51 protein-coding genes, 1 tRNA gene and 1 pseudogene (1 of these 53 running past the window's edge) are annotated in these 56621 nt (G+C 73.8%); 24 read left to right on the forward strand and 29 right to left on the reverse strand.

Annotated elements, in window-relative coordinates; genetic code table 11:
• The 4 genes and pseudogenes from ACFYP3_RS17990 to ACFYP3_RS18005 form a co-directional block, all read right to left on the reverse strand.
• A pseudogene (locus tag ACFYP3_RS17990) lies at positions 1-229 on the reverse strand (IS630 family transposase); the annotation flags it as partial.
• Between the two features lie 290 nt (positions 230-519).
• Positions 520-1446: an oxidoreductase gene (locus ACFYP3_RS17995; RefSeq protein WP_388833048.1), complete on the reverse strand. Its 927-nt coding sequence runs from the start codon at positions 1444-1446 to the stop codon at positions 520-522.
• A gap of 184 nt (positions 1447-1630) precedes the next feature.
• On the reverse strand, positions 1631-2347 hold the full coding sequence (locus ACFYP3_RS18000) for an exonuclease domain-containing protein (RefSeq protein ID WP_388833051.1): 717 nt from the start codon (positions 2345-2347) through the stop codon (positions 1631-1633).
• Between the two features lie 156 nt (positions 2348-2503).
• Entirely contained in the window at positions 2504-3793 is a 1290-nt protein-coding gene (locus tag ACFYP3_RS18005; RefSeq protein ID WP_388833054.1) for an SAV2148 family HEPN domain-containing protein, read from the reverse strand.
• Between the two features lie 284 nt (positions 3794-4077).
• Between ACFYP3_RS18005 and glgX the strand changes: the two genes are divergently transcribed.
• A complete protein-coding gene (glgX, locus tag ACFYP3_RS18010) occupies positions 4078-6192 on the forward strand; it encodes a glycogen debranching protein GlgX (RefSeq protein WP_388833056.1) in 2115 nt (704 codons plus the stop codon).
• On the opposite strand, the gene ACFYP3_RS18015 is transcribed toward glgX, so the two are convergent.
• On the reverse strand, positions 6177-7460 hold the full coding sequence (locus ACFYP3_RS18015) for an MFS transporter (protein ID WP_388833059.1): 1284 nt from the start codon (positions 7458-7460) through the stop codon (positions 6177-6179). The two genes, glgX and ACFYP3_RS18015, sit on opposite strands and share 16 nt — an antisense overlap.
• Before the next feature lie 82 nt (positions 7461-7542).
• Between ACFYP3_RS18015 and treY the strand changes: the two genes are divergently transcribed.
• Positions 7543-9813, forward strand: a complete 2271-nt coding sequence (gene treY / locus ACFYP3_RS18020) for a malto-oligosyltrehalose synthase (protein ID WP_388833062.1) — start codon at positions 7543-7545, stop codon at positions 9811-9813.
• A 270-nt stretch (positions 9814-10083) separates the two neighbouring features.
• On the forward strand, positions 10084-11370 hold the full coding sequence (locus ACFYP3_RS18025; protein WP_388833390.1) for a M14 family zinc carboxypeptidase: 1287 nt from the start codon (positions 10084-10086) through the stop codon (positions 11368-11370).
• Here ACFYP3_RS18025 and ACFYP3_RS18030 read toward each other — a convergent pair.
• Together ACFYP3_RS18030 and ACFYP3_RS18035 are read right to left on the reverse strand one after the other, a co-directional pair.
• Complete coding sequence (locus ACFYP3_RS18030; protein ID WP_388833065.1) at positions 11367-11846, reverse strand: GNAT family N-acetyltransferase; 480 nt, start codon at positions 11844-11846, stop codon at positions 11367-11369. The two genes, ACFYP3_RS18025 and ACFYP3_RS18030, sit on opposite strands and share 4 nt — an antisense overlap.
• A 144-nt stretch (positions 11847-11990) precedes the next feature.
• Positions 11991-12554, reverse strand: coding sequence for an FHA domain-containing protein (locus ACFYP3_RS18035; RefSeq protein ID WP_388833068.1), 564 nt, complete (start codon positions 12552-12554; stop codon positions 11991-11993).
• A 111-nt stretch (positions 12555-12665) separates the two neighbouring features.
• Here ACFYP3_RS18035 and treZ point away from each other — a divergent pair, with 111 nt between their 5' ends.
• The gene (treZ, locus tag ACFYP3_RS18040; RefSeq protein WP_388833071.1) at positions 12666-14423 is read left to right on the forward strand and encodes a malto-oligosyltrehalose trehalohydrolase; all 1758 of its coding nucleotides are present in this window, start codon (positions 12666-12668) and stop codon (positions 14421-14423) included.
• Between the two features lie 40 nt (positions 14424-14463).
• On the opposite strand, the gene ACFYP3_RS18045 is transcribed toward treZ, so the two are convergent.
• Together ACFYP3_RS18045 and ACFYP3_RS18050 are read right to left on the reverse strand one after the other, a co-directional pair.
• Positions 14464-15603, reverse strand: coding sequence for a M24 family metallopeptidase (locus ACFYP3_RS18045; RefSeq protein ID WP_388833074.1), 1140 nt, complete (start codon positions 15601-15603; stop codon positions 14464-14466).
• On the reverse strand, positions 15600-16445 hold the full coding sequence (locus ACFYP3_RS18050; protein ID WP_388833393.1) for a LysR family transcriptional regulator: 846 nt from the start codon (positions 16443-16445) through the stop codon (positions 15600-15602). Before ACFYP3_RS18050 ends, ACFYP3_RS18045 begins: the two co-directional genes overlap by 4 nt.
• A gap of 77 nt (positions 16446-16522) precedes the next feature.
• On the opposite strand from ACFYP3_RS18050, the gene ACFYP3_RS18055 reads away from it, so the two are divergent.
• Both ACFYP3_RS18055 and ACFYP3_RS18060 read left to right on the forward strand, forming a co-directional pair.
• Positions 16523-17350 carry a hypothetical protein gene (locus ACFYP3_RS18055; RefSeq protein ID WP_388833077.1) on the forward strand — a complete coding sequence of 276 codons (828 nt, stop codon included), beginning with the start codon at positions 16523-16525 and terminating at the stop codon, positions 17348-17350.
• Positions 17351-17424: 74 nt separating this feature from the next.
• A tRNA-His gene (locus tag ACFYP3_RS18060) sits at positions 17425-17497 on the forward strand.
• Positions 17498-17617: 120 nt separating this feature from the next.
• Here ACFYP3_RS18060 and ACFYP3_RS18065 read toward each other — a convergent pair.
• Positions 17618-18373, reverse strand: coding sequence for an alpha/beta fold hydrolase (locus tag ACFYP3_RS18065; protein ID WP_388833080.1), 756 nt, complete (start codon positions 18371-18373; stop codon positions 17618-17620).
• A gap of 70 nt (positions 18374-18443) precedes the next feature.
• On the opposite strand from ACFYP3_RS18065, the gene ACFYP3_RS18070 reads away from it, so the two are divergent.
• On the forward strand, positions 18444-19184 hold the full coding sequence (locus ACFYP3_RS18070) for a hypothetical protein (RefSeq protein ID WP_388833083.1): 741 nt from the start codon (positions 18444-18446) through the stop codon (positions 19182-19184).
• On the opposite strand, the gene ACFYP3_RS18075 is transcribed toward ACFYP3_RS18070, so the two are convergent.
• The 9 genes from ACFYP3_RS18075 to ACFYP3_RS18115 form a co-directional block, all read right to left on the reverse strand.
• A complete protein-coding gene (locus ACFYP3_RS18075; protein ID WP_388833086.1) occupies positions 19171-21231 on the reverse strand; it encodes a phosphocholine-specific phospholipase C in 2061 nt (686 codons plus the stop codon). The two genes, ACFYP3_RS18070 and ACFYP3_RS18075, sit on opposite strands and share 14 nt — an antisense overlap.
• Before the next feature lie 199 nt (positions 21232-21430).
• Positions 21431-22015: an ATP/GTP-binding protein gene (locus ACFYP3_RS18080; protein WP_388833089.1), complete on the reverse strand. Its 585-nt coding sequence runs from the start codon at positions 22013-22015 to the stop codon at positions 21431-21433.
• A gap of 1 nt (position 22016) precedes the next feature.
• Positions 22017-22385 (reverse strand): DUF742 domain-containing protein, encoded by a 369-nt coding sequence (locus ACFYP3_RS18085; protein WP_388833092.1) that lies wholly within the window; start codon positions 22383-22385, stop codon positions 22017-22019.
• On the reverse strand, positions 22385-22804 hold the full coding sequence (locus ACFYP3_RS18090) for a roadblock/LC7 domain-containing protein (protein WP_388833095.1): 420 nt from the start codon (positions 22802-22804) through the stop codon (positions 22385-22387). Before ACFYP3_RS18090 ends, ACFYP3_RS18085 begins: the two co-directional genes overlap by 1 nt.
• Positions 22801-25146 (reverse strand): nitrate- and nitrite sensing domain-containing protein, encoded by a 2346-nt coding sequence (locus tag ACFYP3_RS18095; protein WP_388833098.1) that lies wholly within the window; start codon positions 25144-25146, stop codon positions 22801-22803. Before ACFYP3_RS18095 ends, ACFYP3_RS18090 begins: the two co-directional genes overlap by 4 nt.
• A 367-nt stretch (positions 25147-25513) precedes the next feature.
• The gene (gene msrB, locus ACFYP3_RS18100; RefSeq protein WP_388833101.1) at positions 25514-25927 is read right to left on the reverse strand and encodes a peptide-methionine (R)-S-oxide reductase MsrB; all 414 of its coding nucleotides are present in this window, start codon (positions 25925-25927) and stop codon (positions 25514-25516) included.
• A 23-nt stretch (positions 25928-25950) separates the two neighbouring features.
• Positions 25951-27345 carry a UDP-N-acetylmuramate--L-alanine ligase gene (murC, locus tag ACFYP3_RS18105; protein WP_388833104.1) on the reverse strand — a complete coding sequence of 465 codons (1395 nt, stop codon included), beginning with the start codon at positions 27343-27345 and terminating at the stop codon, positions 25951-25953.
• A 53-nt stretch (positions 27346-27398) separates the two neighbouring features.
• On the reverse strand, positions 27399-27866 hold the full coding sequence (locus tag ACFYP3_RS18110) for an indole-3-glycerol phosphate synthase (protein WP_388833107.1): 468 nt from the start codon (positions 27864-27866) through the stop codon (positions 27399-27401).
• Between the two features lie 148 nt (positions 27867-28014).
• Entirely contained in the window at positions 28015-28797 is a 783-nt protein-coding gene (locus ACFYP3_RS18115) for a pyrimidine reductase family protein (RefSeq protein ID WP_388833110.1), read from the reverse strand.
• Between the two features lie 84 nt (positions 28798-28881).
• Here ACFYP3_RS18115 and zapE point away from each other — a divergent pair, with 84 nt between their 5' ends.
• Positions 28882-29943, forward strand: coding sequence for a cell division protein ZapE (gene zapE, locus ACFYP3_RS18120; protein WP_388833395.1), 1062 nt, complete (start codon positions 28882-28884; stop codon positions 29941-29943).
• Positions 29944-30005: 62 nt separating this feature from the next.
• Positions 30006-30431, forward strand: coding sequence for an OsmC family protein (locus ACFYP3_RS18125; RefSeq protein WP_388833113.1), 426 nt, complete (start codon positions 30006-30008; stop codon positions 30429-30431).
• 50 nt (positions 30432-30481) lie between these two features.
• Here the strand turns inward: ACFYP3_RS18125 and ACFYP3_RS18130 are convergent, their stop codons facing one another.
• The gene (locus tag ACFYP3_RS18130; protein ID WP_388833116.1) at positions 30482-31564 is read right to left on the reverse strand and encodes an amidohydrolase family protein; all 1083 of its coding nucleotides are present in this window, start codon (positions 31562-31564) and stop codon (positions 30482-30484) included.
• 39 nt (positions 31565-31603) lie between these two features.
• On the reverse strand, positions 31604-32917 hold the full coding sequence (locus ACFYP3_RS18135; protein ID WP_388833119.1) for a cytochrome P450: 1314 nt from the start codon (positions 32915-32917) through the stop codon (positions 31604-31606).
• A gap of 256 nt (positions 32918-33173) precedes the next feature.
• Here ACFYP3_RS18135 and ACFYP3_RS18140 point away from each other — a divergent pair, with 256 nt between their 5' ends.
• The 3 genes from ACFYP3_RS18140 (at position 33174) to ACFYP3_RS18150 (ending at position 36265) form a co-directional block, all read left to right on the forward strand.
• The gene (locus ACFYP3_RS18140; protein WP_388833122.1) at positions 33174-33755 is read left to right on the forward strand and encodes a hypothetical protein; all 582 of its coding nucleotides are present in this window, start codon (positions 33174-33176) and stop codon (positions 33753-33755) included.
• A 126-nt stretch (positions 33756-33881) separates the two neighbouring features.
• Positions 33882-35234: an alkaline phosphatase PhoX gene (locus tag ACFYP3_RS18145; protein WP_388833125.1), complete on the forward strand. Its 1353-nt coding sequence runs from the start codon at positions 33882-33884 to the stop codon at positions 35232-35234.
• A gap of 113 nt (positions 35235-35347) precedes the next feature.
• Complete coding sequence (locus ACFYP3_RS18150; RefSeq protein ID WP_388833127.1) at positions 35348-36265, forward strand: polysaccharide deacetylase family protein; 918 nt, start codon at positions 35348-35350, stop codon at positions 36263-36265.
• Positions 36266-36286: 21 nt separating this feature from the next.
• On the opposite strand, the gene ACFYP3_RS18155 is transcribed toward ACFYP3_RS18150, so the two are convergent.
• Positions 36287-36478, reverse strand: a complete 192-nt coding sequence (locus ACFYP3_RS18155) for a hypothetical protein (protein WP_388833129.1) — start codon at positions 36476-36478, stop codon at positions 36287-36289.
• Positions 36479-36909: 431 nt separating this feature from the next.
• Here ACFYP3_RS18155 and ACFYP3_RS18160 point away from each other — a divergent pair, with 431 nt between their 5' ends.
• From ACFYP3_RS18160 to ACFYP3_RS18170, 3 genes are read left to right on the forward strand one after another with little or no spacing between them, the layout of a single operon-like run.
• The gene (locus tag ACFYP3_RS18160) at positions 36910-38259 is read left to right on the forward strand and encodes a discoidin domain-containing protein (protein WP_388833131.1); all 1350 of its coding nucleotides are present in this window, start codon (positions 36910-36912) and stop codon (positions 38257-38259) included.
• Positions 38259-39503 (forward strand): MFS transporter, encoded by a 1245-nt coding sequence (locus ACFYP3_RS18165; protein ID WP_388833133.1) that lies wholly within the window; start codon positions 38259-38261, stop codon positions 39501-39503. Before ACFYP3_RS18160 ends, ACFYP3_RS18165 begins: the two co-directional genes overlap by 1 nt.
• Complete coding sequence (locus tag ACFYP3_RS18170; RefSeq protein ID WP_388833398.1) at positions 39497-40486, forward strand: TolB family protein; 990 nt, start codon at positions 39497-39499, stop codon at positions 40484-40486. Before ACFYP3_RS18165 ends, ACFYP3_RS18170 begins: the two co-directional genes overlap by 7 nt.
• Before the next feature lie 47 nt (positions 40487-40533).
• Here the strand turns inward: ACFYP3_RS18170 and ACFYP3_RS18175 are convergent, their stop codons facing one another.
• The 4 genes from ACFYP3_RS18175 to ACFYP3_RS18190 all read right to left on the reverse strand — a co-directional run bounded on the left by ACFYP3_RS18175 (position 40534) and on the right by ACFYP3_RS18190 (position 43306).
• The gene (locus tag ACFYP3_RS18175) at positions 40534-41034 is read right to left on the reverse strand and encodes a hypothetical protein (protein ID WP_388833135.1); all 501 of its coding nucleotides are present in this window, start codon (positions 41032-41034) and stop codon (positions 40534-40536) included.
• Between the two features lie 123 nt (positions 41035-41157).
• A complete protein-coding gene (locus ACFYP3_RS18180; RefSeq protein WP_388833137.1) occupies positions 41158-41811 on the reverse strand; it encodes an ABC transporter in 654 nt (217 codons plus the stop codon).
• Entirely contained in the window at positions 41808-42635 is an 828-nt protein-coding gene (locus ACFYP3_RS18185; RefSeq protein WP_388833401.1) for an ATP-binding cassette domain-containing protein, read from the reverse strand. Before ACFYP3_RS18185 ends, ACFYP3_RS18180 begins: the two co-directional genes overlap by 4 nt.
• Positions 42632-43306 carry an AIM24 family protein gene (locus ACFYP3_RS18190; protein ID WP_030713549.1) on the reverse strand — a complete coding sequence of 225 codons (675 nt, stop codon included), beginning with the start codon at positions 43304-43306 and terminating at the stop codon, positions 42632-42634. The genes ACFYP3_RS18185 and ACFYP3_RS18190 overlap by 4 nt, the downstream gene beginning before the upstream one ends.
• A 71-nt stretch (positions 43307-43377) precedes the next feature.
• On the opposite strand from ACFYP3_RS18190, the gene ACFYP3_RS18195 reads away from it, so the two are divergent.
• The 4 genes from ACFYP3_RS18195 (at position 43378) to ACFYP3_RS18210 (ending at position 48407) form a co-directional block, all read left to right on the forward strand.
• Positions 43378-44130 (forward strand): peptidyl-tRNA hydrolase, encoded by a 753-nt coding sequence (locus tag ACFYP3_RS18195; protein WP_388833140.1) that lies wholly within the window; start codon positions 43378-43380, stop codon positions 44128-44130.
• 132 nt (positions 44131-44262) lie between these two features.
• Complete coding sequence (locus tag ACFYP3_RS18200) at positions 44263-45594, forward strand: DUF692 domain-containing protein (protein WP_388833143.1); 1332 nt, start codon at positions 44263-44265, stop codon at positions 45592-45594.
• Positions 45591-46655, forward strand: a complete 1065-nt coding sequence (locus ACFYP3_RS18205) for a TIGR04222 domain-containing membrane protein (protein ID WP_388833146.1) — start codon at positions 45591-45593, stop codon at positions 46653-46655. Before ACFYP3_RS18200 ends, ACFYP3_RS18205 begins: the two co-directional genes overlap by 4 nt.
• Positions 46656-46757: 102 nt before the next feature.
• The gene (locus tag ACFYP3_RS18210; RefSeq protein ID WP_388833148.1) at positions 46758-48407 is read left to right on the forward strand and encodes an alpha/beta hydrolase; all 1650 of its coding nucleotides are present in this window, start codon (positions 46758-46760) and stop codon (positions 48405-48407) included.
• Positions 48408-48520: 113 nt separating this feature from the next.
• On the opposite strand, the gene hemQ is transcribed toward ACFYP3_RS18210, so the two are convergent.
• Positions 48521-49234, reverse strand: coding sequence for a hydrogen peroxide-dependent heme synthase (hemQ, locus tag ACFYP3_RS18215; protein ID WP_319732494.1), 714 nt, complete (start codon positions 49232-49234; stop codon positions 48521-48523).
• A gap of 4 nt (positions 49235-49238) precedes the next feature.
• On the reverse strand, positions 49239-50753 hold the full coding sequence (gene hemG / locus ACFYP3_RS18220) for a protoporphyrinogen oxidase (protein WP_388833151.1): 1515 nt from the start codon (positions 50751-50753) through the stop codon (positions 49239-49241).
• 138 nt (positions 50754-50891) lie between these two features.
• Between hemG and ACFYP3_RS18225 the strand changes: the two genes are divergently transcribed.
• Positions 50892-51953, forward strand: a complete 1062-nt coding sequence (locus ACFYP3_RS18225) for a DUF4349 domain-containing protein (protein WP_388833154.1) — start codon at positions 50892-50894, stop codon at positions 51951-51953.
• A gap of 61 nt (positions 51954-52014) precedes the next feature.
• Entirely contained in the window at positions 52015-53397 is a 1383-nt protein-coding gene (locus tag ACFYP3_RS18230; RefSeq protein ID WP_388833157.1) for an FAD-dependent oxidoreductase, read from the forward strand.
• A 94-nt stretch (positions 53398-53491) separates the two neighbouring features.
• Here the strand turns inward: ACFYP3_RS18230 and hemE are convergent, their stop codons facing one another.
• On the reverse strand, positions 53492-54556 hold the full coding sequence (hemE, locus tag ACFYP3_RS18235) for a uroporphyrinogen decarboxylase (RefSeq protein ID WP_388833160.1): 1065 nt from the start codon (positions 54554-54556) through the stop codon (positions 53492-53494).
• 91 nt (positions 54557-54647) lie between these two features.
• Here hemE and ACFYP3_RS18240 point away from each other — a divergent pair, with 91 nt between their 5' ends.
• From ACFYP3_RS18240 to ACFYP3_RS18250, 3 genes are all read left to right on the forward strand, one after another.
• Positions 54648-55304, forward strand: a complete 657-nt coding sequence (locus ACFYP3_RS18240; RefSeq protein WP_388833163.1) for a DUF3000 domain-containing protein — start codon at positions 54648-54650, stop codon at positions 55302-55304.
• Between the two features lie 267 nt (positions 55305-55571).
• Entirely contained in the window at positions 55572-56234 is a 663-nt protein-coding gene (locus ACFYP3_RS18245) for a response regulator transcription factor (protein ID WP_007267191.1), read from the forward strand.
• 150 nt (positions 56235-56384) lie between these two features.
• A protein-coding gene (locus ACFYP3_RS18250; protein WP_388833167.1) for an HRDC domain-containing protein crosses the window boundary here: on the forward strand, positions 56385-56621 show its 5' portion. The gene runs 1047 nt beyond the window's last position; the window shows 237 of its 1284 coding nt (coding positions 1-237); the start codon lies at positions 56385-56387; its stop codon lies off the right edge, out of view.

Genomic DNA, 56621 nt, shown 5'->3' on the forward strand with positions numbered 1-56621 from the left:
ATCGGCGGCGCCACTTTCCCACCGTTTCACGCGTCGTCCCCATCCGATCTGCGACCGCGGCGGTGGAAACGGGGAATCCGTCCTCACTCAACGCTTCACACGCAAGGACCAGGCGGGCCCGAAAGGCCATGTCCTGGGCCCCCTTCCGCCGCCGCACCCACCGCTCCAACTCGCCGCGTTCAGCATCAGTCAGGTTCAGCGGCGCAAGCTTCGGACCAGGACGAGTCATACAGGAACTGTAAGCCAACCACTGACTCAGCACACTAGGCCGTGTCTTTCGGATCAGGGTGCCCGCCATGATCCGAAAGACACGGCCTAGGGCGTGGGCGGCGCGGCGAGCCCAGACGGGCGCGGGGGCGGGGGCGGGGAGGGGCGCGGTGGCTGTCGTCATGACGGACATGCTGGCTCCGGACCCGGCGGCCGCACATCCTCCGCCACGGCGGGCCGCCTCCCCCGGCGGAGGGAGGGTGCGCCCCCTCGGGGAGGACCCGGCGCCGGGCAGGATCCCGAAGAGGCGGCCTAGGACGGCGCCTTCACGGTGTCCGGGGTTTCCAGGGATTCCAGGGCTTCCAGGTCGTCCCGGGACAGCCGCAGCGCACCCGCGGCGATGTTCTGCGCGAGGTGAGCCGGGTTGGACGTGCCAGGGATCGCCAGGACGTTCGGCGCGCGGTGGAGGGTCCAGGCCAGAAGGACCTGCGCGGGTGTCGCACCGTGCGCGCGGGCGACCCTGCGGAGCGCGTCGTGGTGGGAGCCGGCCGCCGGCGCCTCGCGCCGGCGGCCCGAGATCGCGAAGAACGGCACGAAGGCGATGCCCTGCCGCAGGCAGTCGTCGATCAGTCCGGTGTCGTCCGCGCGCCGCTCTTCCAGACCGTACGGGTTCTGCACGCAGACCACGGGCGCGATCGTCAGGGCCTCGGCGAGCTGTTCGGGGGTGACGCAGGACAGCCCCAGGTGCCGGATCAGCCCGGCCTTCCGCAGCTCGGCCAGCGCACCGAAGTGGTCCGCGACCGACACGATCCCGTTCACCCGCAGGTTGACGACGTCGAGGTGGTCCCGGCCGAGCTGACGCAGGTTCTCCTCGACCTGCCCGCGCAGCTGCTCGGGCCCGGCCATCCCCAGCCATTCGCCCGACGGGTCCCGCCACGGCCCGACCTTGGTGGCGATGACCGGACCGTCGGAGTACGGCGCCAACGCGCTGTTGATCAGCTCGTTCGCGGAACGCAGCGGCGAGAAGTAGAACGAGGCGGTGTCGATGTGGTTCACCCCGGACTCGACCGCGTTCCGCAGGATCCGCACGGCGACCTCCCGGTCGATCGCGGCGCCGTCGGAGTTGCCGCCCATCCCGTTTCCGGTCAGCCGCAGCGCCCCGAACCCGAGGCGGTTCACTTCCAGATCGCCGAGCCGCCACGTGCCCGCCGCCGCCGCTGAGACCGTCACCGATTCCACCCTGACCCGCTCCCCTGTTCGTCCTGCCTCCGGCGCCCGGCGGCCGTCGGCCCCCGGTTGCGCTTGAGGAGTATGGGGCGGTGATCACCAGGGCGAGAAGGCGTACGAGGTGGGCGAAAAGTCACACCTCGGACGGGAACCCGGCGCCTGCGCACGGCGGTTGGATCCGGTGTACGGACACGGCCTAGCTCTCCCTGCGCGGGACCACCGGCCACGCCCGCTCGACTGTCGCCTCGGGGTCCGAGGTGCGCCGGAGATAGCTCTGGAGCGACTCGGCCTGCTGGGCGGCCGCGCGGATCTGGAGGTCGTGGAGGTCCGCCAGCCCGATCGTGCCTATGGAGGCGTGCCTCGCGCCCACCCGGCGGGCCGCGCGCGCCGCCGCGAGGGCGTCGGCGGCCGCGTTGTGCGCGTCGTCGAGGGTCACTCCGTAGTGCTCGCAGAGGGCCTGCAGCGTCCGCCTGCCCTTCCGGTAGCGGTCCGCGTGCTTGTCGAGGACCAAGGGGTCGATGACGGGCGCGGGCCTGCCCCGCAGCCGGTCGGCCAGCGAAGCGATCCCGTGCCGGCGGCACTCCCGGTCGAGCAGCGACAGGTCGTAGCGTGCGTTCATCACCACCAGCGGGGTGCCGGAGCTCAGCCCGTCGGCGAGCGTCTGGGTGATCTCCGCGATCGCCGGGGCGGCCGGCACGCCCTCGGTGCGGGCGTGCTCGGTGGAGATGCCGTGGATCGCCGCCGCCTGCTCCGGGATGGCGACACCGGGATCGAGCAGCCAGGTGCTGGTCCGCGCGACCCGGCCGTCGGGCTCCATGGCCACGACGGCGGCGGTGACGATGCGGTCGGACTCGATGTCGGTCCCGGTCGTCTCCAGGTCGAAGGCCACCATCGGCCCGCTGATCCAGCTCATCGCAGGGACCCCCGCGATTCCCCCGGCTCCCCCGGTCCCGCGCAGGTCCGTTCCGGATCCCCCATGCCGTGCCCCTCCCCCGTACACCTTCGGTCAACGGCTTTCAGCCTGCCACGGGGCACTGACAAGCCCGACGACACCCCCCTCGGGCGGGGGTCACGACACGGGGCGGGAGTCCTCCCACATCGACTCGAACTCCTCCCGGTACGTCGTGAACAGCCCGTGGTCCGCGTCCTTCGGGACGCCGCGGCCGCCGCCCCGCAGGACCAGGACGGGCGATTCCATCCCGCGGGCCCGCCGCAGGTACGACTGGACGACGGCGATGCCCGAGGAGTTCCCCTCCACCAGGTAGGCGGTGAAGCGGGGGGTCTCGTCGAAGACGTGGATCTCGAAGCGCGAGGGGTCCCGCAGGCCCGCCCGGACCCGGCGGACGTGCAGGATGTTCATCTCCACCGAGCGGCTCAGCTCGCCCTTGCGCAGCCCCAGCTCCCGCTCGCGCCGCTTGACCGCGCTGCTCGCCGGGTTCAGGAACAGCAGCCGTACCCGGCAGCCGGCCTCCGTGAGCCGGACGAGTCTTCGGCCCGAGAAGTTCTGGACCAGCAGGTTGAGCCCTATGCCGATGGCGTCGAGCCGTCGCGCGCCGCCGAAGAGGTCCTCCGCGGGGAGCTGCCGCTGCAGGCGCACCCGGTCCGGGTGGACCGAGATGACGTCCGCGTAGCGGTCGCCCACCAGGTCCTCGACGGCGTCGATGGGCAGCCGGTCCGCGGAGGGGCTGCCGGCGCTGGCCCCGAGGACCTCCAGCAGGCGCGCCGAGGCCCGTTCCGCCTGCTCCAGTACGGGCCGTGACAGCGCCCGGTTGCGGGAGACGACGTTGCGGGTGACCTCCAGCTCGTCCAAGGCCAGCTCGATCTCGCGCCGGTCGTCGAAGTACGGCTCGAAGCACGGCCAGTGCTGGACCATCAGCTCCCGCAGCTGGGGCAGCGTCAGGAAGCTCAGCACGTTGTCGTCGGCCGAGTCGAGCAGGTAGCCCTTGCGCCGGCTGACCTCGCGGACGGCCACGGCCCGCTGCACCCACTCCTGCCCGGCGGGGCCGGCCGCCGCGACCACCCAGTCGTCCCCGCCGTGCACCGGCTCGTAGATCGGCCGGAGCACCGCCCCGACCACCGAGCGCAGCCGCTGTTCGATGAGATTCAGCCAGATGTACGCGCGGCCGGCGCGCTGCGCCCGGGTGCGGACCTCGCCCCAGGCCTCCGCGCTCCAGTCGAGCTCGGCGCCGGCGGATCCAGGACCCCCGGCGCTCCCGGCCTCCGCCGGTCCGCCCGCCAGGGAGACCGCTCCGGCCGCGATCCCCGTCGGTGCCCCACCGGGGCCACCTCCTGGGGCGTCCGCCGGGCCACCCTCGTGACTGCTGTCACCAGGGGGCAGCTCCAGACCTCCCGAGCTCACCCGTGCACCGCCTTCTGCGTCTGGACGCCCGTCTCCAGTGATCACGGAAGGGTACTCCGCGCGCGCGGCCCGGTGCAGCCCGATGGTCCCCCCACCGGTCGCCCGTTGACGCATTATCGGATGCGCAGACAGTCCGCTGAGCCGCCTATCAGCTCTGCGGGTCACCCGGTAGGACCCCTCCCAAGTCCGCGCGTGGACGCCGTCTTTCGGGGAAGATCGGAACAGTGACGTGGTCCACGCCGGATCAGCCGGGACATCCGACAACGCGGGAAGAGTCGTTATCTATGCAGGTCTGGCCGGGACAGGCGTATCCGCTCGGCGCCACTTACGACGGCGCCGGCACCAATTTCGCGGTCTACTCCGAGGCCGCCCGACGCATCGAGCTGTGCCTTCTCCACGACGACGGTTCGGAGTCCGCCGTGGAACTGCGCGAGACGGACGCCTTCGTCCGCCACGCGTACCTGCCCGGGGTCATGCCCGGTCAGCGCTACGGTTTCCGCGTCCACGGCCCGTACGAGCCCGAGCGCGGGCGGCGCTGCAACGCGGCGAAGCTGCTGCTGGACCCGTACGCGCGGGCCATCAGCGGCCAGGTGACGTGGGGCGAGGCGGTGTACGGCTACCACTTCGGCCGGCCCGACTCGCGCAACGACCTGGACTCCGCCCCGCACACCATGAGCTCGGTCGTGGTGAACCCGTACTTCGACTGGGCCAACGACCGGCCGCCGCGCCACGAGTACCACCACACCGTGCTGTACGAGGCGCACGTCAAGGGCCTGACGATGCGCCATCCGGACCTGCCCGAGGAGCTGCGCGGCACGTACGGGGCGCTCGCGCACCCGGCGGTCATCGGGCACCTCGCCAAGCTGGGCGTGACGGCGCTGGAGCTGATGCCGGTGCACCAGTTCGTCAACGACCACCGGCTGGTCAACGACGGGCTGAGCAACTACTGGGGCTACAACACGATCGGTTTCTTCGCCCCGCACAACGGCTACGCCTCGGGTGACCGCGGCCAGCAGGTGCTGGAGTTCAAGTCGGCGGTCCGGGCCCTGCACGAGGCGGGGATCGAGGTGATCCTCGACGTGGTCTACAACCACACGGCCGAGGGCAACCACCTGGGTCCGACGCTGTCCTTCCGGGGGCTCGACAACGCCTCGTACTACCGGCTGGCGGACGATCCGCGGCACTACACGGACACCACCGGCACGGGCAACTCGCTGCTGATGCGGTCCCCGCACGTGCTCCAGCTGATCATGGACTCGCTGCGCTACTGGGTCACCGAGATGCACGTGGACGGCTTCCGCTTCGACCTGGCGGCGACACTGGCCCGCCAGTTCCACGAGGTGGACCGGCTGTCCTCGTTCTTCGACCTGGTCCAGCAGGACCCGGTGGTCAGTCAGGTGAAGCTGATCGCGGAGCCCTGGGACCTGGGCGAGGGCGGCTACCAGGTGGGCAACTTCCCACCGCTGTGGACCGAGTGGAACGGCAAGTACCGGGACACCGTACGGGACCTCTGGCGCGGGCAGCCCCGCACGCTCGCGGAGTTCGCCGGGCGGCTGACCGGCTCCTCGGACCTGTACCAGGACGACGGGCGGCGTCCGCTGGCGTCGATCAACTTCACCACCTGCCACGACGGTTTCACCCTGAACGACCTGGTCTCGTACAACGAGAAGCACAACGAGGCCAACCGGGAGGGCAATCGGGACGGCGAGACCCACAACCGGTCGTGGAACTGCGGGGTCGAGGGGCCGACGGAGGATCCGGAGGTGCTGGAGCTGCGCGAGCGCCAGATGCGCAACTTCACGGCGACCCTGATGCTGTCCCAGGGGGTGCCCATGCTCAGCCACGGCGACGAGTTCGGCCGCAGCCAGGGCGGCAACAACAACGCGTACTGCCAGGACAACGAGCTGTCGTGGGTGCGCTGGCCGGAGCCGGGCAAACCGCCGCCGTCGCTGCTGGAGTTCACCCGGCGGATGGTGTGGCTGCGCCGGGACCACCCGGTCTTCCGGCGCCGCCGCTTCTTCCACGGTCGGCCGGTGGAGGGGACGCACGACGAGCTCTCCGACATCGCCTGGTTCACCCCGCACGGCGAGGTGATGCGGGCGCGCGACTGGCAGTCCCAGCACGCGCGGGCGCTGACCGTCTTCCTCAACGGGGAGGCGATCTCCGAGCCGGGTACCCGCGGGGAGCGGATCACCGACGACTCGTTCCTGCTGATGTTCAACTCCGGCCCGGAGCCGCAGGACTTCACGATTCCGGCGGGGCACGGCGCGCAGTGGCACCTGGTGGTGGACACGGCGCGGGCGGACGTGCTGCCACCCGGTGCCGGGCCGCAGTACGCGGCCGGCGACCGGGTGGCGCTGACGGGGCGGTCCCTGGTGGTGCTTCAGCGCCCGGCGTAGGCGGCGCCGTTCTCGCCGGCCACCGGCGAGGCGGTGCGCGGTCCGGGGACGAAGGCGGCGGTGTGCGTACGGGCGGCGGGCACCCGGGTGACGAGGGCGAGGGCCAGGCAGAGCGCGGCGGACCCGACGGCGACGGCGAAGGCCCCGGCGGGGCCGTACCGCTCGGCGAGGCGCCCGCAGACGACGAGCGCGGTGGCCTGCCCGGCCACCAGGCAGCTGGCGGCGAAGGCCATGGACGTGGAGAGGCGGGCCGGTTCCACGGCCCGCTCGGTGAGGGCGAAGGCGGTGATCAGGTGGGGCGCGTAGGCCGCCCCGAGGACGGTGACGACGGCGTACAGGGGCAACAGGCTGTCGGTGACCAGCAGCGGCGCCGAGAGCACCAGGGCCGCTCCGGTCGCCACCCGCCAGCGCAGCCGCAGTCCGAAGCGGGCGGGCAGCGCGCCGAGCGAGAGGCCGACGGCGGCGCTGACGACGCCCATCGCGGAGTAGACGACGGCGGCCTGGTCGGGGACGCCCAGCCGGATGGTCAGTGCGGTGATGCCGGCCTGGCAGGCGCCGAACATCGCGCCCTGGAGGGCGAGGGAGCCGCGTACGGCGTAGACCACGCCGGGCGGCCGGACCCGGTGTCCGGTACCGCGTCCGCGTGCGGGAGCCCCGGCCGTGACGGCGGCCGTCGGGTGCAGGGCGTAGACGGTGCCGAAGACGGCGACGAGGCCCGCCGCGCCGCCGAGGGCGACCGCCGGGTGCGCGAGGAGCGCGGCCATGCCGACCAGGGCGGGTCCGAAGACGAAGGAGACCTCGTCCAGGGTGCCTTCGAGCGCGTGGACGGCGCCCACGACGCTCTCGTCGGCGCCGGCCCGGTGGGCCAGGGCCACGGAGCGGGTCCGGGCGAGCGGGCCGATCAGTGGTACGGAGGCGCCGGTGAGTGCGCCGATCGCGGCGAGCGGCACGGTGGCCAGGTGGGTGAGGGCGCCCGCGACCAGGGCGGCGGTGGCCACCGCGTTGACGGCGGCGGCGGTCAGGACGACGGGCCGCTGCCCGTGCCGGTCGGCGAGCCAGCCGAGGACGGGTCCGCAGAGGACCTGGCCGAGGGAGAGGGCGCCTCCGACCACCCCGGCGGTGGCGAGGGAGCCGCTGGTCTGGGCGACCAGCAGGAAGCTGCCGAACTGGGACATCGCGACGGGCAGTCGGGCGAGGAAAGAGACGAGCGGGAGTAGGGGCCCGGTCAGGGCGATGACTTTTCGATAGGTGTTGACGGTTCCAACCACTTGATCGACATTAACCCGGCGCAGTCACTCGGATGCATTGGGTCATGGCACGGAATCCGGCAGGTTGGGTACGTACGTTCTCATGAGCCTGCCGAAACCGGTCACTGAATCGGAATCCGATGTTCCGACCCCTGTCACTCCGGCGTCGACCTACCGTCTCCAGCTGCGTCCGGAGTTCCCCTTCGCGGCGGCCGAGGCAGCCGTACCGTACCTCGCCTCGCTCGGCGTGTCGCACCTGCACCTCTCCCCCGTACTGGAGGCGGTGCCCGGCTCTACGCACGGGTACGACGTCACCGACCACTCCCGTGTACGGGCCGAGCTCGGCGGCGAGCCGGGCCTGCGCTCCCTGGCCCGGGCGGCCCGGGCGCACGGGCTCGGCCTGGTCCTCGACATCGTGCCCAACCACATGGCGGTGCCGACGCCGCTGCGACTGAACCAGCCCCTGTGGGAGGTGCTGCGGGACGGGCCGGACTCGCCGTACGCCCGCTGGTTCGACATCGACTGGGAGGCCGGGGGCGGGCAGGTGCTGCTGCCGGTGCTGGCCGAGCCGGCGGAGTCCTGCGAGCTGACGGCCGACGGCGGCGTACTGCGCTACGGCGAGCAGGAGTTCCCCCTGCGGGCCGGCACCGAGAAGCTGGCGCTGCCCGAGCTGCTCGCCGCGCAGTGGTACCGGCCCGCCTGGTGGCGGGAGGCCCGGACCTCCCTCAACTACCGCCGTTTCTTCACCATTTCGGATCTGATCGGGGTCCGCGTGGAGGACCCGGAGGTGTTCACCGCCACCCACGCGAAGGTGTTGGAGCTACTCCGGGACGGGGTCGCGCAGGGGCTGCGGATCGACCACGTGGACGGCCTGGCGGACCCGGAGGAGTACCTGCGGCGGCTGCGCGCGGCGGCCGGGGACGGCTGCTGGGTGGTCGTCGAGAAGATCCTCGCCCGCGACGAGCGGCTGTCACCCGCATGGCCGGTGGCGGGCACCACGGGGTACGACGCGCTGCACCGGGTGGACGGGGTGTTCACCGACCCGGCGGGGGCCGCGGAGCTGGCGGACCGGTACGTGCGCTCCACCGGGCTGCCGCCGTGGCCGGAGGCGGCGCGGGCGTGCGCACGGGAGGTGCTGACGGGGGACCTGGCCGCCGAACTGGGGGCGCTGGAGCGCCGCTCCGGTCCGGAACTGGCCGCCGCGGTGCGTGAGTTGCTGATCGCCTTTCCCGTCTACCGGCCCTATCCCGGCGATGCGGAGCTGCCGTCGCAGGCGCTGGAGCAGGCGGCCGCGGTGGCCGGTCCGGGCGCGGTGGCCGGCGTACGGGAACTGCTGCTGCGGGATGCGGCCTTCGCGGCCCGCTTCGCGCAGACCTCGGCGGCGCTGCGCGCCAAGTCCCTGGAGGACCGGGCCTTCTACCGGTACGCGGCCCTGCTGTCGGCGACCGAGGTCGGCGGGGAGCCGGGCGAACCGCCGGTTTCGGCCTCGGAGTTCCACGCCTACTGCGCCGTCCAGGCCCGGGAGTGGCCCGCGGCCGGGACGGTGCTGTCCACGCACGACACCAAGCGCAGCGCGGACGTCCGGGCCCGGATCGCCGCCCTGTCGCAGGCACCGGAACTGATGGGCCGGCCCGACGGCGCCGACCCCCACCTGGCCTGGACGGCCCGGCAGACCGCCCTCGGGCTCGGCCCGGTCCCCGACGCCGTGCCCCGGCTGTCCGAGGCGCTGCTCAAGGCGGTCCGCGAGGCCGCCCTGCGCACCAGCTGGACGGAGCCGGACGAGGACTACGAGGCGGAGGTGCCGGAATACGTACGGGCCCCCCTCGACCTCCCCGTGGAGCTGGCGGAGGCGGCCCGCGCCAACGTCCTCGGCATGACGCTGCTGCACCTGGCGATGCCGGGGGTCCCGGAGGTCTACCAGGGCGCCGAGACCGAGTACCGGGCCCTCGTCGACCCCGACAACCGGCGCCCGGCCCGCTTCCCCCACCGGGAGCTGGCGCGGCTGGACGCGGGGGCCGCCGCACAGGGCCCGGCGGAGGAGAAGCTGGCCCTGACGGCCACCCTGCTGCGGCTGCGCCGGGACCGCCCGGAGCTCTTCCGGGGCTACGCCCCCGTGCCGGCGCAGGGCCCGGCGGCCGACCATCTGGTGGCGTTCACCCGGTCCCCCGACCTGCTGGTGGCGGCCACCCGGCTGTCCCACCGGCTGGCCGCGTCCGGCGGCTGGCGCGGCACCCGGCTGCCCCTGCCGCCCGGCGCGTGGACCCCCGTCCTCCCACCGCACCCCGACCCGGACTCCGCCGTCCCGCACAGTGGTTCGGTCGACCTGACCGATCTCCTGGCCGGCCGCCCGGTGGGGGTCTGGCTCCGCCGGTGATCCGCCGCGGCCGCCGGCCGGGGAGCCTCCGGGCGCCCCGCCACCCGACGCTCTCGGAGGCGTCGGCGAGGCCTTCCTGTCCCCGGCGGGCCGCGGCCTGCACCAGCAGTAGGCCCGGGTAGAGATTTCGGCCCCGCCGGCGTTTGAGGCGATCTTTCGGCCTCGCCGGCGGGTGCGGCCCGGTGGGGTGGCGGCCGAGGCCTCCGGCAGCGGCGCCGCGGCCGGGCCCCGCGCGGGTACGGGCCCAGCCCGGCGGGCATGGCATCACTTGTGACTCTCCTCCGTGACATGCGCTACCCCACTCCGCACGAACTCGGGCTGGCCGCCCGTGCCCTGGCGGACGAACACCCCGGCGAGGTCCGGCTCCGCCAGGCCGGTACCTCCCGGGCCGGGCAGCCGCTCTGGGTCCTGTCCGTGGCGGCCGTCGGCCCGAGCACCCGCACCCGCAACGTCCTCGTGGTCGCCGGGGCGCACGCCAACGAACCCGTGGGCGGTGCCACCGCCCTCTCGCTCGCCCGGCGGGTCCTGCACGAGCCCGCGCCGCGGGCCGGCTGCGACTGGCACTTCCTGCTCTGCGCCGACCCGGACGGCGCGGACCTGCACCGCACCCCGCGCCCGTACTCGCTCCTGGACTACCACCGGAGCTTCTTCCGGCCGCCCGGCCCCGAACAGCCCGAGTGGGCCCCGTCTTTACTGCCCCCGGACCGGCTGCCGCCCGAGACCCTGGCCCTGACCGCGCTCATCGACGAACTGCGGCCCGTGCTCCAGGTCTCGCTGCACGCCACCGATCTCGGTGGCTCCTGGGTCCAGCTCACCCGGGACATACCCGGCCTCGCCGAGCCGTTCGCCAAATCGGCGGCCGAGCTGCACATCCCGGTGGAGAACGGGGCCTCGGACGCCGCCGGCTGGCCCTCGCCCGGACCCGGGATCTTCGTGATCCCGCAGCCGGGGAGCGAGGCCGCCGGGGCCTTCCACCCGGAGGACACACGGCTCAGCACCTGGTACCACGCCCACCGGTACGCCGGCACCACCGCGATCGTCGAAGTCCCCATGTGGGCCTCCGACCTGGTGGACGATCCGGCCCCGCACCCCGACCCGCGCGGCGCCCTGCGGATGCTCGCCGGGCGGCTCACGGCAGACGCCGCGCTCGTCGCCGGGGTACGGGCCCGGATCCGCCCGGGCCCGCCGCTGTACGGCGACGGGGCCACGGCCGCGCTGCTGCGCGCCGTGGACTGGACGCTCGCGCTGATCCCCCGGATCTCCGACGAGTGGACGGGCGACGGGGCTCCCACGGAGGCCACCGCGGCGTACATCGCCAGCATCGACGCCTTCGGGCGCAGGCTGTCGCTGCGCGCCGCCGCGATGCTGCTGCGGGTGCTGCGCGCGCAGGGGCATCCGGCGGCGCCGGGCCTGGACCGGCTGGTCACCGGGTGGTGCGAGGACTTCGCGGCCCGCTTCGGGGCCCGCTGGGTCCCGGTGGCCACCCAGGTGGAACACCAGTCCCGGACCGTCCTGGCCACGTACGAGCGCCTCCTGGCGGCGGGCCGGGACCGTTAGGCGGCGGGCTCCACGGGCTGCACGGACAGGGCGTACCGGCGCTTCGGGGAGCCGACGGCGCCGAGCCTGTCGTAGAAGCGGATCGCGCCCTCGTTCCAGTCGGGGGTCTGCCACTGGACCTGGTCGAGGCCGAGCTCGCGGGCCAGGTCCCGCACCCCGTCCACCAGGGCGGCGCCGAGGCCGTGGCCGCGGGCCTCCTGCGCGAGGTAGAGGCAGTCCATGTGCAGGTAGTGCCGGGCGTCCCAGAAGGCGAACTCGGCCGAACAGGCGGCGTATCCGGCGACCGCGCCGTCCGGGGTCTCGGCGAGCAGCACCCACAGCCGGGCGTCTTCGGCGAACAGCTGCGGGCCGAGCCGCTCGGCGAGGCCCGGCGGCCGCGGCGCGGACTTCTCGTACGCGATGTGCTCGTGCACGAGCTCGGTCAGACGGGGGAGGTCCCCGACGCGTGCACGGCGGATGACAGACGTGTGTTCCATGCCCGTCATCCTGCGCGGTGGCCGCCACTGGCGGACGGCCGGGTCCCGGTGGACGGCCGGGTCCCGGTGGACGGCCGGGTCCCGGTGGACGGGCCCTCACTGCACCCGCCGGGGTGGACGCGGGCCCCGAAACCGGGCCCGATCTCAGCCCGCCCAGAGCCGGAAGGTCATCTTCCCGAAGCTGACCTGGTCCCCGGCGCGGACCACCGCGGAGCCGGTCACCCGGTGCCCGTTGACCGAGGTCCCGTTGGTGGACCCGAGGTCCTTGAGCACCCACAGCCCGTCGCGCAGGCTCAGTTCCGCGTGCGCCCGCGACACGGTCTCGTGGCTGAGCCGCAGTCCGTTGCCCGGGTCGCGGCCGATCCGCAGGACCGCCGCGCTCGGATGCGGCAGCAGCAGCTTGGGCAGCTTCTCGGCGGCCCAGGCCTGCCGGACGCCGACGGACACCGCGGAGACCCGGCCGACCCAGCCGAACAGCCGACGCGTCCACGGGCTTTCGGCGGCCTCCCTTGCCTGGAGGTCGGCCGTGAGGACGGCGAGGTCCTCGGAGCGGCGGGCGACCAGGGCGAGTTCCATCCGGCGCAGGAAGGTGTCGTGGGACAGCTTGCCGAGGGCGGCGCCCTCTCTGAGCTGGCCCAGCGCCCGGTCGCGCTCGGCGTCGGACAGCCGCGGCGCGGGGAAGGCGGGGAACTCGAAACTCGACGTCACAGGGTGATTGTCGGCCCGTCGGGGCCGGAGTGTCCAGAACTCCCCCGCCACGCCCGGAATGATGGGCAGGATACGCATGCCGGCCACCACCGCTGACGAGGGGACCGTCCGTTGCACTTCGAGGTGTGGGCACCGCTGACAGGTCATGTCGCCATGCGACTCGACGAGGCCACGTACGCGATGGAGCGCGATCCCGAACGGTCCGGCTGGTGGACCGTGCAGGCACCGGCCGACGAGGGCAGCCGGTACGGGTTCCTGCTGGACGACGACCCGGTCCCGCGGCCCGATCCGCGCGGCCGGCGGCTGCCGGACGGCCCCGACGGCCTGTCCGCGGTGGTCGACTTCGAGGCACTGGCCCGGGCCGGGGACCCGCCGGTCCCGCCGCCGCACACCCGGCTCCAGGACGCGGTCCTGTACGAGCTGCACATCGGCACCTTCACGCCCGAGGGCACCTTCGACGCGGCCGCCGCCCGCCTCGGGCACCTCACCGCCCTCGGCGTCACGCACGTGGAGCTGATGCCGGTGTGCCCCTTCCCCGGCCGGCACGGCTGGGGCTACGACGGGGTCGCGCCCTGGGCGGTGCACGAGCCGTACGGCGGCCCGGCCGGCCTGACCCGTTTCGTGGCGGCGGCCCACGCCGCCGGGCTGGGCGTGGTGCTGGACGTGGTCCACAACCACCTCGGCCCCTCCGGCAACCACCTGCCCGCCTTCGGCCCGTACTTCACCGACACCCACCACACGCCCTGGGGGGCGGCGGTGAACCTGGACGCGCCCGGCTCCGACGAGGTGCGCGCGTACCTCGTGGGCAGCGCGCTGGCCTGGCTGCGGGACTACGGGATCGACGGGCTGCGGCTGGACGCCGTGCACGCGCTGGCCGACGGGCGGGCACTTACCTTCCTGGAGGAGCTCTCCGCGGCCGTCGACGGGCTGGCCGCGGAGACGGGCCGGCCGCTGTTCCTGATCGCCGAATCCGACCAGTGCGACCCGCGCACCACCACCCCGCGCACGGCCGGCGGACTGGGCCTGCACGCCCAGTGGAACGACGACTTCCATCACGCCCTGCACTGTGCGCTGACCGGTGAATCCCACGCGTACTACGGGGACTTCGCCGAGGCGCCGCTCGCCGCCCTCGCCAAGACCCTGACCCGGGCCTTCTTCCACGACGGGACCTGGTCCTCCTTCCGCGGCCGCACCCACGGCCGCCCGGTGGACCGCCGCCGGACGCCCGCGCACCGCTTCCTCGGCTACACCCAGACCCACGACCAGATCGGCAACCGGGCGCTGGGCGACCGGCTCTCCGCGTCCCTCTCCCCCGGGCTGCTGGCGTGCGCCGCGGCGGTGGCGCTGACCGGCCCGTTCGTGCCGATGCTGTTCATGGGCGAGGAGTGGGGGGCGCGCACTCCCTGGCAGTACTTCACGGACCACCCCGATCCGGAGCTGGCCGAGGCCGTACGGACCGGCAGGCGACGGGAGTTCGCGGCGCACGGCTGGAAGGCGACGGAGATCCCCGACCCGCAGGACCCGGCGACCCGCGACCGCTCCTGCCTGGACTGGTCGGAGCCCGAACAGGCCGTCCACGCGCGCCTGCTGGAGTGGTACCGCACCCTGGTCGCGCTCCGTCGCGGCCACCCGGACCTGCGCGACCCGGACCTGGCGGCGGTACGGGTCGCCCACGACGAGGAGCGGCGCTGGCTCACCTTCCGGCGGGGTGACGTACGGGTGGCCGTGAACCTCTCACCGGAGCCGGTGACGATCGCGCTGGGCCGCAACGGGGTGCGGGTGCTGGCGGCCTGGGAGCCCCTCGAACACCCGGGCCCCGACGGCCGGATCCACGTCCCGGGCGAATCGGCGGTCGTGCTGGGTCCGTGAGGCCGCGGTCGCCGCGACCCGCCGCGACCCGCCGTGCGGGCTATTCGACGACGGCCAGCTCCCGCGGAGCGTTGTTGAGCCGTCGCCCGCCGTCCTCGGTGACGGTCACGATGTCCTCGATGCGGACGCCGAACCGGCCGGGCAGGTAGACGCCGGGCTCCACGGAGAAGCACATCCCGGGGACCAGGGGCTGTTCCTCGCCCTCGACCATGTACGGCGGTTCGTGGGTGGTGACGCCGATGCCGTGGCCGGTGCGGTGGATGAAGCGGTCCCCGTACCCGAACTCGGTGATCACCGCGCGGGCCGCCCGGTCCACCTCCTGGCAGGAGACCCCGGGGCGGACCGCCGCCACGCCCGCCTGCTGGGCCTCGCGCACGATGTCGTGGACGCGCTGCTCCTCGGCGGTGGGCTCGCCCACGTGCACGGTGCGGGAGATGTCGGAGCCGTAGCCGAACCGCAGGCCGCCGAAGTCGAGGACCACCATGTCGCCGCGGCGGATGACGCGGTCGCCGGCCTCGTGGTGCGGGTTGGCCCCGTTGGGTCCGGAGCCGACGACGGTGAAGTCGACCTGGGAGTGGCCGTGGGCGCGCAGCAGGGCGGCCAGGTCGGCGGCGACGTCCGTCTCCCGGCGGTCGGCGAAGGGCAGGTGGAGGATCTGCGCGTACGCGGCGTCGGCGGCGGCCCCCGCCGCGGCGAGGCGCTCCAGTTCCCTTTCGTCCTTCACGGCGCGCAGCATGGGCAGGCAGGCGGTGAGCGGCGCGTGGGAGGTCTTCGGCAACTCCCGCTGGAGGCCGAGGAGGTGCAGGGCCCAGGTGTTGTCGCTGACCCCGAACCGGCCGGCCGGATCCAGCAGCGGAGCGGTCACGGCGTATGGGTTCGTCCCGTCGGTCCAGTCCCGCAGGGTCAGCGCTGCGGCGCCCGCGGCCTTGGCCGCGTCGGGGGCCTCCAGGGCGGGGACGACCAGCACCGGGTCCTGTCCGGGGGCCAGCACGAGCAGGGTCAGCCGCTCGGTCTCGGCGGTGGGCCGGTAACCGGTGAGGTGCGTGAGGTCGGGCCCCGGGGCGATCAGCAGCCCGGCCAGTCCGACCTCGGCGGCGGTCCGCGCGGCGGCGGCCATCCGGGCGGCGTAGTCGTCGGCCGTGAAGGGTTCCGGGTCCTTGAATGCGGCGTCACGTGTCATACGGGTGATCCTGCCGTGAGCCGGGCGGCGAGGGCAGCGGCCGCGCCGGTCGGGGTGCCCGGCGTGAGGAGTTCCGTACGGTGCACCAGGCGCGGGCTGGACAGCGGTACGGCGACCCCCGCGCCGGCGGCCGCGGCGACCCGGCGCGGAAGCAGCGCGAGGCCGTGCCCGGCCGCGGCGAGGGCGCAGAGGGTGTGCAGGTCGGTGCCGTCGTAGCGGACGGCGGCGCGGGCGGCGGTGAGCGGCAGCCCCACGCCGGGGGCGTCGAGCCAGCGGGCGTCGGCGAGGTCGTCCAGCCGGACGGCGGCCCGCCCGGCGAAGGGGTGCCCGGCGGGTAGCAGCACGGCCAGCTCCTCCTCCGCCACGCCGGTCACGGTGAGGGGGGCCACGTCGGGCAGCCGCAGCGGGTCGCTGGGCGCGGCCGGGCCGTCGACGAGGCCGAGGTCGCAGCCCCCGGTGGCGACGGCCGCGGGCACCTCGGCCGGGGGCAGCACCCGCAGGGTCACCCCGGTGGCGGGCAGGGCCGCGAGCAGCCGGGGCCCGACGGCGAGCGGGGAGGCGGCGAGGGTGACCCGGCCGGGCGGGGCGGCGGTCAGCCGGAGCACGTCGGCGCGAGCGGCGTCGAGCCGCAGGAGCAGCGGCCCGGCGTGCTCCAGCAGCCGCGTCCCGGCCGCGGTCGGCGCGACGGGCCGGCGGGTGAGCAGCTCGGCCCGCAGGTCCCCTTCGAGTGCGGCGATGTGCTGGGAGACGGCGGACTGGGTGTAGCCGAGCTCGCGGGCGGCGGCGGAGAAGGAGGCGAGGCGGGCCACGGCGACGAAGGTGCGGAGCAGGTGCGGGTCCATGGTCATCAGGATCACTGATGGAGGATGCAGGAACCATCGTTGGCGCTGAACGGGGAGCCGGCCGCAGGATGATCCACATGACCACCGCACAGACCGCACGGACCACGCAGACTGCACAGACCACGCAGCCCCCACCGGTGGCGCGGATCGCGCTCGTCGGCGACCGCTCCCCGCACGTGAAGTCCCACACCCGGATCCCGCTCCTCCTGGACGCCCTGGCCTCCCGCGACGGGCTCGTCCTCGACGCCTGCTGGATCCCCACCGGCGACGCCGAGGCCGAGGCGGCCACCGGGACGCTGGCCCGCTTCGACGCCGTATGGGTGCTGCCCGGGAGCCCGTACGCGAGCGAGGCCGGGGCGCTGGCCGCGATCCGGGTGGCCCGCGAGGAGGGCATCCCCTTCCTCGGGACCTGCGGCGGCTTCCAGCACACCCTGCTGGAGTACGCCCGGACCGTCTGCGGGCTGACCTCCGTGGCGCACGCCGAGAACGACCCGGGGGCGGCGGACCCGCTGATCGCGCCGCTCGCCTGTTCGCTCGTCGGGCACGAGGGCCTCGTACGGGCCGAGCCCGGCTCGCTCGCCGAGGCCGCGCTGGGCGCGGAGCGGTCGATGGAGCGCTACCACTGCTCCTACGGACCCGCGCCCCGGCACCTGCCGACGCTCACCGCCCGCGGGCTGCGGCTGTCCGGGCACGACGAGGAGGGCCAGGCGCGCATCGCCGAGCTGCCCGGACACCCGTTCTTCCTGGCCACGCTGTTCCAGCCGGAGCTGCACGGGGACGGCTCGCGGCCGCACCCGATCGTCCGGGCCCTCGCCGCGGCGGCCGTCGCGCACGCCGCCGGCCGCCGGGACGGGGTCACGGCCCGGCTCGCCGCCACCCTGGGCGCCGGCCGCTCGGCGGGATAACGCGTCGCGGGACCACCCCGCAGATCGGCTATGCTGTGCATGCACGTCGAACGGGTGGTCCGCCGCCCTTCGTGGTGGGTGTAGCTCAGTTGGTAGAGCACCTGGTTGTGGTCCAGGTGGCCGCGGGTTCAAGTCCCGTCACTCACCCTGTTGGTCCCGTGAGGGGTACGAGGTTTCCTCGTACCCCTCACGGGCGTTTCACCTGCTCCGGCAGTGCCGAGACGTCCTGCGCCCGCACGGGGCCCACCGGCAGGCGAGCGGCGGGGGCTACGCGCGCAGGTAGGCCTCGACCTCGGTGACGAAGGCCACGGGGGTCTCGTGCGGCGGGTAGTGCCCGGCGCCGGGGAGGGTGCGGATGCGGCAGTTCGGGTACCAGACCTGCCAGGTGGCGCGCATCACGTCGACGGTGAGCGCGAGGTCGTACTCGCCGACCAGGACGAGCACCGGCACCGTGTTGCCCTTGACGGCGTCGGACAGGTCCAGGGACTGCCAGCTCGCGAGGTAGTCGGCGAAGGCCTCCGGACGGGAGACCTCCAGGGAGTGGGCGACCATCCGGTCGATCCAGCGCCGGCTCGCCCGGTTGCCGGTGACGAGGTCGAGGATGGCGCGCCGGTTCTCGGGGCTCTCCGCGGCGCCGAAGAAGAGGGTGCGGGTGGCGTCGTCCATCGCGTACGGCGCGGCCGGGACGGGGTTGATCCCGACGATCTTCTCGATCCGCTCGGGGGCGCGCACGAGGACCTCCTGGGCCGCCTTGCCGCCCATGGAGTGGCCGAGGAGGGAGAAGGTGTCCCAGCCGAGCTGGTCGGCGAGTTCGAGGACGTCGTCGGCGATCTCGCCGAGGGTGTGGCGGCCCGTCACGTCCCGGCGTTCGCCGTAGCCGCGGTAGTCGAGGAAGACGTACGAGAACCCCTCGGGGTCCAGGTGGTCGAGCACGGAGCCCCAGTTGGCCGAGGTGCCGAACCAGTCGTGCAGCACGATGACGCGAACGGGTCCGGTACCGATCCTGCGGTGGGCGATGGCCATGCGTTCTCCCTCGGTGACGGGGCGACGAAACGGACCCGTACGTTCTGCCCACCGGGTCTACGATCACACCGTGAAGCCGACCTCGCGCACGGTACGCATCGCCGTCACGGACTCCCGGCCCGGCGCCGGCCGCCCGCAGCACCCGCACCACCCGCACCACCCGGACGCGTACGAGGTCGTGGACCGGGACGAGATCGCGGAGGTGCTCGCCCTGTGGCCGCAGGGCCAAGCACACGACGACTTCGCGTGCATGTGCCACGGGGGCGGCGGGCTCTCGCTGTACGAGGCCGGCGGTGACCGCATCAGGTCCGCCGCGCCGGCCGGTCCGCTCCGGGCCCTGTTCGATCCGCTGGACCCCGCCGGGCTCCCTGCCCGGCACCGGGCCCGGTGGGCGGCCGCCGCCCCGGAAGGACTGCGGGAGTACGCCGCCGACCTGGCCCGCGGCGCGGCGCCCGGGCCTGCGCACGGGGCGGCGCCGGCCGTGGTGTTCGGCTGGCTGGGCGCCGTCCGGGAGGAGCCGCGCGACGCGGCGTGGCTCCTCGCGGAACGGGCCCCCGTCCGGCTGCTGGCCGGGAGGCCGACGGAGGAACTCGCCTGGGCGGTGCGGGAGACGGACCGCACCGGGCTGGAGGGCGCCGTGCGGTTCTTCGCGAGCGAGGAGTTCACCACCCGTCACCCGAAGCGCCGCCGCGTTCCGGACACCGCCCGCGACCTGCTGCTCCGGTACGCCCGCAGCCGCCGTCCCGAGGACCTCCCGGTCCTGGAACGGCGGCTGCTGCGCACGCCGGAGGACCGCGTCAGACGGTCTTGATCGCCGGGTCGGAGACGCCCGGGGCGCCCGTCTCCACGTGGCCCGCGAAGCGGCGCAGGAAGGTGGAGTCGGCGTCGGAGACGACGTTCACGTCGTACCAGCGGCCCGTGGCGGCGAGGTCCACCGTGTGGGCGACGGTCCCGCCGGCCGGAACCCGGACGACCTGCGGGGCGCCGCCATAGGTGTTGGTCACCGTCAGGTTGACGGCAGCCGTGCCGGAGTTGGTGAGCGTCAGGGCCAGGTTGCCGGTGCCGGCGACGTGGCGGGCCGTGGCCTCGGGGCCGGCCTTCTTCGCCGGGCCCTTCCAGGTGCGCAGGAAGCCGTTGGGGCCCCATACCGTCAGGTTGACCTGGTTGCCGGTGGAGCTGCTGGTGGACCAGGTGTCCGAGAGGGTCTTGCCCGCCTCGACCGTGTAGGGCCAGGGGCCGTCCGTCCGGTTGCCCGAGGTGCTGTGGAAGTGGGCGCCGAGGGTGGGGCCGGAGGAGAACGTGAGGGTGAACTTGCCCGTGGAGACGGTCCGGGAGCCGTCCACGTAGGGGCTGTAGCCCAGGGCGCGGGTCGGCTTGGAGCCGGCCTCCTGCCTGGGGAGGGTGCCCGTGGCCGGCGGGGTCGGGTGGTAGGACGGGTGGCGGTTCTTGTCCGGCGGGACGTAGCCGGCCGTGGAGGGCAGGGCGGCGGGCGCGGCGTCGGCGCGGGTAAAGTCGAAGGCCGAGGTCAGGTCGCCGCAGACGGCGCGGCGCCACGGGGAGACGTTGGGCTCCTGCACGCCGAAGCGCTTCTCCATGAAGCGGATCACGGAGGTGTGGTCGAAGGTCTCGGAGCAGACGTAGCCGCCCTTGCTCCACGGGGACACCACGATCATCGGCACGCGCGGGCCGAGGCCGTACGGTCCGGCCGCGTAGCCGCCGCCACCGGCGTACAGGTCCTTGGACACGTCGGCGGTGGACAGGCCCCAGGCCGAGGACGCGGGCGGGTACGGCGGGACGACGTGGTCGAAGAAGCCGTCGTTCTCGTCGTAGGTGATGAACAGGGCGGTCTTCGCCCACACCGCCGGGTTCGCCGTCAGTGCGTCCAGGACCTGCGAGATGTACCAGGCGCCGAAGTTCGTCGGCCAGTTGGCGTGCTCGCTGAAGGCCTCGGGGGCGGCGATCCAGGAGACGGAGGGCAGGGTGCCGTTGACGACGTCCGCCCGCAGGCGGTCGAAGTAGCCTTCGCCCGCCTTGGCGTTCGTGCCGGTGCGGGCCTTCTCGTACAGGGCGCTGCCGGGCTGGGCGCCCCGGTAGCTGTTGAAGTACAGCAGCGAGTTGTCGCCGTAGTTGCCGCGGAAGGCGTCGTTGATCCAGCCCCAGGAGCCGGCCGCGTTCAGGCCGTCGCCGACGTCCTGGTAGACCTTCCAGGAAACCCCGGCGGACTCCAGGCGCTCGGGGTACGTCTTCCAGCCGTACCCGGCCTCCTGGTTGCCGAGGACCGGGCCGCCGCCCACGCCGTCGTTGCCCGTGTGGCCCGTCCACAGGTAGTAGCGGTTCGGGTCCGTGGCGCCGATGAAGGAGCAGTGGTAGGCGTCGCACACCGTGAAGGCGTCGGCGAGGGCGTAGTGGAACGGGATGTCGTTCCGGGTCATGTACGACATGGTGGTGGCCGTCTTGGCCGGGATCCACTTGTCGTACTTGCCGTTGTTGTACGCCTGGTGGCCGCCGGCCCAGTCGTGGTTCAGCCCCTCCAGGAACTGCATCCCGAGGTCCGCGACCTGCGGGTGGAAGGGCAGGACGTCCTTGGTTCCGTCGGACTGGAAGAAGACGGACTTGCCGTTGTCCTGGAGGACGGGGCGCGGGTCTCCGAAGCCCCGGACGCCCTTCATCGCGCCGAAGTAGTGGTCGAAGGACCGGTTCTCCTGCATCAGGACGACGACGTGCTCGATGTCCTGGATCGTGCCGGTGGTGCCCTGCGCCGGGATGGCGGCGGCCCGCGCGATGCTGTCGTTCAGCATCGTGAGGGCGGCGGTGCCGCCGGCTATCTGCAGGAACCTGCGACGGTTGAGTTCTGCCATGGCGTGACGACCTCTGCGGGTGAGGGGGGAGTCGAGGGGCGCCCCAAGGACAGCGGCCCCGGGGTACCGGCCGGGGATCCCCTCGTGACGCGGTGCCGTACACCTGGAGAACGGACGGCGTTCCTCCGCCCGCCGCGGCCGCGCTGGTGGGAGGGTAGGGGAACTTCCCGCAACACGACAGCCCCGCGCGGCCCTCCCGTCAGCCGCCGGCGGCCGCGGGTTCCCGCGCCGTGACGATGAGCCGGTCGAGCAGCGCGAGCAGGCCGGCGCGGACGTCCTCACGGGAGCGGGCGTCGAGCATGAGGACGGGCGTCCGCGGATCGCGCAGGTGCAGGGCCGCCGCGATCTCCTGTGCGGTGTACGGCTGTTCGCCGTGGAAGCAGTTCGCGCCGACCACGAACGGCAGTCCGCGGCTCTCGAAGAAGTCGACGGCCGGGAAGCTGCGGTCGAGACGCCGCGTGTCGACCAGCACGATCGCCCCGAGGGCCCCGTTCAGCAGGTCGTCCCACATGAACCAGAAGCGTTCCTGGCCGGGTGTGCCGAAGAGGTACAGGACGACCCCGGCATCGGTGAGGGTGATCCGGCCGAAGTCCATCGCCACCGTGGTGAGCGTCTTGGACTCGATGCCGTCGAGGTCGTCGACCCCGACGCCCGCGGCCGTCAGCCGCTCCTCCGTCCGCAGCGGTTCGATCTCGGAGATCGTCTCCACCAGGGTCGTCTTGCCGACCCCGAACCCGCCGGCGATGAGGATCTTGACCGGGTCGGGTTCCCCGGAGGCGGGCATGTCATATCCGGGCAAGGTTGTCCCTGATTCTCATGAGCAGGTTGACGTCGGTGGTGTCGGTGGCCGCCAGCGGCGGCCGGTGGTCGATCAGCCCGCGGTCGGCGAGTTCCCCGAGGAGCACCGTCATCGGCGTGAGTCGGATGTGCATCCGCGCCGCTATCTCGGCGACCGCCCGCCCGCCCGGCGGCACGCACATGGCGAGGATCTCCTGCCACTCGGTGGGCAGCCCGCCGAGCGCGTCGGCGGCGACCGCCGCCGTGATGGTGGTGTCCATGGTGAGGACGGTCTGCGAAGCGGCCGTACGCCCGTCGGTCAGGGCGTACAGCCGCGTACGGCGGCGGCTCGCGGGCTGCGACTCGTCCTGCGGCATTACGAGGAAGGCACCTGACCGCGGTCGGGGGTGCCCAGCCACTCGCCGAGCGCCTGGGCCGTGCGCACGGCCTCGCCGCCCAGCTCGCCGAGGCGGGCCTTGCGGGAGGTCACCACGATCAGCGTGCTGCCCTCCCCGCACCCGACGATGCAGAGGTACCGGTCGTCCATCTCGACGAGCTGGCGGATGACGCCGCCGCCGTCGATCTCCCTCGATATCGCCTTCATCGTGGAGGCGATGCCGGAGGCCGCGGCCGCCATGCGCTCGGCCTGGGGCTGGTCCAACAGGTAGGCGCTGAGCCGGATTCCGTCGTTGGACAGGAGCACGGCGCCCTGGATGCCCGCGATCCTGCTCAGGTTGTTGTCCAGGACGCTGTAGATCGCGTCGTTGGATGCGGTGGTGTGCGAGGAGATGGTCATGGCTGATCCCGTCGGAGCTCTTCTTCCACTGTCTGGGTCCCCTGTTCGTAGTCCGCCCAGGCGTCGGCCACCTCTTCGGGTGTCTCGGTGTCCGGCCGCACGGGTGTTTCCGGCGCGCGGGGCGCGCGCAGCTGGTCTGCGATGTGGGTCTGCGGGACGCGCTCGGGGAGGGCCGGCCGCGCGGGGGCGTCCGCCGGAGCCGGCCGGGCCGCGAGTGCGGGCACCGCAGCGGGCGCGGGCGTCTTCGTACGACGGCTGGGCAGGCCCGCGCCCGTGAGCAGGAGCGGCTCCGGCTCGACGGCGGGCTCCGGCTCGGCTGCGGGCTCCGGCTCGACGGCGGGCTCGGCCGCGGGTTCGGGGGCGGGCAGGGCCCGGGGCGCGGGTTCGCGCCGGGCGGGCTCGCGCGGGGTCTCCGCCTCGGTCGCCAGCAGCAGTTCCCCGGGGAGGACCACCACGGCGCAGGTCCCCCCGTACACCGAGCGGCGCAGGGTGACGGTCGCCCCGAGTTGGTCGGCGAGGTGGCCGACGACGAAGAGGCCGAGCCGGTGCGCGTTCTGTGCCAGGACGGAGTAGGGCGGGGCCTGGTGCAGGCGGCCGTTCATCTCCTCGTAGCGCTCGGGGCTCACCCGAGGTCCGCGGTCCTCGATCTCGACCGACAGTCCGTCCGCGACCAGTTCGGCGCGGATGACCACCTTCGCCTTCGGCGGGGAGAACCGGGTGGCGTTGTCCAGGAGCTCGGCCAGCAGGTGGCTGATCTGGCTGATCGCGCTCGGTTCCACGCTGGTCTCGTCCAGGGCCTGCCGCTCGATGCGCCGGAAGTCCTCGACCTCCGCGGCGGCTTCGCGCAGCAGGTCGGCGACGCGCATGGGCTCGGTGTGCGGGTCGGGGACCTCGCCGCCCGCCAGGATGAGGAGGTTCTCGATCTGCCGCCGCATGCCGACCGTCAGCTGGTCGGAGCGCATCAACTGGGCGAGCAGCGCCTCGTCGTGGCCGAAGGTGTCCTGGAGGTCCTCGGTGAGGCTCAGCTGGCGGCTGACCAGGTTTCCGGTGCGCGCGGCGATGCCGGAGGCGAACAGGCCGAACCCGTGGCGTTCGGCGGCGAGCTGCCGGTGTCCGTCGACCGACACGGCGACGGCCCGGGCGAACGCGTCGCTGATGCGTCCGACCTCGTCCCGGTCACCGCTCACGGCCGGCAGGGTCGCCAGGTCCACGCTCTGTCCGCGCTGGAGCCGGGCGACGACGTCGGGGAGGGTCTCCTCGGCCACGGTCACCGTGCGCACGTGCAGCTCGTGCAGCCGGCGGAGCACCGAGCGGGTGGTGAACACGACCACGACCACGACGGCCAGCAGTCCGCCGCCGCTTCCGCCGATCAGCCAGGCGACCTCGCTCTGCAGCTCCGCGGCCTTGGCCTCGCCGCGCGCGAGCACCGAGCGCGCCAGGTCGATGTTGAGCGTGGTCATCTGCACGGAGAAGTTGGCGTGCGCGGAGGACCAGCCGGCGACCTCGGCGGGCACCTTGATGCCCGAGACGGTGTCCTTGTGCCCGGAGAGGACCGCGTTCTCGATGCGCGTCTTGGTCTGCCAGTCCGCGGAGCCGACGACCCGCTCGTAGAACCGCTCGTCCCCCTCCGCCAGGTGCGGCACGATCAACGCCTCGTGCAGGTACCGCTGGGCGCCCAGGGAACTGACGAACTGGTCGTAGCCGACGAAGCTCAGCTCGCCGGAGGGCCCGGCCAGGGCCAGGACGGTGTCCTCGCGCGCCACCATCTCGGTGGCCTGGAGCATCGCCACCACGGGCCGGCTCGCCTGCGCGAGTTCGGCGTCCTCCGCGTGGCTGAACTCCTGCTGGTACACCTGGATGACCTTGCCGATCACCTCGGAGTAGTAGGCCAGCGTGCTGTCGGCGGCGCCGCTGCGGGTGTCCGCGCGCTGGCGGTACGCGGCCAGTTTGTCGAGCTGCCTCGTCACTTCGCCGAAGGACCTCGACGGGTCGTCGGCCAGCCGGCGGAACTCGGCGGCGGCCAGGTCCGTGGCCGCGCGCCGGGCGCGCAGTTCGCCCTCGGACCCGTCCTCGCCCGCCCACTGGGCGGCGGTCGCCGTCCGCTCCGCCTGCATGTCGACCATGAGCGTGTACAGCGGTGCGCCGATCCGCTCGGCGGCCTCCACGTCGGCCCTCAGCTCCTGCGCCTGGGCCAGCAACCGCTGTGCGCTCACGGTGACCTGAGTGCCCATCGCCACGGTGGGGACGACCGCCAGCCAGATGAGCAGGGTGCGCAGGCGCACGGTGCGCCACCGACGCGTCGTCGACTGCCCTCGTACGCCTTCGGGTTCTATGGGAGACATCGGTCCTCGGGAGCGGGGGCGGCAGGGGGATGTCGGGGGTTGCCGAGCGGCCGGACGGCACGGTCCTGGGGAGGGGGCGGCCACAACCGGTCCGGCCGCGGCGGGATGTGAGGGTGCCGATCATAACCAGACACATGGAGAAAACGGATAGGTGTCTTCACGGCCCAACCGTGCTATCGCCTTCGGATCACCGCAGGCCAGAGACCGGATCGGAATCGAACCGCGATGTCCTCGACATCAAGGCGGACCCGTTCCGGCCAGCCGCGCGAGGGTCCGTCCGCCGCGGGCGGACCGGCAACCGGAACGCGTGCGGGCCCCCACCGGCCCGTATGCGGGGTCGGTGGGGGCCCGGCGGGGTCCCGCGGTGTCAGCCCTCGTCGGTGGAGGGGTTCAGGCGCAGGGAGATGCTGTTGATGCAGTAGCGCTGGTCGGTGGGGGTGGGGTACCCCTCGCCCTCGAAGACGTGGCCCAGGTGGGAGCCGCACGTCGCGCAGCGGACCTCGGTACGGACCATGCCGTGCGAGGTGTCGGCGATCAGCTCGACCGCGTCGGTGTCCTTCGGGTCGAAGAAGGACGGCCAGCCGCAGTGGGACTCGAACTTCTCCGAGGAGCGGAACAGCTCGGCCCCGCAGCCGCGGCAGGAGTAGACGCCCTCCGTCTTGGTGTCGGTGTACTCACCGCGGAAGGCCGGCTCGGTGCCCGCGAGGCGCAGCACCTGGTACTCGGACGGGGTCAGCTCCGCCTGCCACTGCTCGTCCGTCTTCTCTACCTCGTAGGACATGACTCTCCCGCTCCCTCGTACCTTCAGCTCGACAGCCGGGCGAGGATGGCCGGACCGAGGTCCGTGACGTCTCCCGCGCCCATGGTGAGAACGAGATCGCCGGGCTTCGCCATTCCCGCGATGACGTCGGCGACGGCCGCCTTGTCGTGCTCGGCGGTGACGTCGGCGCCCGCGGACCGGGCGGCCGCGATGATCAGCTCGCTGGTGATGCCGGGGATCGGGTCCTCGCGGGCCGGGTAGATGTCCAGGACCACGGAGGCGTCGGCGAGGGCCAGGGCCTGGCCCATCTCCTTGCCGAGCTCCTGGGTGCGGGAGAACAGGTGCGGCTGGAAGACCACCAGGATCCGGGAGTCGCCGGCGGCGCCGCGGATGGCCTCCAGGTCGGCGTTCATCTCGGTGGGGTGGTGTGCGTAGGAGTCGATGACCTGGACGCCGGCGGCCTCGCCCTTGAGCTGGAGGCGGCGCTTGACGCCGGTGTACTTGCCGAGGGCGGAGGCCAGGTTGTGCGCCGGGATGCCGAGGGCGACGCCGGCGGCGAGGGCCGCGACGGCGTTGTGCGCGTAGTGGCGGCCGGGCACGGAGACGGTGAAGGTGAGCATCCGGCCGTCCAGGACCACGGTGACCTCGCTGGTCAGGCCGCGCGGGGTGATCTTGGTGATCCGGACGTCGGCGTCCTCCTCCTCGCCGTACGTGACGACGGTGAGGCCCTCCCGACCCGCGACGCGGCGGGCGATCTCGGCGGCGCCCTCCTGGCCGTGGGCGACGACCAGGGTGCCGCCGGGCACGACCTTGCCGACGAAGGTCTCGAAGGACTCGTAGATCTCCTCGATCGACGCGTAGTTCGCGTGGTGGTCGAGCTCCGCGTTGAGGATGATCGCGACCTGCGGGCTGTACTTGTGGAAGGTGCGGTCGCTCTCGTCCGCCTCGGCCACGAAGATGTCGCCCTCGCCGTGGTGGGCGTTGGAGCCGGGGGCGTCCAGGTCCCCGCCGATCGCGTAGGAGGGGTCCAGGCCCAGGGCCGAGAGGGAGACCGCCAGCATCGACGTGGTGGTGGTCTTGCCGTGCGTGCCGGCGACGGCGATCGGGCGCAGCCCGTCCATCAGGGCGGCGAGGGCGTCGGAGCGGTGCACGACGGGGATGCCGAGCTCGGCGGCGCGGGCGAGCTCCGGGTTGTCGGCGCGGATGGCGCTGGAGACGACCACGCTGGTGGAGTCGGCGGCGAGGTGGCCGGCCGCGTGCCCGATGTGGACGGTGGCGCCGTGGGCGCGCAGGGCCTGGGCGGTCTCGGAGTCGCGGGAGTCGCTGCCGGCGACCTGCGCTCCGCGCTGGGCCAGGATCTTCGCGATGCCGGACATCCCGGCGCCGCCGATGCCGATGAAGTGGGGCCGTTCCATGGCGGTCGGCAGGCCGGGCTTCATTCAGGTCGCTCCAGGATCGAGGGGTGGTGCTGTCGAGCTCTGACGGGCCAAGCCTATTCGTTGTGGGCGAAGAGCTTGAGCACCGGAACGCCGACCTTGTGCCGGGCCCGGGAGGCCCAGTCCCGGTGGAAGAACTCCTCCACGAAGTGCGGGGCGGTCAGGACGATCACCTCGTCGGCGCCGGTCTCGTCCACGACGGCCTTCAGCCTGTCGAGCGGGTGGTCCCCGATGATCTGCCCGGTGGCGTTGGCGCCCTTCTGCCGCAGGGCGTTCAGGGAGTGCGCGAGGGCGTGTGCCGCCGGGCCGCGGGCGGCCTCGCCCTCGGGTTCGTCGCCCTCGTGGATGGCCTCGGGGAGCTCACCGAGCGCGACGTCGTCGATGGCGCGCAGCAGTCGGTCCTGGTCGCCCCGGGGGCGCATGAGGACGACGAAGGAGACCGGGTCGTCCCCGTGCAGGGTCGTGACGAAGTCCACGTCCACCGGGGTCAGCGGCTGCTCGATCATCAATACGCTCGTGAACACGGACGCCCTCTCCTTCATGGGCCGAGGCCGGCTGGCCGGCCCCTGCGGAAACCATCCTGCCCCGCTGTCGCACGGGGCCTTGCGCAGACATGTCTGCCCAGTTATGTGCCCAGCGGAAGCAAAGCGGAACGCCAAATTCCGCCCCTTGTCAGATCCGACGGTAGCTCGTGAAGAGGAACCCGGCCTCTTCCAGTACGGAGGCGGGCGCGAGCCGGTGCGGAACCGTGACGGAGGGTCCTCCGGCGATCCGCTGGGCGTCACCGGCCGCGAGCATCGGCGAGATCGTCAGGCACAGCTCGTCCAAGGCGTCGGCGGCCACGAACTGGCCCAGCAGCCGGGGCCCGCCCTCGGTCAGCTGGCGGCGCATTCCCCGCTCGGCCAGCTCCCGTACCGCGCGGGCCGGATCCACGGCCGCGCCGTCGCCGGCCACCACGACCTCGGCCCCGGCCCCGACCGCCTCGGCCACCCGGTCGGCGGGCGCGGCGGCGCCGGTGACCACCAGGGTCGGCACCAGCGGGGAGGTGAAGAGGGGCAGCGAGAAGTCCAGGTCCATGCGCGCGGTCACCACGGCGATCGCGGGGGCCGGGCCCTGTCCGGCGGCCGCCCGGCGGGCGGCGAAGGCCTCCCGGGCCCGGGCCGGGCGGTAGCCCTCCTGGCGAACCGTTTCCGCCCCGACGACCACCACATCGGCCAGCGCCCGCAGGGTGCCGAAGATCCTCATGTCGGTCTCGCCGGAGATCGGCTGCGAGCGGCCGTCGTGCTGGGCCGCACCGTCCAGGGTGGAGACCATGTTCGCCCGCAGCCAGTGCCCGTCCGCCCCCAGGACGGGGTACGCGTAGGCCTCCGCGAGCTCGTCGAGCGACCACTCCCGGTCGGCCGGGCCCCCGGGCGGGGCTGGTGTCTGATCGGTCACAGGGAACAGGCGTCGCATCCGGGCAGTGTGCCACGCCCCGTAGAGTTAAGGGCTGTGTCGACATCACTCTCCACCTCCGGTTACACCTCCGGGCGGCCTCCGATAGCCGACGCGGGGCCCGAGGCCCTGTGCGCGCGCGAGCCGCGGGTGCCCGCCGAACGCCTGGTGGCCGAGATGGTGCCGCCGCCGCGCTTCGACTCGGTCCGCTTCGACACGTACGACCCGGACCCGACCCAGCCCAGCCAGTCCGAGGCCGTCACCGTGCTGAGCGGCTTCGCCGCCGGTCTGGGCGGCGCGCACGCGAGCGGCGCCGGCAAGAGGCGCTGGTTCACCAGGACCCCGAAGAACACGGCCCCCTCCGGCCCGCGCGGGGTCTACCTCGACGGCGGGTACGGCGTCGGCAAGACCCACCTGCTCGCCTCCCTGTGGCACGCCACCCCGGCCGAGCCCGCGCTCAAGGCCTTCGGCACCTTCGTTGAGCTGACCAACCTGGTCGGCGCGCTCGGCTTCCAGCAGACCGTGCAGACCCTGGGCGGGCACCGGCTGCTGTGCATCGACGAGTTCGAGCTGGACGACCCGGGCGACACCGTGCTGGTGTCCTCCCTGCTCAGCCGCCTCGTCGAACAGGGCGTGGCGCTGGCCGCCACCTCCAACACGCTGCCCGGCAAGCTCGGCGAGGGGCGCTTCGCCGCCGCCGACTTCCTGCGCGAGATCCAGGGATTGTCGGCGCACTTCCGGCCGCTGCGGATCGACGGCCAGGACTACCGCCACCGCGGCCTGCCGGAGGCTCCCGCGCCGTTCACCGACGAGCAGGTCACCAAGGCCGCGTACGCGACCGACGGCGCGAGCCTGGACGACTTCCCCGGCCTGCTGGAGCACCTGGCCCGGGTGCACCCCAGCCGCTACGGCGCGCTGACCGACGGGATCACGGCCGTCTGCCTGACCGACGTGGGCCCGGTGCCCGACCAGTCGACCGCGCTGCGGCTGGTGGTCCTGGCCGACCGGCTGTACGACCGCGAGATCCCGGTCCTGGCCTCCGGGGTCCCCTTCGACCGGCTCTTCAGTGACGACATGCTGAACGGCGGCTACCGGAAGAAGTACTTCCGCGCCATATCGCGGCTCACCGCACTGGCGCGCGACGCGAAACCCCTGGTGTCCCAGTAGGTTTGGGGACGCCGGGCCCTTCCGGGCGCCCGGCCGTTTCCCCCATCTTCGAAGGGATCACCATGGCCACCACGCGTACCGCGCACACCGTCTGGGAAGGCAACCTGCTCAAGGGCGCCGGCACGGTCAGCCTCGACTCCTCGGGCCAGGGATCGTTCGAGGTGTCCTGGCCCTCGCGCGCCGAGGCGGCGAACGGCAAGACCAGCCCGGAGGAGCTGATCGCCGCCGCGCACTCCAGCTGCTACTCCATGGCCCTCTCGCACGGCCTCGACGGCGCCGGCACCCCGCCCACCCGCCTGGAGACCAAGGCCGACGTGACGTTCCAGCCGGGCGAGGGCATCACGGGCATCCACCTGACGGTGCGCGCCGAAGTCCCCGGCCTGGACGAGGCGGGCTTCGCCTCCGCGGCCGAGGACGCCAAGAAGAACTGCCCGGTCAGCCAGGCCCTGACCGGTACGACGATCACCCTGAGCGCCGAGCTCGTCTGATCCCGCCCGCTCCGCCGGGGTGCGGTCCGCACGGCGCGGCCCGCACCCCGTCAGGCGTTCGCCAGCTGCGGGATGAGGCTCATCGCGTTGCCGTGGTAGATGCCCTGCAGCTGCTCGGGGGTGAGGGACGGGTCCGCTTCGAGAGCGGGCAGCGCCAGGTCGGTGACCGTGTCGGCGGGCGCGGCGGGCCAGTCCGTGCCGAAGAGGACGTGATCGGCCGGCACGTGCTCCAGCAGGGTCGCCGCGGGCGCCATGGGGCCCGCGGTGTCGTAGTAGAAGCGGCTCAGGTGGTCGCGGACGGCGGCGGGTTCCACGGGCGGTTCGCAGAACCGGCCGAGGGCCTGCAGGCGCGTGGCGATGTACGGGAGGAAGCCGCCGGCGTGCGGCAGGACCACGGAGATGTCCGGGAAGCGGTCCAGCGTCCGGTTGCTGATCATGTTCACGGCGGCCCGCGTGGTGTCCAGCAGGAAGTCGCACATGAAGTTCGGAATGCCCGGGACGCTCGACGCGCCGGGCGGGCAGCCGGGCAGGTTGTGCGGGTGGGTGTCCACCACGGCGGAGAACTCGTTCAGCTCGTGGAACAGCCGGTCGTAGGCGGGATCCCCGAGGTAGACGCCCCCGTAGTTGGCCGTCACGTTGACCCCGACGGCCCCGAGCTGCCCGAGGCCGCGGCGCACGGCCCACGACGAGGCCTCCGCGTCGTCCAGGAACAGGGGCACGTAGTACGAGAAGCGGCCCGGATGCGAGGTCGCCACCTCGATCATCGACTGCAGCGTGATGTTGACGGCCTCGCGCAGCTGCGCCGACGACCGGTAGCGGGCCGGCAGCATCGGCTTGAGGACGGCGGTCGTGATGCCCGCCCCGTCCATGAACCGGATGGCGTCCTCGATGCCGAGGCGGGTCCACGGGGGCAGCTGTTCCTGCGTGATCAGCCCGTGGTGCACGGCCCACTCGCGCCATTGCGGCGCGCAGTAGTGGTGGTGCATGTCGATCTTCGAATGGACTGCGCGCGCCGCGTCCGGGCCCGGTGCGGAGGGGTTCCGCCCGACGCGGATGACCTCACTGGTGCCCACCGCCGCGATGCGCAGTTCGTCCGCCGGCGTGCCCAGGAGGCGCAGCGCGGGGGTACTCACGGAATCCGTCATGCCGGTCGACCGCCCATCGGGTCTGGGTTACTTTCCGGAGGCCACGGAGGCCAGGGTCGGCTCGCCGGGATCGCCGTCCCGGCGCGAGGGCTCCAGGACGACCCGAAGGTGTTCGAGCCCCCGGAACGCCGCCACCGGGCCCTTGAGCCACGCCCCCCGGGTCTCCTGCGCGTCCGCGAGCTCCATGTCCGGGAACTCCCGCAGGAGGCAGGTGAACGCGATCTCGAGTTCGAGCCGCGCCAGCGGCGCCCCCAGGCAGTAGTGGGTGCCGTGCCCGAAGGCCAGGTGCGTCCCCTGGAGTCCCTCGCGCGTCACGTCGAGGTCGTCCGGGGAGTCGAACCTCTCCGGGTCCCGGTTGGCCGAGGAGAGCGCGATCTGCACCAGCGAGCCCTCGGGGATCAGCGTGTCCCGGATCCGGGCGTCCTGCGCCGCGTACCGGAACGTCGACGTCTCCACCGAACCCTCGAAGCGCAGCATCTCCTCGACCGCCCGCGGGATCAGCCGCGGGTCCTCGCGGAGCTTCGCCGCCTGGTCGGGGCGGAGCAGCAGGTTGAGGACGGAGTTCCCGATCTGGTACGCGGTGGTCTTGTGGCCGGCGAAGAAGAGCACCCACAGCGAGGCGACCAGTTCGGGGTCCTCCAGCCGCTCCTCTCCCTGGAGGAGGTCGCTGAGGAAGGAGTCCGACGGGTGCTCGCGGGTGTCCGCGATGAGCCGCTCCAGCCGGTGCTGGAGCCGCTCCTCGGCCGCCTTCAGCTCCGCCCGCCTGCTGGGGTCGAACCGGGAGCGCGTCACCACGGCGAACTGCTCCAGGATCTCCGGGCGGTCCTCCGGCGCGATGCCCATCAGTTCGCACAGGACCGCGATGGGCAGCGGGAACGCGAACGCGGCCATCAGGTCGACGGTGCCGGCCTTCCGGCACTCGCCGAGGATGTCCTCGGCGATCTCGGTGATCCGCGGGCGCATCTCCTCCACCCGCCGGGGGGTGAAGGCGCTGCGCAGGATGCGGCGCAGTCGCGTGTGCCGGGGCGGGTCCGAGAAGAGCACGTTGTCGTCGAGCGCGTCGAAGAAGCTGCCGTACACGGCGTGGTAGGTGTCGATGGCGCCGCGCATGTTCTTGCTGAAGCGCGGGTCCGACAGCGCGTCACGGGCGTCGTTGTGGCGCGTGATGAGGTACGTGTCGACCCTGTGCGGCGGGGTCAGCAGGCACACCGGGGCCTGCTCGCGCAGGGCGGCGTACATCGGGTGGGGGCACTGCCGGTACTCCGGCGCGCCCCTGGACACGGCCGAGACGATGTCCCGCAGCTCTCCGCCGCCGTTCGGTGCCGCATCCTGCTGCGCCATGTTCCGCACCCTCCGTCGCACTCGCTCGCGCTCGTCTTCCGCGGACACACCGGTTCCCCGTGCGGGTGCGTCGCGAAACGGCGCCCTTCCCGTTCGGGTGAGGCCCGCGGGCCCGGGTAGGAGGTCGTCCGCGTGCGGGTCCGGCCGGCCCTCAGCCGATCGGCGGGCGGCCGTCCGGGGCCGCGTGGGTGGCGGGCGCGACGGCCCGGGGAAGGGGTAGGGGGTCTCTTGCCAGCCCGTCGCAAGGAGCCCGCGCATGGCCCGCAGTCTCGCCCTGGCCCTCACCGCAGCCGCCTCGCTCACCCTGGCGGCCGTCGCCGCTCCGGCCGCCGCGTCCGGCGTCCCGCCCCGTCCCGCCGCCGACGCCGACGGTGGCACCGGCCGGGCCGTGGCCGCCCGGGCCGTCGTGTACAAGGCGACCGCCAAGTACCAGGTGCACGCCAACGCGGTGGCGGCCGGCTACAAGCCGGACAAGTACTGCGTCGTCGACAAGGCGGGGGGAACGGGCGCGCTCGGCTACCCGCACTTCAACCACGCGTACGACAACTCCCTCGACCCCGCGAAGCCCGCCGCGCTGTACTACGAGGACGACGGGCGCGGCGGCAAGCGCCTCGTGGGGGTCCAGTGGCTGGTCTACGACCGCGACCAGAAGCTGACCACGGACGACGACCGTCCCACGCTGTTCGGAGTCCCCTTCAAGGGCCCCAAGCCCGGCAATTTCCCGGGCCAGCCGGTCCACTACGCCCTCCAGCTGTGGCTCTGGAAGGACAATCCCGGCGGCCTGTTCCAGACCTTCAACCCGGCGGTGACCTGCCTTCCGGGCACCACCCGCCCCTGAGACCGTCCTTCGCACCGCCCCTGAGACGGTCGCCTGCCGTGGCCTGAGGCCGTCTGCGGCCGTCCGCGCCGCCCTTCCCGAACACCGATGCCGACCACCGATGCCGAACACCGCCCGGAGCCGCCGATGTCCGTCACCCGACGCAGCCTGCTCGCCGCCGGCGCGATCGCCTTCAGCGGGACGCTCGGCGCGCTGTTCGCCGGCGGCTCCCCCGCCGCCCTGGCCGCCCGCGCCGGGCGCGGGTACGGGCCGTTGCTCCCCGACCCCCGCGGGCTGCTCGACCTGCCCGCGGGGTTCGGGTACCGGGTGCTCTCGCGGGCGGGCGGTCCGCTGCGCTCCGGCGAGGGCACCGTCCCGGCCAACTGCGACGGCATGGCCGCCTTCGACGCCGGCGGCGGCCGCGTGCGGCTGGTCCGCAACCACGAGAACCGCACCACCGCCGCCCTGCGCGTCCCCGCGGTCCCGGGGCTGACGTACGACCCCGAGGCCCTGGGCGGCTGCACGGCCCTGGAACTGGACGCGGACGGCACGGTCACCGGCGAGCGGGTCGCCCTCGCCGGCACCGCCGTCAACTGCGCGGGCGGCCGCACCCCCTGGAACACCTGGCTGAGCTGCGAGGAGACCGAGGACCGCGCGGGCACCTCCGGCTACACCCGCGACCACGGCTACGTCTTCGAGGTGGACCCCGCCGACCCGCAGCGCTCGGGCGCGGTCCCGCTCACCGCGATGGGCCGCTTCGCGCACGAGGCCGTCGCCGTGGACCCGTACCGCGGGGTCGTCTACGAGACCGAGGACGCCTTCGTCAAGCCGTTCGGGCTGTTCTACCGCTTCCTGCCGGCGCGGCCCCTCGGGGGGCTCGGCTCGCTGCGGGCGGGGGGCGCCCTGGAGGCCCTGCGCGTACCGGGGATCGCGGACCTCGCGGTGGTGGACGAGCCCGGGGCGGAGTTCCCGGTGGAGTGGGTGCCCGTACCGGATCCCTCAGCAGCCTCGACCCCGGTCCGGCTGCAGGACTTCGGGCCGGGCGGGATCACCCACGCGCAGAAGCTGGAGGGCTGCTACTGGGGCGGCGGCGGCGTCCACTTCGTGTCCAGCTTCGCCCGCACGGGCGAGGGCGCGCCCGCCGACCACCACGGGCAGGTGTGGTTCTACGATCCGCGCCGGGCCCGGCTGCGGCTGGACGTGCTCTTCGGCTCGGCCGCCGACATCGCGCTGCCCGGTGACTCCCCCGACAACATCTGCCTCGCGCCGGACGGCGGCCTGATGGTGTGCGAGGACGGGGGCGGCGCCCAGTACGTCTTCGGCGTGACGGCGGGTGGCGAGGTCTATCCGGTGGCCCGCAACGCCCAGGACATCGGGCGGCCGGGGGCCCCGGAGTGGGGGGAGTTCGCCGGGGTCACCTTCTCCCCCGACGGACGGACGATGTACGTCAACGCGTACGCCCCGGGCACCACCTTCGCGGTGACGGGCCCCTGGCGCTGATCCCCGGTGCGTACGACCGCATGCCCGGATGCCCGGATGCCCGGATGCCCCGGATGTCCGCGTCACCGCCTGTCGCGCAGCCTGCTTGTCGGATAGTCATATAGTTTGCGTACGTGACCATTTCCGTACGAAAAGTAGCCGCCACGGCCGTCACGGCGGTGCTGGGTGCCGCCCTCGCGGGCTGCGGGGGCGGCGCCGCACCGGACGCCGGACACGAAGCGCGCCTGGGCACTCCCGCCGCCACGGCCTCCGGAGCGCCCACCGCGTCCCCCCTGAACAGCGCGCCCCCCGGCCCGCAGGCCGGCGCCCCGCAGGCCGGCGCGCCCGCCAAGGCCCCGACCCTGACCCCCGGCCCGAACGGCCTGACCCCGGTCTTCGAACGGGCGCAGCAGCGGACGGACAAGACCGTGGCGCTGAGCTTCGACGCCGACATGACCTCCGACCAGGGGCCGCGCGCCGCGGACGGGGAGCACTTCGACAACCCGCAGCTGATCTCGACCCTGCGCACGCTCAAGGTGCCCTCGACGATCTTCATGACGGGCCGCTGGGCCGAGGAGTACCCGGACCAGGCGAAGTCCATCGGCACCGACCCGAACTTCGAGATCGCCAACCACTCGTACAGCCACCACGCCTTCAAGTCCCCCTGCTACGGGCTGCCGGCGCTCGACGCCGCCGCCGCCCGCGCCGACGTGGACCGGGCCTTCGCCGCCTTCCGGCAGGCAGGGGCCGTCAACACCGTCCCCTACTTCCGCTTCCCCGGCGGCTGTTACGACGACCAGGCGCTGCGGGCCCTGTCCACGGCCAAGGTCACGGCCGTCCAGTGGGACGTCGTCAGCGGGGACGCCTTCGCGAAGGACCCGGACGCGGTGGCCGAGCAGGTGCTCACCGGGGTGAAGCCCGGCTCGGTGGTGGTCATGCACTGCACGCGCAGCGCCGCCCCGGTCACCGAGGAGGCCATCCGGAAGATCGTCCCGGAGCTGCGCAAGCGCGGCTACCGCTTCGTGAAGGTCTCCGAGCTGATCGGCCGGTAGCGCGGGCCGGGCGGACACGGCTCAGCCGGAGCAGGCGGTGCGCTGCGCGTCCTGCCACTCGCACACCGGGCAGAGCACCACGCCCGGCGTCGCGACCCCGTACTCGGTGGGCTTGCCGCACCCCAGGCAGTCCGCGTAGGGCGGCCCGCCCACCCGCCCGGCCGGGGCGGCGGGGGCGGGGCAGTACGACGGGGTCCCGTTCGGCTGGTCCATGCGTACGAGCCTAGGTCGTCTCTTTCGGATCTTGCCGGTCAAGCCCGCGTCGTCCGGTGCCGTGCATCGGCGTGTTGGCGGGGCGCCCTCGTACTGGACGTACTGGGGTGCTCCGCCAACGCGGCGAGGTGCGGTGCCGGGCGGCGCGGGCGAGGCAAGATCCGGAAGAGACGGCCTAGCGGCGGGGCGCACCCGGCGGCGAAGGGCCTTCGGAGAGATGCTGCCGGAGCACTGGTAGGAAACTTTCCTTCCTGTTAAGGTCCCGGGCGGCGGCTCGGCGCGGTGCCCACCCCCCACGGGCATGACGCGCTCAGCGAGAGCTCTGACCCGGCCGCCGCGGCGCCGCCCCCTGCCCGCCCGCGGGCCGGGGACAGCGCCGCCCGCGCCAGTGCCCAGCTCTCGCCGCCCCCTCGAAGCAGGGAGTTCCAGGTATGCGCCCGAACACCTTCGACCGGCCGCCGCTGTCACGCGGCAGACTCCGCACCCTCCTCCTCTCCGGCGTCACCGCGCTCGCGCTCGTCTGCGGGCTCCTCCTGGCCTGGCCCGATCGCGCCGGGGCCGCCGCCGACCCCCTCATATCCCGCGGGAAGCCCGCCACCGCGTCCTCCACCGAGAGCTCGTCACTGGGCGCGAAGAACGCCTTCGACGGCGATCCGGCCACCCGCTGGGCCAGCGCCGAGGGCAAGGACCCGCAGTGGATCCGGGTCGACCTCGGCGCCCGCGCCACCGTCACGCGGGTGCGGCTGACCTGGGAAGCGGCCTACGCGAAGGCGTACCGCGTCGAGCTGTCCGACGACGGCGCCGCCTGGACCCCGCTGGCCACCGAGTCCGCGGGCAACGGCGGCGTCGACGACTGGACCGGCCTGTCCGGGAAGGGCCGGTACCTGCGCGTACAGGGCACCGCCCGCGGTACCGCGTACGGCTACTCGCTCTTCGAAGCCGAGGTGTACGGCACCGTCGAGACCGGTCCCCCGCCGGGCGGCGCCTTCACCGTCGTCGCCGCCGGTGACATCGCCGCGCAGTGCACGTCCTCCGACAGCGGCTGCGCCCACCCCAAGACCGCCGCGCTCGCCCGGCAGATCGACCCGAAGTTCTATCTGACGATGGGTGACAACCAGTACGACGACGCCCGGCTCTCCGACTTCCGCGCCTACTACGACAAGAGCTGGGGCGCCTTCAAGGCCAAGACCCGCCCCGTGCCGGGCAACCACGAGACCTACGACCCGGCCGGCCCGCTCGCCGGGTACAAGTCGTACTTCGGGAGCATCGCCTACCCGCAGGGCAAGAGCTGGTACAGCTACGACGAGGGCAACTGGCACTTCATCGCCCTCGACTCCAACTCCTTCGACCAGGCCGCCCAGATCGACTGGCTCAAGGCCGATCTCGCCGCCAACGCCAAGCGCTGCGTCGCCGCCTACTGGCACCACCCGCTGTTCTCCTCCGGCGGCCACGGCAACGACCCGGTCTCCAAGCCGGTCTGGAAGATCCTCTACGCCGCGAAGGCGGACCTCGTCCTGGGCGGCCACGACCACCACTACGAGCGGTTCGCCCCGCAGGACCCCGAGGGCCGGGCGACCGCCGACGGGATCGTGGAGATCGTCGGCGGGATGGGCGGCGCCGAGCCCTACCCGATCGAGGAGGTCCAGCCCAACAGCCAGAAGCGGATCAGCGGACCGTACGGCGTGGTGAAGCTCGACTTCACCGACTCCGGCTACGGGTGGACCTACGTCGCCACCGACGGCCAGGTCAAGGACACCAGCCCGAAGTACAGCTGCCACTGATGTACCTGGCCGCCAACGGCCGCCCGGACGCGCCGCCCCGCCCCCCGGGGGCCGGGCGGCGCGTCCCCGCCGCCGTCCTCGCGCTCGGCACGGTCAGCCTCGTCACCGACGTCTCCTCGGAGATGGTCACGGCGGTGCTGCCGCTCTACCTCGTCCTCGATCTGGGCCTGACCCCCCTCCAGTTCGGTTTCCTGGACGGGACGTTCAACGGGGCCACCGCCCTCGTACGGCTGCTCGGCGGGCGGCTCGCCGACCGTCGCGGCCACCACAAGCGGGTCGCCGGCGCCGGCTACCTGCTCTCCGCGCTGTCCCGGCTCGGACTGCTCCTCGCCGGCGGCGCCACCGCCGGGATCACCGCCGCGCTCGCCGCCGACCGCCTCGGCAAGGGCATCCGCACCGCCCCGCGCGACGCCCTGATCTCCCTCAGCGGGCCCCCGGAGCAGCTCGGCCGGTCCTTCGGCGTGCACCGTGCCATGGACACCACGGGCGCCCTCCTCGGGCCGCTCGCCGCGTTCGCCGTGCTGGGGGCGACCGCCGACGCCTACGACGCGGTGTTCGCCGTCAGCTTCTGCACCGGCCTGCTCGGCGTGCTCCTGCTCGTCCTGTACGTCCCGGCCGCCCCCGCGGCCACGGTCGTCCCCGGGCCCGCGCGTGCGCCCAGGACCGCGGCCCTGCGCGACCCCGCCTTCCGCCGCGTCCTGTACGCCGCGGCCCTGCTCGGCGCCACCACCATCGGCGACGCCTTCCTCTACCTGCTGCTCCTGCGCGGCCTCGACCTGCCGCCCGCCCTGTTCGCGCTGCTGCCGCTCGGCGCCGCCGCCGTCTACCTCCTGCTCGCCGTCCCCGCGGGCCGGTTCGCCGACCGGTCCGGACGCCGGCCGGCCTTCCTGCTCGGGCACGGCGCCCTGCTCTGCGCGTACGCCGTACTGCTGGCGCCCGTCTCCTGGCCGACCGTCGTCGCCGTTCTGGCCCTGCTGGGGGTCTTCTACGCCGGCACGGACGGCGTCCTCATGGCACTGGCCGCGCCGGCGCTGCCCGCGCGGGGCCGGGCGGGCGGCCTCGCGCTGCTGCAGACCGGCCAGGCACTGGCCCGGCTGCTCGGCGCCGCCGGGTTCGGGGCGGCCTGGACCCTCTGGGGACAACGGCCCGCGCTGTGGGCGGCCGGGCTCGCGCTGGCCGGGGCGCTCGTGGCCGCCTCGCGCATCCTGCCCGCCGCTCCCCCGACCGCCCCGGAGGCATCGTGAACCCCCCGTCCCGACGGCTGCGCCTGGTCTTCGTCATCGCCGCGGTCCTGTTGCTGGCGGGAGGCTCGCTGGGCTACGTCCTGCACGCGCGGCACCGGGAACGCCCGCCCGGGCAGCAGGCCGACGCCTCCTTCACCCTCGCGGAACCCGGCCTCTACTTCAGGGACTCGGCCGGCGGACGGGTCGCGCGCGAAGGCGGTCCGGGCCTGCCGCGGGTGACGGGCGGCCCCTCCTGCGACCGCTTCCACGCCGCCGGCGAGCACGCCCTGTGCCTGCGCCGACTGCCCGGCGTCCCGCCCCGCACCGACGCCCTCGTCCTCGACCGGCGGCTGCGCGAGATCCGCCGGGTGACCGTGCCCGGCATCCCCAACCGGGCCCGCGTCTCCGCCTCGGGGCAGCTCCTGTCCTGGACGACCTTCACGACCGGCGACTCCTACGCCACCACCGCGTTCTCCACCCGGACGGCGATCCTGGACCTGCGCACCGGCTATCTGGTCAAGTCGATCGAGCAGATCCCGCTGACCCTCGGCGGGGCCCGTCACCACGACTCCGACGTCAACTTCTGGGGCGTCACCTTCGCCGCCGACGACAACCGCTTCTACGCCACCGTCTCCACCCGGGGCAGCACCCACCTCGTCGAGGGAGACCTGCGCGCCTGGTCGGCGAAGGCGCTGCGGGAGAACGCCGAATGCCCCTCGCTGGCGCCGGACGGCACGCGCGTCGCCTTCAAGAAGAGGGTCTCCGACGACCCCCGGACACCCTGGCGGCTGTACGTCCTCGACCTCGCGACGATGCGCGAACACCCGTCGGCCGAACCCCGCGGCGTCGACGACCAGGCCGCCTGGCTGGACGACTCGACGCTCGCCTACGCCCTCCCGGGACAGGACGGCCGCGCGAGCGACATCTGGTCGGCCCGGGCGGACGGCACGGGCGAGCCCCGCCTCCTCGTGCCGGGCGGTTCGTCACCCGCCGACATGCGCTGAGGGGTGTCGCGCCGCTCGTCGGCACGACACCCCTCAGAGTCCTGGCCCTACTTCACGACGGGGGTGTTCGGGAGGAGCGAGAACCCGCTGCCGCACGCCGCCACGATGTTCGACGGGTCGAAAGCCGTGTTGTCGGTGGTGCACACGGCCTGGTACTGGGCCCCGTTGTGGGTCAGCAGCGTGATGTAGAGGAGACCCGGGTTGGCCTCGGTGACCGAGGTCGCGGTGCCGATGACACACGTCGGCGCGTTGTCGAGGGCGTCGAGGTTGATCCACACGCCCGTGTTCCGGCTGTCGTTGAGGAACGCGTTTCCTTGCGCGTCGCTCGCGACGCGGAAGATCACCGGGCCCGGGAAGTTGACGTAGTCCGGAGCGGCAGAGCTGACGTCGCGCGCGCCGCACTTCTTGCCCGACGCCATGGAGCTGCTGGAGTTCGGGGCGCTCCCCGGGCCGTCGTCGGCGACCGCGGACGGGACCATGAGGGCCCCGAGCAGGACCGCTCCCGATACGACCGACATGCCCCGCGCAGCCCAAGCCAGCTTCTTCATGTGCTTCCTTTCCTGGAGGGAGGCACTCCGCCGCACGCGGAGTGGCCACTTCTACGGGAACGGGTATCCCCCCACCCCAGCAAAAAGTCACGTTACGTTATGAGATGTCACTCTTTGGAACGGCTAGAGACGTCGAATGGCGGCGGCGCGGCAGGCGGCCGCGCCCGCGGCGCCCGCCAGGAGCAGCGCCCCCGCGAAGGCCGTGAGCGGCAGCGGTGCGGATCCCGAGCGCGCCCCCGCGACCAGGGCCGACAGCGCCCCGTGGGCCGGAGAGGGCGCGAGGACCAGGGCCAGCAGGGAGCCGAGGGCCGCGGCCAGGACTCCGTAGCCGCGGCGTCGTACCAGCGGCCTGCTGCACAGCGCCCCCACGGCGGCGCCGGTCAGCGCGCACACCGCCACCGCCAGACCGCCCGCGAGGGCGGTCCGGGCGGGGTCGGGCCCGACCCGGTCACCGAGCAGCAGCGCCACGGCCGCGCCCGCGCCGCCGGTGGGCAGCGCCCCGGCGAGGGCGGTGAGCAGGGCCGCCGCCTGCACCCGGGCCGGACCGGCCGCGGCGGCGGCGACGTCGCGGGCCGCGGCGGGCTCGCTGGTGACGCAGATCCGCACCAGCCAGGCCGTCAGCGGGACCAGGCCGGCGGCCGCGTAGCCGAGGGAGTCGAGCACCGGGTCGCCCGGCCGGATCCCGACGGCCACGAAGGCGGCGTAGAGGGCGAAGGGGGCGAGCCAGCGCTGGGAGCGCAGCAGCAGCGCGCCCTGGTAACGGACGAGGGCGGTCACGGCAGTTCCTCCACGGCGCGGACGTGCCAGGGCGGGCGGGCGGTGAGCAGGACGCGCAGGACCTCGTCGGAGCGGTGGGCGGCCACGATCAGCACCACGGCGCCGTCGGGACCGGGGCGCCCGTCGAGCCCCGGCGGCAGCGGGCCGCCGGGCGGTCCGGCGGCCCGGATCCGTACCCGGGGCCCCGCCGGCTTGGACCGGGGTGCGTGCAGGGGAACGGGAACCAGCGCGGTCCCCTCGACCCGGTGGTGGGCGTCGGGGGCGCCCGCGAGCCGGCCCGGGTCGTGGTCCACGAACACCACGGCGGCTCCGGCGGCGGTGCGTTCGGCGACGGCGAGGTCCAGCTCGGCGCGGGCCGCGGCGTCCAGCCCGGTCCACGCCTCGTCGAGGACGAGGAGCTCCGGCTCGGCGAGCAGGGCCTGGGCGACGGCCACCTTCTGGCTGGTCCCCTTGGACAGTTCGGCCATCGGGGTGCGGGCGTGCCCGGCGGCCCCGAACCGCTCCAGCCAGTGCTCCGCCCGCCGGGCCGCGGTGGTCCGCCCGAGGCCGTGCACCCGGCCCAGGTGGGTCAGGTAGGAGACGGCCGTGAGCGGCAGCGCCGCCGGGAAGCGCTCGGGCACGTAGGCGGTGCGGCGCGGGCGACCGTCGACGCGCCCCTCGGTCGGGGTGTCGATCCCGGCGACGAGCCGCAACAGGGTGGACTTGCCGCCGCCGTTGCCGCCCTCGATCCGTACGAGGGCTCCGGGCGGCAGCTCCATCGAGACCCCGCGCAGCACCCAGGGTCGACGCGGCCCGTAACGCCGGCCCACATCGGTGAGGTTCAGTGCGCGGCCGCCGTCTCGGTGACCTCGCTCGGGCGGACGATCACGAAGCCCTCGCCGCGCAGCATCAGCTGGACGGCCTCGCCGGAGCCCCCGCGGATCATCGAGCCGACCGACTGGGAGCGGTGCAGTCCGGTCTCCAGCTGGGCGCTCCAGCCGACGACCGCGTCCGTGTCGACGTAGACCGGGGCCTGGGCGGTGACCGGGATGATGATCGGGTTGCCGTCGCAGATCACGGCGAGCTTGCCGGTGCCGGTGAAGACGCTGTTGAAGAGGCCGCCGCCGGTCATGCCGGCGCCCTTCACCATCTTGATCTCGTAGGACAGGGTCGGGTCGAAGCAGAGCACGTTGCGGCCGTTGACGGTGAGGGCGTCACCCGGTTCGAAGTCGATGATGAAGCAGTTGGCCGCCTGGTGGGCGAACCAGGCCTCGCCCTGGCCGCGCACGGACATCAGCGCCAGGCCCTCGCCCGTCACGGCGCGCTTCAGCATCCCGCCTATGCCCTGGCCCTTGCGCTCGAACTGGAGGTTGCCGCGGAAGGCGACCATCGAGCCCTGACGGGCCAGCATTTCACCGTTGACGTTGTACTTGACGGACTTGGCGTTCTGCAGGCTCATGCCGGGGGTGACGGCGGCCTGGGCCAGGTTCTCGGACGCGAAAAGATCACTCTTCATGCCGCCGATCCTCACCCGCGGCGAGCACCCGGGACATCCTCCTTGAGGTGGAGCCTGGCATCCTTGGCCGGATGAGCAGCCAGCACCCGAACGACATCTCCGACGTGCCCGCGGTCGGCGCGGACAGCCCCTTCCGGGAGGAGCACGCCCTGCGCGACGAGGCCCCGCAGTTCGTCCTGCCGCTGGTGGTCCGGATCGAGAAGGCGGAGCCGCCGGCCCGGACCGACGCCCTGGAGACGGCCGCCCGCGCGGTGCTGGTGCTGCTCACCGACGAGCGGGCGCAGGGCGAGGGCGAGTGGGCCGAGGCGGTCCGCGACTGGCAGGACGCGCGGATCCGCAAGGTGGTCCGGCGCGCCCGCGGGGCGGAGTGGCGCAAGGCGCAGACCCTGCCGGGTGTCACGGTGCACGGGGACACCTCGGAGGTACGGGTCTTTCCGCCGGTGCCCCTGGACGGCTGGCCCAAGGAGCTCGCGAAGCTCCAGGTGTCGGGCACCGATCTGGACGATCCCGAGCCGGTGGCCGCGGTCGAGGACCCGGAGCTGCCCGTGCTGTGGCTCAACCCGGGCCTCGACATGTCGGCCGGCAAGGCGATGGCCCAGGCCGGGCACGCGGCGCAGCTGGCGTGGTGGGAGCTGACCGGCGCGGAGAAGGCCGCCTGGCGCGACTCCGGCTTCCGGCTGGCCGTACGGACGGCCGCGCGCGAGCGGTGGGCGGAACTGGCCGGGAGCGGGCTGCCGGTGGTGCGCGACGCCGGGTTCACCGAGATCGCGCCGGGCAGCGCGACGGTGGTCTCCGACCATCCGGCGCTGCGCGCCCGGCTCTGACGGAGCCGCCCGAGGACCCGGCGCGAGCGCGGGAACCTCAAATGTTGCTCTGAACGTCCCCTGCTGCGGTTGGCGCGACCGCGTCGGGGCCATGACATCGGCACACGATGCGTTGAGAGGGGGCGAGGGGACATGAAGCCCATGGCACACCTGGGGGTGGGCATCGGCTGGCGGCCGGAGATCGCGGACGCCATCGAGCGGCTGCCCGGCCTCGACTGGGTCGAGGTGGTGGCCGAGAACATCTGTCCGGGCCACCTGCCCGAGGCACTGCTGCGGCTGCGCGAGCGCGGCACGAAGGTCGTGCCGCACGGGGTCTCGCTCGGCCTCGGCGGCGCCGACCGGCCGGACCCGGCGAAGCTGGCGGCGCTCGGAGAGCGGGCGGTGGCGCTGGGGGCGCCGCTCGTCACCGAGCACATCGCGTTCGTACGGACCTCCTCGCCGGTGCTGGAGGCCGGGCACCTGCTGCCGGTGCCGCGCACGCGCGACGCGCTGGACGTGCTGTGCGAGAACGTACGGATCGCGCAGGACGCGCTGCCCGTGCCGCTGGCGCTGGAGAACATCGCGGCGCTGTTCTCGTGGCCGGGCGAGGAGCTGACCGAGGGCCGGTTCCTCACGGAGCTGGTCGAACGGACCGGGGTCCGGCTGCTCGTCGACGTGGCCAACCTGCACACCAACCGGGTCAACCGGGGCGAGGACCCGGCGGCCGTCCTCGACGCGATCCCGCTGGAGGCGCTGGCGTACGTGCACGTGGCGGGCGGGGTCGAGCGGGACGGCGTCTGGCACGACACGCACGCGCACCCGGTGCCGCCGGTGGTGCTCGACCTGCTCGCCGCGCTCCGCTCGCGGGTGGACCCGCCGGGCGTGCTGCTGGAGCGGGACGACGACTTCCCGCCGGAGGCGGAGCTCGCGGGCGAACTGGAGGCGATCCGGGCGGTGGTGACGGCCGGCCCCGCGGCGGGGGTCCGCCCGGACACCGCGCCGGATGCCGCAGCCGCGTCGGAGGCCGCCGCCGCGTCCGAGGCCGCCGCCGGGCCCGGGGGCCGCGTCGCCGCCGAGGCCGCCCGGACCCGGGTCGCGCTCGGGCAGGCCGCGCTGCTGTCGGCGCTGGTGGCCGGGACCCCCGTTCCCGAGGGCTTCGACCGCGGGCGCATCCGCGTGCAGGCCCGGGCGCTGGCCGCCAAGCGGGCCGACGTCGTGGCCAAGGTGGCTCCGGAGCTGCCCGGGCTGCTGGGCGGCCGCGGCCCGTACCGCGAGGCGTTCCTCGCCTATGCCAAGAGCCGCCCGATGACCGCCGGATACCGGCGGGACGCGCTGGACTTCGCCGAACACCTGCTGATCCGGGACCTGCCGGCCGATCCCGCCGACCGGCGCCGGCTCACCGCCTGGTGGCGGGAACGGGCCGGGGTGCGGCCGCCCCGCCGGGTCGTCCGCTGGGCCCGCGCGCTCGCGGGGAGGGCGGCATGAACCTCCTCGCCGTGGCGGTCTGGGCCGCCGTAGCCGTCTCCTCCTTCCTGCTGCTGCGCGGGGTGCGCAGGGGCCGCCCCGCCGCGACGGGATCCGCGGCCGCTCTCCACGACCTGTCCGAGGCCGCCTTCGTGGTGGGCGGGCCGGCCACGGTCGTGGACGCCGCGCTCGTCTCGATGCTCGGCGACGGCCGCCTCGTGGTCGGTGGCCCGGGCATCGTCCAGGTGCGTCCCGGGGCGCGGGCCGTCGACCCGGCCGAGCGCGCCGTGCTCCAGGCCCACGCGGGGGCTCCCTCGGGCTGGCTCTACCAGGTGCGGTACGCCGCCATGTGCGACCCGGCCGTCCAGGAGATCGGGGACGCGCTGGCCGACCGCGGGCTGGTCCGGCCGCCCGGATCCGGCCGGAGCCGGCGCCGCTGGGGGCTGGTCCAGACCGTCGTGTGCGCGCTCCTGATCCCGGTGTCGCTGGTCCTGACCTTCGTGGGGCTCGCCCTCGACAGCGGCGCCCAGGTGCCGTTCATCGTGAAGGTGCTGCCGGTGCTGGTGATCGGCATCGTCGTGGGCGTGATCGGCTCGGTCCGGGCCAAGAGCCGGGTCACCGGGGCGGGGCTGCGGGCGCTGCGGGCGCTGCGTTCCGCGTACGTGAACGACCGGACCCCGCACGTCCAGACGGCCCTGTTCGGACTGCGCGGCCTGCGCGACCCGTACCTGCGCCAGCAGCTGGTGCCCGCCGCCCGCGGCACCCGGCTGGCCGCCGCGCAGTCGGGCGCGCGCTCCCACCACACCCACCACCACGCCCACGGTTCGTCGTCCGATTCCTCGGACGTGCTGCTGCCGGTGGTGTGGTGCGCCGCGGGCGACGGCGGGAGCGGGGGTTCGGGCTGCGGTGCCTCGGGCGGCGGCTGCGCCTCCTCCGGCAGCGGCTGCGGGGGCAGCGGCTCCGGTTGCTCCGGCGGCAGCGGGTCGAGCTGCGGCAGCTCGTCCGGTTCCAGTTGTTCGAGCAGTTCGGGCTCCAGCTGTTCCAGCAGTTCGAGTTCGAGCTGTTCCAGCAGCAGTTCCTGATCCGCCGACGGGGGCACGGTGGGCGACACCCGCCGGTGATCCTTTACAACGGACCCGGTCCGGCCTCTCATCACTTCATACGATGAGAGGCAGGCCCCCGTCATGCGGACGCGACTCGCGCGCCACGGAGCCGCCGTCGCGGCGCTCTCCCTCGCCCTCTGCACACCGGCCGCCGGCGCCGCACCGGTCCCGCCGACCGCCGAAGCCGAGTGGGCCGACGCTGTTCCGGCCGGAGCCGAGTCGGCCGGAGCGGCGCTCGCCGCCCGCCGCGCCGCCACCGCCCGCCTCGACTTCCGCGCCTGCCCCGACGTCGAGGGGCTGTCCGGCCCGGTCCGCTGCGCCGAGCTGCGCGTACCGCTGGACTACGCCCGCCCCGACGGCCCGCAGATCTCCCTCACGGTGAGCCGGGTCGCCGCCACCCGCGCCCGCGGAGCCGTCCGCCAGGGCGCGCTCGTCCACCACCCCGGCGGCCCCGGAGCCTCCGGCATGCACTTCCCGCTCGTCGCCGAACTACCCGAGTGGCAGCGGATCGCCGCCGCCTACGACCTCGTCGGCTACGCCCCGCGCGGCGTCGGCCGCTCGGCCCCGCTGTCCTGCCAGGACCCCGCCGAACGCGCCACGGGCCCCACCCAGGAGCCGGCCGAGCCCTCCCCCGCGTACAAGCGGCAGCGCGTCCGGGCCGCCCGGGCCTACGCCCGCGGCTGCGCGCAGCGGGCCGGCGCGGCCCTGCCGTACTACTCGACCCTGAACAACGCCCGCGACCTGCACGTCCTGCGCGCCGCGCTCGGCGAGGACCGGCTGACCTTCCTGGGCGCCTCGTACGGCACCTACCTCGGCGCCGTCTACGCCACCCTGCACCCGGGCCACGTCCGCCGGATGGTCCTGGACTCGGCGGTCGATCCCGACCCGCGCCGCGTCTGGTACCGCAACACCCTCGCCCAGGGGCCCGCCTTCGAGCGCCGCTGGTACGACTTCCGCGCCTGGGCCGCCCGGCACCACGCCACGTACCGCCTCGGCGCCACCCCCGCGGCCGTGCAGGCGAGCTACGAGCGGGTCCGGGACGCGGTGGCCCGTACCCCCGCCGGCGGGAGGGTCGGCACCGGTGAACTCCGGGCCGCCTACCTCCAGGTCGCGTACGACGACGACGTCTGGCCGCAGCGGGCGTCGGCCCTGGCGGCCTTCCTGCGCGGCGATCCGGCGCAACTGACCGCGCAGGCCGCTCCGGACCCGGCGGGGGCGGCCGCGGCGGAGAACGCGACGGCCGTCTACACGGCGGTGCTGTGCAACGACGCCCCCTGGCCCGCGGACTGGGAGACCTGGGAGCGCGACCACACCGTGCCGGCCCGCGAGGCCCCCTTCGAGACCTGGGCCCATGCTTTCCTGCACCTGCCGTGCGCCTCCTGGCCGGTGCCGCGGCGGCAGCGGCCTGTGGCGGTCGAGGGGCCGGCCGGGCTGCCGCGGACGCTGGTGGTCGCGGCGGAGCGGGACGGGGCGACCCCGTACGCGGGGGCGCTGGAGCTCCAGCGGCGGCTCGGCGCCGGGGCCGGGCTGGTGACGGAGGCGGGGGCCGGCTCGCACGGAGTGGTCGGCGGACGCAACGACTGCGTGGACCGGCACGTGGAGCGGTATCTGCTGACGGGCGCCGTCCCGGGGTGGCGCGTCAGGTGTGCGCCGCATCCGGAGCCCGCACCGGTGTCGCTGGACGACCGGGCAGCGGGCGCCCGCGGGGCGCTGCTGCCGCCAGTCGTCTGAACTTCCGGGCGGGATCTCCGGCTGCGTCGTTTCGGGGGCAGGGCCTCCCGATCCACCGGAGGAACTCACCTGACGGTGTGGTCGTCCTCCGGTCCTTCCCCCCAGGGGAGGTATCAGGCGAGCCCGGCCACCAGATCGGCGACGGACTTGCGGCGTCCGGTGTAGAAGGGCACCTCTTCCCGGACGTGCATGCGGGCCTCGGAGGCGCGCAGGTGACGCATGAGGTCGACGATGCGGTACAGCTCGTCCGCCTCGAAGGCCAGCATCCACTCGTAGTCGCCCAGCGAGAAGGAGGCGACGGTGTTGGCGCGGACGTCGGGGTAGCCGCGGGCCATCTTGCCGTGGTCGGCGAGCATGCGGCGACGGTCCTCGTCCGGCAGCAGGTACCAGTCGTAACTGCGCACGAAGGGGTACACGCTGACGTAGTCGCGGGCGACCTCGTCGGCGAGGAAGGCCGGGATGTGCGACTTGTTGAACTCGGCCGGGCGGTGCAGGGCCATGTTCGACCACACCGGCTCCAGCGCGCGGCCCAGCTTCGTGCGGCGGAACAGGTTGTACGCGGTCTGCAGCTCGTCCGCGGTCTCCGCGTGCCACCAGATCATGATGTCGGCGTCGGCGCGCAGGCCGGAGACGTCATAGGTGCCGCGGACGGTGATGTCCTTGGCGGCCAGCTGGTCGAACAGCTCCTGGACCTCGTCGGCGAAACCGGCGCGGTCCTCGGGCAGGACGTCCTTCAGCTTGAAGACGGACCACAGGGTGTAGCGGATGACCTCGTTGAGGTCCTTCGCCTTCTTCCCCGCGTTGGGAATCTTCTCTGGTGCAGTCATGTTCCTATTGTCCCGTGCGCTGATCAGTGGTCGGCGCCAGGGGTGCCGTACGCGCGCCGAGGGAGGCGAGCACCGCCCGCGCGGCGCGGTCGGCGCTGCCGATGCAGGCCGGGATGCCCACCCCGTCGTAGAGCGCGCCGCACACCGCGAGGCCCGGCAGGGCGGCGACGGCCGCGCGGATCCGGGCGACGCGGTCGAGGTGGCCGACCGGGTACTGGGGCAGCCCGCCGTCCCAGCGGGTCACGGTGGAGGCGACCGGCCGGGCCGCGAGGCCCACGGCCTCGCCGAGGTCCGCGAGGGAGACGTCGACCAGCTCGCCGTCCTCGCGTCCCAGGTCGGCCTCGTCGCCGTACCGGCCCACCGAGGTGCGCAGCAGGAAGAGCTCGGGATCCGCCCCCGCCCAGGCCCACTTGTTGCTGGAGAAGGTGGAGGCCTTGATGGTCCGGCCGTCCACGGGCGGTACGAGGAACCCGCTGGCGTCCCCGCCGGCGACGGCGGCCGGCAGGTCGGAGCGGCGGAAGGCCATGGTGACCAGGGCCATCGAGGCGTATTCGACGCCGCGCAGTTCGGCGGCGGCGGTGGGCGCGAGCCCGTCGAGCAGGCGGGCGGCGGGCCCGGCCGGGGTGGCCAGGACCACTCCGTCGGCCTCGATGATCTCGGTGGTCCCGGCGGTCCCGCCGGTCCCGGCGCCGGCCACGATCCGCCAGCCTTCAGCCGTACGCGTGACCTCGGTGACGGGGGCGCCGGTGACGATCCGCGCTCCGGCCGCGCGGCAGGCCTCGGCCACGGCGAGCGGCAGCCGTCCGATGCCGCCGTCGATGCCGGCGAAGACCGGACCGGCCTGCTGGGGCTGGGCCGCGGCCCGGCGCTGCAGTTCCCGTACGCCGTCGAAGAGCAGGGCGTACGTCCGGGCGGCCTCGAAGAGCTGGGGGACGGCGGCCCGCATGGAGATGCGGTAGGCGTTGCCGGCGTAGACCCCGCCGAGCAGCGGCTCCACCAGCCGGTCGACGACCTCGTGGCCGAGCCGGGCGGCGACGTACGCGCCGACGGCGACGTCCTCGCCGAGCTCGGCGGGCGGCAGTTCGCGTTCGGCCTCGATGCGGGCCAGGGCCTGCGCGGAGAGCACGCCGGAGGCGGCGAGCGGCGCCAGGTCGCCCGGGACCCCCATGACGTGCCCGCGCGGCATCGGCCGGAGCGCGCCGCGGGTCCACAGGTGGGCGGTGGCGGTGGCGGGCGGCTGCACGGATTCGCCGAGGCCCACGGCCCGGGCGAGGGCCACGCCTTCGGGGCGGCGGGCGAGCATGGATTCGGCGCCGAGGTCGACGCGGGCCCCGGCGAGCTCGCCGGCGTACAGCTTGCCGCCGAGGCGCGGTCCGGCCTCCAGCAGCGTGACGCGGGCCCCTTCGGCGAGCAGCCGGTGGGCCGCCGCGAGGCCGGCGATGCCGCCGCCGATGACGACGACGTGGCCGGGGGAGCCCGGTCGGCCCGGCCGATCCGTACGCATGTCCGCTTCGTGCATGGACACATCGTCTCAGACCGATCATCGAGGCCGGACCGTGACCGCATCGGGACCGGCCCGGGACCGTGTGAGCGAAACCCGCGACGGGGCTCCGTGCGTCGAAACGGCAACACCAGCCGATCTCCGGGGGTTTGCAAGATGCGTGCTCCGCACAGACACCGTTCCGCGGCGGCCCTGGCCGCCCTCTCCCTGGCCGGGGCGCTCGCGCTCACCGGCTGCGGCGCCGACGCCGACGGCAAGGCGTCCTCGGCGGACCGGGCGGCGGTCGCGCCTCCGCCCGCCCAGGACGGCAAGGCCCCGGAGGGGGCGAAGGGTGCCGCGGCGGCTCCCGCCCCGTCCGCGGCTCCGGGCGACAAGAACGCCCCGCCGGCGGCCGCGGTCCGGCCGAACGTGATCCGCACGGCGACGCTCGGCATCGAGACGACGGACGCCCAGAAGGCCCTCGCTGCGGCCCGCGCCGCGGCCGACGGGGCGGGCGGCTACGTCGGCAACGAGTCCACCCGGCGCGGCGAGGACGGCCGGATGACCTCGACGGTGACCCTTCGCGTGCCCGGCGAGCGCTACGACGCGGTGCTCGGCGCCATGGAGGGCAGCGGCAGGCTCCTGCACCGCAAGGTCGACGCGCAGGACGTCACCGAGAAGGTCGCCGACATCGGCAGCCGCGTCGCCTCGCAGCAGGCGAGCGTGGCCCGGGTGCGGGAGATGATGGGCAAGGCCACGGCGCTGAGCGAGGTGGTGATGCTGGAGAGCGAGCTGAGCCGGCGCCAGTCCGACCTGGAGTCGCTGCAGGCACAGCAGAACGCGCTGAGGGACCAGACCGCGATGGGCACCATCACGCTGGAGGTCTCGGAGCCCGCGCCGAAGCCGGCGGCCGCGGAGAAGAAGAAGGACAAGGAGCCCACCTTCCTGGGCGCCCTGCGGGGCGGTTGGGAGGTCTTCACCAGGATCGTGCGGTACCTGACGGTGGCGGTGGGCGCGCTGCTCCCGTTCGCGCTGACGGCCGCAGTCGTGGCGCTGCTGGTCCGGCTGTACCGGCGGCGGCGCCCTGCCCGCCCGAAGGCGGCCCCGGTCACGGCCTCCGGCCCGGCCCCGGCCCCGGTCCCCGTCGCCGTCCCGCAGCGGACCGCGGGCCAGGTCCCGGCGCCCCGGACACCGGCTTCGGACCCCGGCGCGGACGCGGACCCGAACGTGCGGGACTGAACGCGCGTTCGCCCGTAGCGTGTTCACCATCCGATGTCGGGGTGAAGGGGCGGTACGGACGATGGCGACGGAACGACTGGTGGTGGTCGGCGGTGACGCGGCGGGGATGTCCGCCGCGTCACAGGCCCGCAGGCTCAAGGGCCCGGAGGAGCTGGAGATCGTCGCCTTCGAGCGCGGGCACTTCACCTCGTACTCCGCGTGCGGCATTCCGTACTGGGTCGGCGGCCGGGTGGCCGAGCGCGACGACCTGATCGCCCGCACCCCCGAGGAGCACCGCGTCCGCGGCATCGACCTGCGCACCCGCACGGAGGTCGTGGAGCTGGACCTGCCCGGGTCCCGGGTCCGCGCCCGCGATCTGGACAGCGGATCCGAATCCTGGACGGGCTACGACAAGCTCGTCCTGGCCACGGGCGCGCGTCCCGTCCGCCCCCGGCTCCCCGGCATCGGCGCGCACGGGGTCCACGGCATCCAGACCCTGGACGACGGCCAGCGCCTGATGCGGTCGCTGGAGCGCACCCCGGGCCGCCGGGCGGTCGTGGTCGGCGCGGGCTACATCGGCGTGGAGATGGCGGAGGCCCTGGTGGAGCGGGGCTACGAGGTGACCGTGCTGCACCGGGGCGCGCAGCCGATGGCCACGCTGGACCCGGACATGGGCGGCCTGGTGCACAGCGCGATGAACCGCATGGGGATCCGCACGGTCTCCGGCGCCGAGGTCACCAAGATTCTCACGGACGAGCAGGGCCGGGTCCGTGCGGTGGCCACGGCCGCGGGTGAGGAGTACGAGGCGGACGTGGTCGTGCTCGGCATCGGCGTGGAGCCCCGTACGGCCCTCGCCCGGGCCGCGGGCCTGCCGCTCGGCCCGTCGGGCGGCATCCTCACGGACCTCTCGATGCGCGTGCGGGGGCACGAGGACGTGTGGTCGGGCGGCGACTGCGTGGAGGTCCTGGACCTGGTCGCGGGCCGCACCCGGCACATCCCGCTGGGCACGCACGCCAACAAGCACGGTCAGGTGATCGGCTCCAACGTCGGCGGCGGCTACGCGACCTTCCCCGGGGTCGTCGGCACGGCGGTCAGCAAGGTGTGCGACCTGGAGATCGCCCGTACGGGACTGCGCGAGCGGGACGCCCTGGAGGCGGGCCTGCGCTTCGTGACGGCCACGATCACCTCCACCACGACGGCGGGCTACTACCCGGGCGCGGCGCAGATGACGGTGAAGATGCTGGCGGAACGCCGCACGGGTCGCCTGCTGGGCGTCCAGATCGTCGGCGGCGCGGGTTCCGCGAAGCGGGTGGACATCGCCGCGGTCGCCCTGACGGCCGGCATGACCGTGGACCAGGTCGTCGCCCTCGACCTGGGCTACGCCCCGCCCTTCTCCCCCGTCTGGGACCCCGTCCTGGTGGCAGCCCGCAAGGCCGTCTCCGCGGTCCGCTCGGCGGGGGTCTAGCTCCCGTGCGCGCCAGACGGGCGAAGCCTCGGCGCGTGCCCCGTCACGCGGGGCACGGGCCGAGGCTTCGATCGGGTCGGGGTGCGGTGTGCGCTCAGCGGGCCGTCTTGGTGTGGACGTAGTCCACCAGACGGGTCAGCGCGTCCGGGTCGGTCGTCGGGAGGACGCCGTGGCCCAGGTTGAAGACGTGGCCCTCCAGGCCGGCCGCGGCCGCGAGGACCTCGTCCGCCTTGGTCTCGACGGCCTCCGGGGTGGAGAAGAGCACCGCCGGGTCAAGGTTGCCCTGGAGCGCCTTGCCGGGGCCCACCCGGCGGGCGGCCTCGTCCAGCGCGACCCGGTAGTCGACGCCCATGACGTCGGCGCCGGCCTCGCCCATGAGGCCGAGGAGCTCGCCCGTGCCCACGCCGAAGTGGATCCGCGGGACCCCGTACGAGGCGACGGACTGCAGGACCTTCGCCGAGGCGGGCATCACCGAGCGGCGGTAGTCCGCCGGGGCGAGCGCGCCGACCCAGGAGTCGAAGAGCTGGACGGCGGAGGCGCCGGCCTCGATCTGGACCTTCAGGAAGGCGGAGGTGATCTCCGCGAGCCGGTCCAGCAGGTCGGCCCACAGCTCCGGGTCCCCGTACATGAGGGCCTTGGTGTGCTCGTGGTTCTTCGAGGGGCCGCCCTCGACGAGGTAGCTCGCGAGGGTGAAAGGCGCGCCCGCGAAACCGATCAACGGCGTGGCGCCCAGTTCACTCGTGAGCATGCCGATCGCCTCGGTGACGTACGAGACGTCCTCGGGGGTGAGGTCGCGCAGCTGTGCGAGGTCCTCGCGCCGGCGGATCGGCTGGGCGACGACCGGGCCGACGCCCGGCTTGATGTCCAGGTCGACGCCGATGGCCTTCAGCGGGACCACGATGTCGGAGAAGAAGATCGCCGCGTCGACGTCGTGGCGGCGCACCGGCTGCAGGGTGATCTCGGTGACCAGGTCGGGGCGCATGCAGGACTCCAGCATGGCCGTGCCCTCGCGCACCTTGCGGTACTCCGGGAGGGAGCGCCCGGCCTGCCGCATGAACCACACCGGGGTGTGCGGCACCGGCTCGCGTCGGCACGCCTTCAGGAAGGCGGAATCGTACGTCTGACTCGGCTGGCCCGTCGGGCGTTCGTTGGCACTCACGACCCAAATCTTCGCACGTATGAAGAAGTGCCCGACCCGGCGCGGGTGTCCCTGCGCCGTACGGCCGCACATACCGCCTAGTCTTCCCCGCATGGCTGCGGCTCAGGGACGATTTTCAGATGGCGCTGACGGTGTGGACAGCGCGAAGGAGAGCTCCGTCCCGCTCCCGTTCCGCCGGGCGGTCGACGGCTTGAAGAAGACGCGGCTGCGCCCGGGCATCGAGATCGACCCGACGAAACCGCCCCAGAGACTGGCCCCGCACGCCTACGCGCTGGAGGCCGCGGTGGTCGACGGTGAGGACGACCTCGCCGACGGCCGGCTGATCCTGCTCCACGATCCGGCCGGGCACGACGCCTGGCACGGGACCTTCCGGCTGGTGACGCTCGTACGGGCGGAGCTGGAGCCCGAGATGGCCGCGGACCCGCTCCTCCCCGAGGTGTGCTGGTCCTGGCTGACGGGCGCGCTGGACGCGCGCGGGCTGACGTACGGGGAGGCGAGCGGGACCGTGACCATGGCGGGCTCGCACTACTTCGGCGGGCTCGCGGAGCGGCGCCCGGCCACGCAGATCGAGATCAGAGCCTCGTGGACGCCCCGCGAGGGGGTGGGCGGGGTGCCGGACACCTCGGCGCACCTGGCGGCGTGGTGCGAGCTGCTGTGCCAGATCGCAGGGCTGCCGCCGGTGGGTCCGACGGACACCGCCACGGGGGTCGTCTCCCTGCCACAGCGGCGCGGTCCGCACCACCCGTAGCCGCTGGGCCGTACGGCCGCCCCGAGGGCCGTCCGCGGACGGTCGCCGATCCCGCGACGGAGTGTCGGAAGGCGGCGTCCGATGCGGGCTTCTGATCACCCGATGATCGATCGTGCGTCCGAATTGCCCGAATTGTTACTCACCAAATCGTGATCATTCCCTAAAGCCGGGCGGGTGACGTGCCGAAGGAGTCAGTGACCATCCGTACGGTTCGCACCGGCTTCCTTCCCCGAGCCGGCCGTCCCGCCACTCCCCCAGGAGGCCTAGGTGTCCGTTCTTCTCGAGCAGCCCGCAAGCCTGGTCGCCTACCGCCCGAACAAGCCGACGGCCATGGTCGTCGTGGCCGACCCGCGCGTCCGCTCCACCGTGACCCGCCATCTGTGGGCCCTCGGAGTCCGTGACGTGATCGAGGCGTCGTCCATCGCGGAGGCCCGCCCCCGCGTCGGCAGCCCGCGCGACATCTGCGTGGCCGACGTGCACCTGCCCGACGGTTCCGGTCTCACCCTGCTCTCCGAGACCCGCGCCGCCGGCTGGCCCAACGGTCTGGCCCTGTCGGCCGCCGACGACATCGGCGCCGTGCGCAACGCCCTCGCGGGCGGAGTCAAGGGCTACGTCGTCACCGGTACGCGGACCAACATCGGGCTCCCCACCCGCCCCGGCGCCGCCCCCATCGGCGCCGCGGCCGCCCGTATGCACCGCCGCCCCCCGGGTGCCCCGAGCCACCCGGGCGGCTACCGCGAGCTGTCCGGCCGCGAGGTCGAGGTCCTGCGCCTCGTCGCGGAAGGCCAGTCCAACAAGGCCATCGGCGTCTCGATGGGCCTGTCCGCCCTGACCGTCAAGTCCCACCTCGCCCGGATCGCCCGCAAGCTGGGCACCGGTGACCGCGCCGGAATGGTCGCCGTCGCGCTGCGCACCGGGATCATCCACTGAGCACGGGGCGGAGCTCCCGGATACCGTCCCCCGGACCCGGTCCGGGGGAACCTCCCGGGATACCCCCGGAAAACTCCCCGCGTACTGCTCGCGCCCGTCGCCGGAACGTTCCGGCGACGGGCGCGTCGTATACACGGATACCCTTGACCGGTGACCGACGCCCAAGAGACCGCAGCAGACCTGCGCACCACCACCGGGGGCGGCCCCCCGGACGACGTCGTTGTTCCGCCCGGTGGGCTGCCGATCCCGTTGCTGGAGCCCCGTGAGGGCATCCCGCCGGTGGTCGCCGACGCGGACGCCCTGGCCGAAGTGGTCGCGGCTTTCGCCGCGGGCACCGGCCCCGTCGCCGTCGACGCCGAGCGAGCCTCCGGATACCGCTACGGCCAG

Source organism: Streptomyces sp. NPDC005533, from assembly GCF_042871845.1.
Classification (GTDB): domain Bacteria; phylum Actinomycetota; class Actinomycetes; order Streptomycetales; family Streptomycetaceae; genus Streptomyces.

Bases quoted from the DNA above. Each gene is read 5' to 3' on its own strand.
- ACFYP3_RS18000 (WP_388833051.1), bottom strand. From the start codon at position 2,347: ATGAGCTGGATCAGCGGGCCGATGGTGGCCTTCGACCTGGAGACGACC.
- ACFYP3_RS18205 (WP_388833146.1), top strand. From the start codon at position 45,591: ATGAACCTCCTCGCCGTGGCGGTCTGGGCCGCCGTAGCCGTCTCCTCC.
- ACFYP3_RS18125 (WP_388833113.1), top strand. From the start codon at position 30,006: ATGGCCACCACGCGTACCGCGCACACCGTCTGGGAAGGCAACCTGCTC.
- ACFYP3_RS18165 (WP_388833133.1), top strand. From the start codon at position 38,259: ATGTACCTGGCCGCCAACGGCCGCCCGGACGCGCCGCCCCGCCCCCCG.
- ACFYP3_RS18175 (WP_388833135.1), bottom strand. From the start codon at position 41,034: ATGAAGAAGCTGGCTTGGGCTGCGCGGGGCATGTCGGTCGTATCGGGA.
- ACFYP3_RS18115 (WP_388833110.1), bottom strand. From the start codon at position 28,797: ATGCGACGCCTGTTCCCTGTGACCGATCAGACACCAGCCCCGCCCGGG.
- treY (WP_388833062.1), top strand. From the start codon at position 7,543: ATGAGCCTGCCGAAACCGGTCACTGAATCGGAATCCGATGTTCCGACC.
- ACFYP3_RS18090 (WP_388833095.1), bottom strand. From the start codon at position 22,804: ATGACCATCTCCTCGCACACCACCGCATCCAACGACGCGATCTACAGC.
- ACFYP3_RS18030 (WP_388833065.1), bottom strand. From the start codon at position 11,846: ATGGAACACACGTCTGTCATCCGCCGTGCACGCGTCGGGGACCTCCCC.
- hemG (WP_388833151.1), bottom strand. From the start codon at position 50,753: ATGCACGAAGCGGACATGCGTACGGATCGGCCGGGCCGACCGGGCTCC.
- hemQ (WP_319732494.1), bottom strand. From the start codon at position 49,234: ATGACTGCACCAGAGAAGATTCCCAACGCGGGGAAGAAGGCGAAGGAC.
- ACFYP3_RS18145 (WP_388833125.1), top strand. From the start codon at position 33,882: ATGTCCGTCACCCGACGCAGCCTGCTCGCCGCCGGCGCGATCGCCTTC.
- ACFYP3_RS18240 (WP_388833163.1), top strand. From the start codon at position 54,648: ATGGCTGCGGCTCAGGGACGATTTTCAGATGGCGCTGACGGTGTGGAC.
- ACFYP3_RS18080 (WP_388833089.1), bottom strand. From the start codon at position 22,015: ATGCCCGCCTCCGGGGAACCCGACCCGGTCAAGATCCTCATCGCCGGC.
- msrB (WP_388833101.1), bottom strand. From the start codon at position 25,927: ATGTCCTACGAGGTAGAGAAGACGGACGAGCAGTGGCAGGCGGAGCTG.
- ACFYP3_RS18140 (WP_388833122.1), top strand. From the start codon at position 33,174: ATGGCCCGCAGTCTCGCCCTGGCCCTCACCGCAGCCGCCTCGCTCACC.
- ACFYP3_RS18195 (WP_388833140.1), top strand. From the start codon at position 43,378: ATGAGCAGCCAGCACCCGAACGACATCTCCGACGTGCCCGCGGTCGGC.
- glgX (WP_388833056.1), top strand. From the start codon at position 4,078: ATGCAGGTCTGGCCGGGACAGGCGTATCCGCTCGGCGCCACTTACGAC.
- ACFYP3_RS18055 (WP_388833077.1), top strand. From the start codon at position 16,523: ATGACCACCGCACAGACCGCACGGACCACGCAGACTGCACAGACCACG.
- ACFYP3_RS18045 (WP_388833074.1), bottom strand. From the start codon at position 15,603: ATGACACGTGACGCCGCATTCAAGGACCCGGAACCCTTCACGGCCGAC.
- ACFYP3_RS18085 (WP_388833092.1), bottom strand. From the start codon at position 22,385: ATGCCGCAGGACGAGTCGCAGCCCGCGAGCCGCCGCCGTACGCGGCTG.
- ACFYP3_RS18210 (WP_388833148.1), top strand. From the start codon at position 46,758: ATGCGGACGCGACTCGCGCGCCACGGAGCCGCCGTCGCGGCGCTCTCC.
- ACFYP3_RS18050 (WP_388833393.1), bottom strand. From the start codon at position 16,445: ATGGACCCGCACCTGCTCCGCACCTTCGTCGCCGTGGCCCGCCTCGCC.
- ACFYP3_RS18230 (WP_388833157.1), top strand. From the start codon at position 52,015: ATGGCGACGGAACGACTGGTGGTGGTCGGCGGTGACGCGGCGGGGATG.
- ACFYP3_RS18155 (WP_388833129.1), bottom strand. From the start codon at position 36,478: ATGGACCAGCCGAACGGGACCCCGTCGTACTGCCCCGCCCCCGCCGCC.
- ACFYP3_RS18065 (WP_388833080.1), bottom strand. From the start codon at position 18,373: ATGGCCATCGCCCACCGCAGGATCGGTACCGGACCCGTTCGCGTCATC.
- ACFYP3_RS18075 (WP_388833086.1), bottom strand. From the start codon at position 21,231: ATGGCAGAACTCAACCGTCGCAGGTTCCTGCAGATAGCCGGCGGCACC.
- ACFYP3_RS18095 (WP_388833098.1), bottom strand. From the start codon at position 25,146: ATGTCTCCCATAGAACCCGAAGGCGTACGAGGGCAGTCGACGACGCGT.
- murC (WP_388833104.1), bottom strand. From the start codon at position 27,345: ATGAAGCCCGGCCTGCCGACCGCCATGGAACGGCCCCACTTCATCGGC.
- ACFYP3_RS18225 (WP_388833154.1), top strand. From the start codon at position 50,892: ATGCGTGCTCCGCACAGACACCGTTCCGCGGCGGCCCTGGCCGCCCTC.
- ACFYP3_RS18190 (WP_030713549.1), bottom strand. From the start codon at position 43,306: ATGAAGAGTGATCTTTTCGCGTCCGAGAACCTGGCCCAGGCCGCCGTC.
- ACFYP3_RS18160 (WP_388833131.1), top strand. From the start codon at position 36,910: ATGCGCCCGAACACCTTCGACCGGCCGCCGCTGTCACGCGGCAGACTC.
- ACFYP3_RS18135 (WP_388833119.1), bottom strand. From the start codon at position 32,917: ATGGCGCAGCAGGATGCGGCACCGAACGGCGGCGGAGAGCTGCGGGAC.
- ACFYP3_RS18200 (WP_388833143.1), top strand. From the start codon at position 44,263: ATGAAGCCCATGGCACACCTGGGGGTGGGCATCGGCTGGCGGCCGGAG.